Below are 55,614 nucleotides of genomic sequence, written 5' to 3' on the forward strand. Positions count from 1 at the left end.
CGCCATTCCCTATTCGCCAAATTACTTCTTCTTGCCGGCGATCGCCTTGGCCGGCCCCTTGCGCGTGCGCGCATTGGTGTGGGTACGTTGGCCGCGCACCGGCAGGCCACGGCGATGGCGCAGGCCGCGATAGCAGCCAAGGTCCATCAGCCGCTTGATGTTGATGCCGGTCTCGCGGCGAAGGTCGCCTTCGACGACGTAGTCACGGTCGATCACTTCGCGGATCTGCAGCACTTCCTGGTCGGTCAGCTGGCTGACGCGACGCTCCAGCGGAATCTTGACCTTCTCCATGATGTCGGCCGCGTGCCTCTGGCCGATGCCATGGATGTACTGAAGCGCGATCAGCACGCGCTTGTTGGTTGGAATATTCACGCCGGCAATACGGGCCACGGCCTTCTCTCCTGTCGCCGATCCACGGGATCGGTGCTTCCTAGAACTCTGCTATCTCGGGCAGGTGTCCACAAACGCGAACACGACGCCCTCCCCTCGTTCCTTCGGGGCCCGGCATCGTCATAAAACTATCCGACTTGGATGCGGGGCTTATTAAAGGATTCATGTCGGTTTCGTCAACCGCTCCTAGCGCTTAGCTCGCTTTTTCGTGAGTTTTTTTGCGGGGCGCTTTGCCACCTGCCTTACCGTTTTCTTGGCCTTGCCGACGCCCCTGGCCTTCGCAGCCTTGGAGACCGCTTTGCGGGCCTTCCGGGCGGAGGTGGTCGCCTTCCTGGTTCCCTTGCCGGCCCCCCTGGCTTTGGCGGCCGCCTTCTTGGCAGGCGCCTTGTTGGCAGGTGCCTTGGTTCCCTTTCGGGCGGTTCCAGACGCCGAGCGCTTGGCCGGAGAGGTCCGCCGCGCGGCCTTGGGTTCCGTGGCGCCGAGCGCCTCCAGGATCCGGTTGATCTCGCCTGTGACGTGCTCGATGGCCATCATGCCATCTACGGTCAACAGCTTGCGGCGCTCGGAATAGTAGTGAATCAGCGGTTCGGTCTGCGCGCGATAGCTCGCCAGCCGCTTGGTCAGCACTTCCGGCGTATCGTCGGCACGCACTTCCTCGCCGCGCGCCCGCGTCTCGGCGGCCCGCTTCTCGACCCGATCGAGCAACGCGCTCTCATTGACGCGAAGCTCGATCACCGCGTCGAGCTTGAGGCGCTTCTTCTTCAGGAGTTCATCCAGCGCTTCGGCCTGCGGAACCGTGCGCGGAAAGCCGTCGAGGATGAATCCCTTCTTGGCGTCGGGCTGGTCGATCCGATCGGAGATGATGCCGATCACGATCTCGTCCGGCACCAGCCCGCCCGCGGCCATGATGTCCTTGGCCTGCTGACCGATCGGCGTGCCGGCCGCAACCGCAGCGCGCAGCATCTCGCCGGTCGAGAGCTGCACGATACCGTGTTTCTGAACCAGCCGCTGGGCCTGGGTCCCCTTGCCCGAGCCCGGCGGCCCCAACAGGATGAATCTCATGATTTTTCGCCCCCCGGCTTGGTGAGCGAGATCCGCACACCCCTGGTTTTGACTTTTGCCCCGCCCGCGTTCCGCTCTGTCAGCGGCGGCGGCCCCTGAGTTTCGACTTTCTGATCAGCCCCTCATACTGATGGGCGAGCAGATAGCCCTGAACCTGCGCCACCGTATCCATGGTCACGCTGACCACGATCAGAAGCGACGTACCGCCAAAGTAGAACGGCACGGAGGCGTAGGAAATCAGAATCTCCGGGATGAGACATACGATCGCAAGATAGATCGCGCCGACCACCGTGATGCGCGACAGCACGTAGTCGATGTACTCCGCAGTGCGTTCACCCGGCCGGATGCCCGGGATGAAACCGCCATGCTTCTTCAGGTTGTCGGCGGTCTCGGTCGGGTTGAACACGATCGCCGTGTAGAAGAAGGCGAAGAACACGATCAGCGCGAGGTAGAGCACCAGGAACAGCGGCCGGCCGTGGCTGAGCTGGGTGGTGATCCATTGCAGCCATTCCGGCCCCGAGGCGACATTGAAGTTGGCAACCGTAGCCGGCAGCAACAGCAGCGAGGACGCGAAGATCGGCGGAATCACACCCGAGGTATTGAGCTTGAGCGGCAGATGCGAGGACTGGCCCTCGAACATCTTGTTGCCGACCTGGCGTTTCGGATACTGGATCAGAAGGCGGCGCTGCGCGCGCTCCATGAACACGATGAAGGCGATCACGGCGACCGCCATCACGATCACGACCAGGATCAGCCCTGTCGACATCGCGCCCTGACGGCCGAGTTCGAGCATGTTGGCGAGCGCCGCCGGCAGTTCCGCGACAATGCCGGCCAGAATGATCAGCGAGATGCCGTTGCCGATGCCGCGCGAGGTGATCTGCTCACCCAGCCACATCAGGAACATGGTGCCGCCGGTCAGCGTGATCGCGGTCGACAGACGGAAGAACATGCCGGGGTCGGTGACGACGTTGCCGGCACCCTCAAGTCCCACCGCGATGCCGTAAGACTGGAACGCAGCCAGGATCACGGTGAGATAGCGGGTGTACTGGTTCAGCGTCTTGCGACCGGCCTCGCCTTCCTTCTTCAGGGCCTCGAGCTGCGGCGAGACGGTGGTCAGGAGCTGGATGATGATCGATGCCGAAATGTACGGCATGATGTTCAGCGCGAAGATCGCCATGCGGTGGATGCCGCCGCCGGCGAACATGTTGAACATGCCGAGGATGCCGCCGGCCTGGGAGCGGAACACCTGCTCCCACACGTTGGGGTCGATGCCGGGCAGCGGGATGTAGGTGCCGAGCCGATAAACAAGCAGCGCACCCAGCGTGAACCAGATGCGCTTCTTCAGCTCTTCGGCCTTGGCTAGAGCTCCGAAATTGAGGTTGGCTGCAAGTTGTTCCGCTGCTGAGACCATATTCTTGGCTTTCTCCCGGAGGTCCCGCGCCGACGTCCCCCATGGGACATCGGCAGACACCGGACATTATTTGGTGCTCGGCTTCGATAAGTCCAATGTTCTCTGCCGCCCCTGCCAGCGCGAGGCAGGCAATGACGCAGATGTTACGCCGCCTCGCCTTCTTCCTTCTTGGCGGGCGCCAGGATCTTCACCGTGCCGCCGGCTTTCTCCACCGCCGCGACCGCGGACTTGGAGGCGCCATGCACCTCGATATTGAGCTTGGCCGTAAGCTCGCCGCGGCCGAGCAGCCGCACGCCGTCCTTGGCGCGGCGCAGCACGCCAGCCTTCACCAGCGCTTCCGCGTTCACGACCGCACCAGTGTCGATCTGCTTGGCGTCGACCGCCTGCTGCAGGCGGTCGAGGTTAACTTCCGCGAAATCGAGCCTGAAGATGTTGTTGAACCCGCGCTTGGGCAGGCGGCGATGCAGCGGCATCTGGCCGCCTTCAAAGCCTTTGATGCGCACGCCGGTACGCGCGGTCTGGCCCTTGCCGCCACGGCCGCCGGTCTTGCCCTTGCCTGAACCGATGCCGCGGCCGATGCGCATGCGCTTCTTGCGCGAACCGGGATTGTCGGCGATCTCGCTGAGCTTCATCGCCCTTCTCCTTGTCTGTCTTAACCCTCGCCGACGACGCGGACGAGGTGTTGAACCTTGCTGATCATGCCGCGAACCTCAGGGGTGTCCCGATGCTCGGCAACCCGGCCGATCTTGTTGAGCTTGAGGCCGATCAGCGTCGAACGCTGCGAATGATGGCGGCGAATCGGGCTGCCGATCTGCTCGACCTTGATCGTCTTTGCGGCCTGGGCCATCTCTTAAACTCCAGATAGCGCGCTAGCTTAGCGCGAGTTATTCAGCCACCGCTTCGGCATCGCCACCGACGCGGCGGGCCTGCAGGGTGGACACCTTGATGTTGCGGCGCGCAGCGACCGAACGCGGCGAATCCTGGTTCTTCAGCGCGTTGAAGGTGGCGCGAACCATGTTGTAGGGATTCGACGAACCGATCGACTTCGCCACCACGTCCTGGATGCCGAGCGTCTCGAACACCGCGCGCATCGGGCCGCCGGCGATGATGCCGGTACCGGCCGGCGCGGCACGCAGGTAGACGCGGCCGGCGCCGTGACGGCCGGCGATGTCGTGATGCAACGTGCGGCCTTCGCGCAGCGCCACGCGGGTGAGGTTGCGCTTGGCGGCCTCGGTCGCCTTGCGGATCGCTTCCGGCACTTCGCGCGCCTTGCCGTGGCCAAAACCGACCCGGCCCTTCTGGTCGCCGATCACGACCAGCGCCGCAAAGCCGAAGCGCTTGCCGCCCTTGACGACCTTCGCCACGCGATTGATGTGCACGAGCTTGTCGACGAACTCGCTGTCGCGCTCCTCGCGCTCCCTGCTCCGTTCGCGTCCGCCGCGTTCGCGTTCTGCCATGGTGTTTTCCAATCTCTAGAAAGGCTTATGCCTCAGTCCTAATATCCGCTCGAAACTCTCAGAAGCTCAGCCCGCCCTCGCGCGCGGCATCCGCGAGCGCCTTGACGCGCCCGTGATAAAGATAGCCGCCGCGGTCGAACACGACTTCCTTGACGCCCTTCTGGGTGGCGCGCTCGGCCAGCAGCTTGCCGACCGCCTTCGCCGCATCGATGTTGGCGCCGGTATTGCCAGCCTCGCGCATCGTCTTCTCCAGCGACGAGGCCGACGCCAGCGTCTCGCCCTTCTGATCGTCGATCACCTGGGCGTAGATGTGCTTGGACGAGCGGAACACCGACAGACGCGGACGGCCGCCTCCGGAACGGCGCAGCGCCAACCGCACGCGTTGCTTGCGCCGGGCATTGGTAACCTTCAGTGACATGACCGGCTCCGTTACTTCTTCTTGCCTTCCTTGCGGAAGATGAATTCGTCGGCGTACTTCACACCCTTGCCCTTGTAGGGCTCCGGCGGACGATAGGCGCGGATCTCGGCCGCGACCTGGCCAACGCGCTGCGGATCGATGCCCGAGACCGTGATTTCGGTCGGCTTCGGCACCGCGATCGAGATGCCCTCCGGGATCGGGTAGACGACGTCGTGGCTGTAACCGAGCGCGAGCTGCAGGTTCTTGCCCTGCATTGCGGCGCGGTAGCCGACGCCGGTGATCTCGAGCTTCTTCTCAAAGCCCTTGGTGACGCCTTCGACCAGGTTAGCGACCTGGGCGCACGCGGTGCCGTACATCGCCTGCGCACGGTTGGTCTTGACGCGCGGAGCGACCTTGACCTGGCTGTTCTCGAACTTCACTTCGACGTCGTCATGCACGACGAACTGAAGCTGGCCTTTCGGCCCCTTCACCTTCACCGTCTGCCCGTCGACAGTCGCCGTCACACCCGACGGGATCGCCACAGGCCTCTTGCCAATACGTGACATGACCAATTCCTTCCTCAGAACACCGTGAAGAGAATTTCGCCGCCGACATTCGCGTCACGCGCGTCGTGGTCGGCCATGATTCCCTTCGGCGTCGACAATACGGAAATGCCGAGACCGTTGTTCACCCGCGGCAGGTTCTTCACCGAGGTGTAGACCCGGCGGCCCGGCTTCGAGACGCGCTCGATCTCGCGGATGACGGGCTCGCCGTCGAAATACTTCAATTCGATCTCGAGCTCGCTGCGGCCGGACGAATGCTCGACGCTGGCGTAGCCGCGGATATAGCCTTCCGCCTTCAGCACCTCGAGCACGCTCTGACGCATCTTCGAGCCCGGGGTCGTGACCTTGGACTTCGAGCGCATCTGCGCGTTGCGGATGCGGGTGATGAGATCGGAGATCGGATCGTGCGTTGACATCTTCCGACCCTCCTTACCAGCTCGATTTCACGAGGCCCGGGATCAGGCCCTTGGAGCCGAGCTCGCGCAGCGCGATGCGGGACAGCTTGTTCTTGCGATAGTTCGAGCGCGGACGGCCCGTGAGCTCGCAACGGTTGCGGATCCGGGTCGGCGACGAGTTGCGCGGCATTTCCGCAAGCTTCAAGGTCGCCGCGAAACGCTCTTCCATCGGCTTGGTCTTGTCGGCGATGATCGCCTTCAACCGGGCGCGGCTCGCGGCGGCATTCTTGGCCATCCGCTTGCGCCGGTTGTTCTTCTCGACTGCACTCTTCTTTGCCATGCGTGGCTCCTTACGTTTCCGCGTTTGAGAAGCTGTTCTTCAGCGTCTCACTGCCGGAACGGGAAATTGAAAGCGGTCAACAAGGCGCGAGCCTCGTCGTCGGTCTTGGCCGTGGTACAGACGGTGATGTCCATGCCCCGCGCCTCCGAGACCTTGTCGAAGTCGATCTCGGGAAAAATGATGTGCTCCTTGATGCCGAGCGAATAGTTGCCGCGGCCATCGAAGCTCTTCGGGTTCAGCCCGCGGAAGTCGCGCACGCGCGGCAGCGCGACGTTCACCAGGCGATCGATGAACTCGTACATGCGGGCCTTGCGCAGCGTGACCTTGCAGCCGATCGGCTGGTTCTCGCGCAGCTTGAAGGTCGCGATCGCAACCCGCGAATAGGTCACGATCGCCTTCTGGCCGGCGATCTGCGTCAGCTCGGCGGCAGCGGTCTCGGCCTTCTTGCGGTCGTTGACGGAATCGCCGACGCCCATGTTGAGCACGACCTTGTCCAGCCGCGGCACCTGCATCGCGTTCTCGTAGCCGAACTTCTCGGTCAGCAGGCCGCGAATCTTCCTGTCATATTCCGTGCGCAAGCGCGGCACATAAGCGGTCTCAGCCATCGATCTCTGCTCCCGAGCTCTTGGCAATGCGAACCTTCTTGCCATCAGCCTGAATCTTGAACCCGATGCGGGTCGGCTTTCCGTCCTTGCCGACATACGCGATGTTGGAGAGATGGACCGGCGCCTCCTTGGAGATGATGCCGCCCTCCTGGTTCTGGGTCTGCTTCTGGTGACGCTTCACCATGTTGACGCCGCGCACCAGCGCGGTGTTCTCCGCCGGGCGCACCTCGAACACTTCACCGGTGCGGCCCTTGTCGCGGCCGGTCAGCACGATCACCCTGTCACCCTTCCGGATCTTGGCAGCCATCACAGCACCTCCGGCGCAAGCGAGATGATCTTCATGTGGTTCTTGGCGCGCAGCTCGCGCGGCACCGGCCCGAAGATACGGGTGCCGACCGGCTCCGACTGGTTGTTGACCAGCACGGCAGCGTTGCGGTCGAAGCGGATGACGGAGCCGTCGGGGCGGCGGATGTCCTTGCGGACCCGCACCACGACCGCCTTCATCACGTCGCCCTTCTTCACCTTGCCACGCGGAATGGCTTCCTTGATCGACACAACGATAATGTCGCCCACGGTGGCATAGCGGCGCTTGGAGCCTCCAAGCACCTTGATGCACATGACACGGCGTGCGCCTGAATTATCGGCCACGTCGAGGTTGGTCTGCATCTGAATCATTGATGCACCTCGTCCTCTTTCTGCGCTTCACTTGCGCTCAAAATTTTCCCGACATTCTCCGGCTCTAGAGCCGGATGCGCGTCAGGCCGTTTGCTTCTGCTCGCCCCGGATCACGATCCAGCGCTTCAACTTCGAGATCGGCTTGCTTTCCTCGATCCACACCGTGTCGCCCGGCTTGAACTGGTCGCTCTCGTCGTGGGCGTGGTAGTTCTTCGAACGGCGGATCGTCTTCTTGTAGATCGGATGGGTGAAGCGGCGATCGACGCGCACCACCACCGTCTTGGCTTGCTTGTCGCTGACGACCACGCCCTGCAGCGTACGTTTCGGCATGTCCGGCCTCTTACTTCTTCTTCGCGCGCTGCTGCGCGGCGATGGTCTTGATACGGGCGATGTCGCGGCGCGCTTCCTTCAGCCGCGAGGTGTTCTCGAGCTGACCGGTGGCGCGCTGGAAACGCAGGTTGAATCGCTCCTTCTTCAGATTGAGGATCGCGTCCTCCATCTGATCGGCACTCATTGCGCGGATATCCTCGACTTTCATCTGGGCCACCTCGGTTACTCCGCGATGCGCGCAACGAAGCGCGTCCTGATCGGCAACTTGGCGGCGGCCAGGGTGAGCGCCTCACGCGCGACCTGGTTGTTGACGCCGTCGATCTCGAACAGCACGCGGCCGGGCTTGACGCGGACCACCCACAATTCCGGCGAGCCCTTGCCCGAACCCATGCGCACTTCGGCGGGCTTCTTCGACACCGGCACGTCGGGGAAGACGCGGATCCAGACGCGGCCGGCGCGCTTCATGTGACGGGTCAGCGCGCGGCGGGCGGCCTCGATCTGGCGCGCGGTGACGCGCTCCGGCTCGAGCGCCTTCAGGCCGAACTGGCCGAAGGACAACGTCGCGCCCGAAGTCGCAACGCCGTGGATGCGGCCCTTATGCGCCTTCCGGAACTTCGTTTTCTTTGGTTGCATCATGGCGTTAAGCCCTCAAACTCTCATATGCCGTTAAGCGGCGTCGCGGCGGGACCGCGGGCTATCGCCTTCAGCCATCCGCTTGTCCTGGGCCATCGGATCGTGCTCGAGGATCTCGCCCTTGAAGATCCAGACCTTGACGCCGCAGGTGCCGAAGGTCGTGAACGCGGTGGCAACGCCATAGTCGACGTCGGCGCGCAGCGTGTGCAGCGGCACCCGGCCCTCGCGGTACCATTCCATGCGCGCGATTTCGGCGCCGCCCAACCGACCCGAGCAGTTGATGCGGATGCCCTCGGCGCCAAGACGCATCGCCGACTGCACCGCCCGCTTCATGGCGCGGCGGAACGCGACACGGCGCTCGAGCTGCTGCGCGATCGATTCGGCGACCAGCGTGGCATCGAGCTCCGGCTTGCGGATCTCGACGATGTTGATGACGACGTCGGAGGCCGTGATGTCGGCAACCTTCTTGCGCAGCTTGTCGATGTCGGCGCCCTTCTTGCCGATCACGACGCCCGGACGCGCCGAGTGGATCGTCACCCGGCACTTCTTGTGCGGACGCTCGATCACGATGCGCGCCACCGCGGCCTGCTTGAGCTCCTTGTGCAGGATCTCGCGGATCTTGACGTCCTCGTGCAACAGCTTGCCGTACTCGGCCTTGCCGGCGAACCAACGCGAATCCCAGGTCCGGTTGATGCCGAGACGCAGCCCGATCGGATTGATCTTTTGACCCATCTTATTCTCCCGCGCTTCCCTTAAGCGCTCGCCTCGGCCTCGACCTCACGAACCACGATCGTGAGATGCGAGAACGGTTTGTAGACACGGCCCGAGCGGCCACGGCCGCGCGGGGCAAAACGCTTCATGACGAGGCCATTGCCGACATGGGCCTCGGCGACAACGAGATCGTCGACCTCGAGGTCATGGTTGTTTTCGGCATTGGCAATCGCCGATTCCAGGCACTTCTTGACATCGACCGCGATCCGCTTGCGCGAGAACTGCAGGTCGGCAAGCGCGGCTGACGCCTTGCGGCCGCGGATCATCTGCGCCACCAGGTTGAGCTTTTGCGGGCTGACGCGCAGCATCCGGGCGACGGCCTTGGCCTCATTGTCCGCGAGGACACGTTCGCGCTTTGGTTTGCTCATCGCTTAATCCTCAAGCCTTCTTGGCTTTCTTGTCGCCAGAGTGGCCGTGGAAGGTACGGGTCGGCGAGAACTCGCCGAACTTGTGACCCACCATTTCCTCGTTCACCGAAACCGGCACGTGCTTCTGACCGTTGTAGACGCCGAAGGTCAGGCCCACGAACTGCGGCAGGATGGTCGAGCGGCGGCTCCAGATCTTGATGACGTCGTGACGGCCGGACGCGCGCGCGGCATCTGCCTTCTTGAGCAGCGATGCCTCGACGAACGGGCCTTTCCAGACTGAACGAACCATGTCCGGCGTTCCTTACTTCTTCCGCTTGTGGCGGCTTAGGAGAATGAATTTGTTGGTCGACTTGTTCGACCGCGTCTTCTTGCCCTTGGTCGGCTTGCCCCACGGGGTCACCGGGTGGCGGCCGCCCGAGGTGCGGCCTTCACCGCCGCCATGCGGGTGATCGATCGGGTTCATGACGACGCCACGGTTGTGCGGGCGCCAGCCGAGCCAGCGGGTGCGGCCCGCCTTGCCGATCGAGATGTTCATGTGGTCGGGGTTCGACACCGCGCCGATGGCGCCGCGGCAACGGCCGTGCACCAGGCGCTGCTCGCCCGAGTTCAGGCGGATGATGACATAGTCCTGGTCGCGGCCGACGATCTGGGCATAGGTGCCGGCGGAGCGTGCGAGCTGGCCGCCCTTGCCGATCTTCAGCTCGATATTGTGGACGATCGTGCCGACCGGCATGTTGCCGAGCGGCATCACGTTGCCCGGCTTGACGTCGACATAGCTGCCGGCCACCACCGTGTCGCCCGCGGCGAGCCGCTGCGGCGCCAGGATATAGGCCTGCTCGCCGTCCTGATACTTGATCAGCGCGATGAAGGCGGTGCGGTTCGGGTCGTATTCCAGCCGCTCGACGATCGCCGGCACGTCCACCTTGTCGCGGCGGAAGTCGACGTTGCGATAGGCCTTCTTGTGGCCGCCGCCGCGGAAGCGCACGGTGATGCGGCCGGTGTTGTTGCGGCCACCGTTCGATTGCTTGCCCTCGGTGAGCGCCTTGACCGGCTTGCCCTTGTAGAGGGCCGAACGATCGACCATCACCAGTTGGCGCTGGCCCGGCGTCGTTGGGTTATAGGTTTTCAATGCCATCGTCGTTACGCCTTATAGTCCGGTAGTCACGTCGATGCGGTGGCCCTCTTCCAGGGTCACGATCGCGCGCTTGGTGTCCGACTGCGAACCGAAATTGCCGCGGAACACCTTGGTCTTGCCCTTGCGCACCAGCGTGTTCACGCTCTTGACCTTGACGTCGAAAAGCTTCTCGACCGCTTCCTTGATCTGCGGCTTGGTCGCCTTGCTGGCGACCTTGAACAGCACCTTGTTGTGCTCGGAGGCGAGCGTCGCCTTTTCGGTCACAACCGGCGCGACGATGACGTCGTAGTGGCGCGGATCGATATTCTTCATTTGAAGCGCGCCTCCAGCGCATCGACGGCCGCCTTGGTCAGGACCAGCTTCTGGCGGCGCAGGATGTCGTAGACGTTGATGCCCTGGATCGGCAGCACGTCGATATTCGGAATGTTGCGGGCCGCGGTTGCGAAGCCGTTGTTGAGCTCGGCGCCGTCGATGATCAGCGCATTGGTGAGCCCGAGGCCGGAGAAGTGACCGACCAGCGCCTTGGTCTTGGCTTCCTTGATGTCGGCGCTATCGAGCACGACCAGGCCGCCGTCCTTCGCCTTGGCCGACAAGGCATGCTTGAGCGCCAGCGCACGCACCTTCTTCGGCAGGTCGGTCGCATGCGAGCGAACCACCGGACCGAAGGCGCGGCCGCCGCCACGGAACTGCGGCACGCGCGCCGAGCCGTGACGGGCACCGCCGGTGCCCTTCTGCTTGTACATCTTCTTGCCGGTGCGCCAGATCTCGGCGCGGCCCTTGGCCTTGTGCGTGCCGGCCTGGCGCTTGTTGAGCTGCCACTGCACGCAGCGCTGAATGATGTCGGCGCGCGGCTCGAGGCCGAAAATGGCGTCGGAAAGCTGGACCGAGCCGGCTTCCTTGCCCTCAAGGGTGGTGACTTTCAGTTCCATCTCACGCCCCTTCCTTCTCGGCCGGCGCCTCGGCAGCCTGCTCGCCCGCGACCTTGAACTTGCCGGGCTTCGGGGCCTCCTTCGGCAGCGGCTTCTTGATGGCGTCGCGCACCCTGATCCAGCCGCCCTTGGAGCCGGGGACGGCACCTTCGACCAGGATCAGGCCGCGCTCGACATCGGTCTGCACGACGCGAAGGTTGAGCGTGGTGATGCGGTCGACGCCCATGTGGCCGGGCATCTTCTTGTTCTTCCAGGTCTTGCCGGGATCCTGACGGCCGCCGGTCGAACCGATCGACCGATGCGAGATCGACACGCCGTGGGTGGCGCGCAGACCGCCGAAATTCCACCGCTTCATGCCGCCGGCAAAGCCCTTACCGATCGAGGTACCGGTGACATCGACGAACTGACCGACCACGAAGTGATCGGCCTGGATCTCCGCGCCGACCGGAATCAGCGCATCCTCGGAGACGCGGAATTCCGCGACCTTGCGCTTCGGCTCGACCTTGGCGACGGCGAACTGGCCGCGCTCAGCCTTCGGCATGTACACGGTCTTGCGCGAGCCCGAACCGAGCTGCAGCGCGACATAACCGTTCTTTTCGGTGGTGCGGTGGCCCAGCACCTGGCAGTTGCCGAGCTTCAGCACGGTCACGGGGATATGTTCGCCGGCCTCCGTGAAGACCCGCGTCATCCCGACCTTTTGTGCGATCACTCCGGAGCGCATCGGCGTGGTTCCTGTTCTCTTTGTCTGCTCGCGCAGACTTCAATCCAAAACTTAGAGCTTGATCTCGACGTCGACACCGGCGGCCAGATCGAGCTTCATGAGAGCATCGACGGTCTGCGGGGTCGGATCGACGATGTCGAGAAGGCGCTTGTGGGTGCGCATCTCGAACTGTTCGCGGCTCTTCTTGTCAACGTGCGGCGAACGGTTGACGGTGAACTTCTCGATGCGGGTCGGCAGCGGAATGGGACCGCGAACCTGGGCACCGGTGCGTTTCGCCGTGTTCACGATCTCGCGGGTCGACGTATCGAGAATACGATGGTCGAACGCCTTGAGACGGATGCGGATATTCTGGCCGTTCATTGCCGTACTTTCTTTGGTGAGTGGCGAGTAGCGAGTAGCGAATAGAAATTCCTATTCGCCACTCGCCATTCCCTATTCGCTTCTTACTCGAGGATCGAGGCGACGACGCCGGCGCCGACGGTCCGGCCGCCCTCGCGGATGGCGAAGCGCAGCTTCTCCTCCATCGCGATCGGCACGATCAGGTGCACTTCCATCGCGATGTTGTCGCCGGGCATCACCATCTCGGTGCCCTCAGGCAGATGCACGACACCGGTCACGTCGGTGGTGCGGAAGTAGAACTGCGGGCGGTAGTTGGTGAAGAACGGGGTGTGACGACCGCCCTCTTCCTTGGTGAGGATGTACGCCTCGGCCTTGAACTTGGTGTGCGGCTTGACCGAACCCGGCTTGCACAGCACCTGGCCGCGCTCGACTTCCTCGCGCTTGGTGCCGCGGAGCAGAGCACCGATGTTGTCGCCCGCCTGGCCCTGATCGAGCAGCTTGCGGAACATTTCGACGCCGGTGACAGTGGTCTTCTGGGTGTCGCGCAGACCGACGATCTCGATTTCGTCGCCGACCTTCACCACGCCGCGCTCGACACGGCCGGTCACCACGGTGCCGCGGCCCGAGATCGAGAACACGTCTTCGACCGGCATCAGGAACGGCTGGTCGATCGGACGCTCCGGCTGCGGAATGTACTCGTCGACATTGCGCATCAGCTCGAGGATCGCGTCATGACCGAGCTTCTTGTCGCTGTCTTCGAGAGCGGCCAGCGCCGAACCCTTGATGATCGGGATCTTGTCGCCGGGGAAGTCGTACTTCGAGAGCAGCTCGCGCACTTCGAGCTCGACGAGCTCGAGCAACTCCGGATCGTCGACCATGTCGCACTTGTTGAGGAACACGACGAGCGCGGGAACGCCGACCTGGCGGGCGAGCAGGATGTGCTCGCGGGTCTGCGGCATCGGGCCGTCGGCAGCCGACACGACGAGGATCGCACCGTCCATCTGGGCGGCGCCGGTGATCATGTTCTTCACGTAGTCGGCGTGGCCGGGGCAGTCGACGTGGGCGTAGTGGCGGTTCTTGGTCTCGTACTCGACGTGCGCGGTCGAGATCGTGATGCCGCGGGCCTTCTCTTCCGGCGCCTTGTCGATCTGGTCGTAGGCGGTGAACGTCGCACCGCCGGTTTCCGCCAGGATCTTGGTGATCGCGGCGGTCAGCGAGGTCTTGCCATGGTCGACGTGACCGATGGTGCCGATGTTGCAGTGCGGTTTGTTACGCTCAAATTTTGCTTTGGCCATTTGACTCTCCGTTCAATCGTTAGCTGCCAACCAACGATAATCAGGCAAACTTCTTCTGGACTTCAGCCGACACGTTCGCCGGCGCTTCGGCGTAGTGATCGAACTGCATGGTGAAGGTCGCGCGACCCTGGCTCATCGAGCGCAGGTTGTTCACGTAACCGAACATGTTCATGAGCGGCACCATCGCGTTGATGACGTTGGCGTTGCCGCGCATGTCTTGGCCCTGGATCTGACCGCGCCGGGAGTTCAGGTCGCCGATGACGGAGCCGGTGTAGTCTTCCGGCGTCACCACCTCGACCTTCATGATCGGCTCGAGCAGAACGGACTTGCCCATCTGCAGCGCCTCGCGGAAGCAGGCGCGCGTAGCGATTTCGAAGGCCAGCGCCGACGAGTCGACGTCGTGATACTTGCCGTCGATGAGCTGCACCTTGACGTCGACCACCGGGAAGCCGGCGACCACGCCCGAGCCCAGCACGCTCTCGAGACCCTTCTCGACGCCGGGGATATATTCCTTCGGCACCGCACCACCGACGATCTTCGATTCGAACTCGTAGCCCTTGCCGGCCTCGTTCGGCTCGACGATCAGCGTCACGGCCGCGAACTGGCCGGTACCGCCGGTCTGCTTCTTGTGGGTGTAGCTGTGCTCGACCCGCTTGGTCACGCGCTCACGGAACGCCACCTGCGGCGCGCCGATGTTGGCGTCGACCTTGTAGGTACGCTTCAGGATGTCGACCTTGATGTCGAGATGCAGTTCGCCCATGCCCTTCAGGATGGTCTGGCCGGACTCGTGGTCGGTCGTCACCCGGAACGACGGATCTTCCGCCGCGAGCTTCGCGAGCGCGACACCGAGCTTTTCCTGGTCGGCCTTCGACTTCGGCTCGATCGCGATCTCGATCACCGGGTCCGGGAATTCCATCTTCTCCAGGATCACCGGATGGTTCGGATCGCACAGCGTATCACCGGTGCGCGCTTCCTTCAGGCCAGCCAACGCAACGATGTCGCCGGCATAGGCTTCCTTGATGTCCTCGCGGTTGTTCGCGTGCATCAACAGCATGCGGCCGATGCGTTCCTTCTTCTCGCGGGTCGAGTTGATCACGCCGGTGCCGCTCTGCAGGATACCCGAATAGATGCGGCAGAAGGTGATGGTCCCGACGAAGGGGTCATCCATGATCTTGAACGCCAGGAGCGCGAGCGGCTCCTTGTCGTCAGCCTTGCGCACGACTTCGTTGCCCTTGTCGTCGGTGCCCTTGATCGCGGGCACGTCGAGCGGCGACGGCAGATAGTCGACGACGGCGTCGAGCAGCGGCTGCACACCCTTGTTCTTGAACGCGGACCCGCACAGCACCGGATAGAACGCGCCGGTCAGCACGGCCTTGCGGATCAGCCTCTTCAGCGTCGCCTCGTCCGGCTCCTTGCCGTCGAGATAGGCGGCCATGGCGTCGTCGTCGAGCTCGACGGCGGCTTCCACCATCTTCTCGCGGTATTCCTTGGCCTGGTCGGCGAGGTCAGCAGGAATGTCGACATAGTCGAACTTGGCGCCGAGCGACTCGTCGTTCCAGATGATGCCCTTCATCTTCACGAGGTCGACGAGACCCTTGAAGTTGTTCTCGGCGCCGATCGGAAGCTGGATCGCGATCGGCTTGGCACCGAGGCGATCAACGATGTCGGACAGGCACTTGAAGAAGTCGGCACCGGTCTTGTCCATCTTGTTGGCGAAGACGATGCGCGGAACTTTGTACTTGTCACCCTGGCGCCAGACGGTCTCGGTCTGCGGCTCGACACCCTGGTTGGAGTCGAGCACGCATACAGCACCGTCGAGCACGCGCAGCGAACGCTCGACTTCGATGGTGAAGTCGACGTGGCCGGGAGTATCGATGATGTTCAGGCGCTTGCCGTTCCAGAACGCGGTGGTCGCAGCGGAGGTGATGGTGATGCCACGCTCCTGCTCCTGCTCCATCCAGTCCATCGTCGCGGCACCTTCGTGCACTTCGCCGATCTTGTGGCTCTTGCCGGTGTAGTAGAGGATACGCTCGGTCGTCGTGGTCTTGCCGGCGTCGATATGCGCCATGATACCGAAGTTGCGATAGTCCTCGATGGCATGTTGGCGTGGCATGGGGCTGTTCCTTAAATTCCGTAGTTCGCCTTACCAGCGATAATGCGAGAAGGCGCGGTTGGCTTCCGCCATCCGGTGCACGTCTTCGCGCTTCTTGACGGCGTTCCCCCGGTTGTTCGACGCGTCGAGCAGCTCGGCCGAGAGCCGCTCCGTCATGGTCTTCTCATTGCGCTCGCGCGCGGCCGAGATCAGCCAGCGGATGCCGAGCGCCTGCCGGCGCACCGAGCGGACTTCCACCGGCACCTGATAGGTCGCGCCACCGACGCGGCGGGAACGCACCTCGATGGTCGGCATGACGTTCTCGAGCGCCTGCTCGAACACGCCGAGCGGGTTCTGCTTGGTCTTGGTCTCGATCATGGAAAGCGCGCCGTAAACGATGTTTTCGGCGACCGACTTCTTGCCGGCGTACATGACCGAGTTCATGAACTTGGTGATGACGATGTTTCCGAACTTGGGGTCCGGAAGCACTTCACGCTTTTCTGCAGAGTGACGACGCGACATCTTGCCTGTTCCCGCTTATTTCGGACGCTTGGCGCCGTACTTCGAACGGCGCTGCTTACGGTTCTTGACGCCCTGGGTATCCAGCACGCCGCGGAGGATGTGGTAGCGCACGCCCGGCAAGTCCTTGACGCGGCCGCCGCGGATCATGACCACCGAGTGCTCCTGAAGGTTATGGCCTTCGCCCGGGATGTAACCGATCACCTCGAACCCGTTGGTCAAACGCACCTTGGCGACCTTGCGAAGCGCCGAGTTCGGCTTCTTCGGGGTCGTCGTGTAGACGCGCGTGCATACGCCGCGCTTCTGCGGCGACTGCTGCAGCGCCGGCACCTTCTTGCGCGACTTCTGCACTTCCCGTGGATTTGCGATCAGTTGGTTGATCGTCGGCATGTCAGCCTTCACCCTTCAAGTTCGCGCGGAACCTCACCGGCCCCGCAAATTCTTCTCGGGAACGAGCCGCCCGTCCGGCCGCCTCACACGAAAACCGTTCGCGCAAAACGAAATCACGCCTACCACTCACTGCTGAGCGGAAAGCGCTTCGACGCCACAGAGGACCGCGATCACGACCGATCAGCGTTCGCTGTTCAGCCCAGAACCGAGGTCATGCATCCGAGTTTACCCTCAAGAGACGGCGCTCAAGAGAACAAAAATCGTCCTGGCATTGCCTAGCTATCATCGACAGCGTTTGAGCGGCATTCGTCGAGGTTGGTGCCCGCCTCAGTCCGAATAGGCCTGAAGGGGTGTTCCGTTCCGACGCTGGCGTAGCTCACCGCCTGTCGTTAAGTGCGCGCCTTGTATAAGCGGTAGATAGTGAAGTCAAGCAAAACGACAATACGAGAAACGCCTCTGCCGCATAGAGATTTGGCACTTTCGCGCGGTTAACGCGAATGAAAATCGCAAAGCTTGGCCTCCCGCTCCTTGCGCGAGTCGGCCGATCATTTTTATCCGGACAAAAATAATCTGACGCGGCTCTCGCCCGGCTCCTACCCAAAGATATCGCGCAAAATATGCCTTTATTTGCCATTGCGGCGCGAAGAACGAGCTTGGCGACCCGGGATTTCCCCATGCCCGACCGAGTGCAGCCTTGAGCGATTCGCACCGCCCCGCCGGGACGGCATCCGGTCAACGGCCGACTTCGGCCTTTGGCGGCGAGCGCAAGGCGGCGCTTGCTTCCTTTTCTGGCTTGGCCGAGGTGCCCTGCGCCACCTTGGCGGCGGAGGATGCCGGACGACGCTGCCGGAAGCGGTGCCGCAGACGCCTCAGGAAATGGTAGCCGAGCAGCCGGCCCGCCTCCATCCGGTAACCCAGCGATTTCGGTCCGCCGACATCGAAGAGCATGTCGAGCATGGTGTGGCGGCCGGCCCATAGCTGGGCCATGAAACTGTCTTCGGCGGCGCAGGAATCGATTGCCTCGATCTCCGGCTGCGCGAGTAGCTGATCCGTCACCTTGTCGACGAGCAGATGCCCGGGTGAGTATCGCGCAAACCGGGCGTTGTATGCGGTCTTCCAGGTATAGGCGGTCGAGCCGCAATACATCAGCACCTGTGCCGCGGCCACCTCGCCGTTCACCTGCAGCAACGCGACCGAGCAGGCCTGCCGATCCGCCAGACTCCGCACCAACTGTCTGGTGAAGGCGGCATCACGGACATCCGATAGCAAGGCCGTGCCTCGCTCGCCCTTCCAACTTGCCTTCTCCATCGCCAGAAATGTCTCGAATGCCTGACAGACCGCGCCGGGCGACCGGTCGTTCACGACATCGACGGCGCCAAGCGCCGACAATCTGTTCCAGTCCTGACGCAGTTTTTTCCGCGTCGAGCCGCTACGCTTCACACCGAATTCTTTCGTCACGAAAGGTCGGCTGCTCCTTGCAGCGATCAACGGTTCGATCCCGCGCGCGGCCAGCCATCTCGATAGGGCCGCATAGCTCGGGCAATCCGCGTCGAATGACGTCAGGCTGAGGACATCGGGCATCAGCGGGTCTTGTTCGATGGCGGCGAGAAACGCGGCAATGACCTGATCGACGAGAGCCGGATCGACGACGGGGCTGGAGAGGAAAGCGTAGCGGTAGGGCAGCGCTTCCGATACCCTCGGCCAAAGCGGCACGGCCTGCCGCACCTGCAATGCCCAGACACCTACGAGCCTGCGCTGCGAAGCGCCCTGCTCCCAGGCCAGCAGCACCCGTATCTTGGCGAAGTCGGTCGCAGCGACCGCCGTAAGCGCGGCCGGATTCATGAAGACGTTCGACGACGCATGACGCACGAGTCCGTCCCATTGCGGGGCGATGTCCAGTCTGGGTGAATCAATCGTTACCGTGATCATCGAAATTCGTGCTCTTCAATCGTGCCCGATCGTGTTTGCGGGACATTGCTTTTCAATTAAGCCGCCGCGGCCTGACTTGATTGTGAAGCGCCAGTTCAGGGTTCCTTTGCCATTCTCGGCCATGCATGGTGCCTTGCGAATCAAAGGCAAGGCCCATGCGTTACACGGATGTTGCCATCATCGGCGGCGGGCTCGCCGGTTCGACCGCCGCGGCGATGCTCGGACGCGCGGGCATCTCGGCGTGCCTGATCGACCCGCATATGAGCTACCCGCCTGAGCTGCGCTGCGAGAAACTCGGCGGAGACCAACTCGAACTCTTGCGCAGGACCGGTCTTGCCGAACAGACGCTGCGCGCCACGACCCTGGATGGCCAAGTGTGGGAGGCGCGGTTCGGCTATGTCGTCGCGAAGAAGCCCAGCGATCAGCATGGCATCCTCTATGACACGCTGGTCAACACCATGCGCGGGCAGATTCCCGGCAATGTCGAGATCATCCATGCCAAGGCCTACGCCGTTTCGAACAGCGCCGACCGGCAGAAGATCGTGCTGTCGAACAACGAGGACATCTCGGCACGGCTCATCGTGCTCGCCAATGGCCTGAATACCGGCTTGCGCCACACGCTCGGCATGCAGCGCCGCATCATCAGCGCGTGCCACTCGATCACGCTGGGCTTCGATGTCGTGCCGGCCGGTCGCGGGGCGTTCGATTTTCCAGCGCTGACCTATTGGCCGGGGCGGCCGAGCGCACGCATGGCCTATCTTTCGCTGTTTCCGATCGGCGGAACGATGCGCGCCAATCTCATGGTCTACCGCGACATGACCGACCCGTGGCTGCAGCAGTTCAGGCAGGCGCCGGAAGCAACCATGCTCGCCACGATGCCCGGGCTTTCCCGCATGACCGGAGGCTTGATTGTTTCCGGGCCGATCAAGATCAGGCCCGCCGACCTCTACGTCACCGACGGATATTTGCAGCCCGGCATCGTCCTGGTCGGCGACGCCTTCTCGACCTCCTGCCCCGCCGGCGGCACCGGTACCGACAAGGTCTTCACCGATGTCGAGCGGCTGTGCAACGTCCACATCCCGGCGTGGCTTTCAAGCGACGGCATGGATGTCGAGAAGATCCAGGCGTTCTACGACGATCCGGTCAAGCAGGCCTGCGAGGCACGATCGCTTGCCAAGGCTTACCACCTTCGCTCGCTGTCGATCGACCATGGCCTGACCTGGCGCGCCGGACGTTGGGGCCGTTTCGTGGTCCGCTTCGCGCAAGGCGTCCGCTACTCCGCCGCCGGCGCGTTTCGCCCGGCGCGGCAAAGCCGGATCGCGACGTCAAGCTGAGGGTCACTCCTCGTCGTCGTCCTCATCATCGTCGCCTTCATTGCCGTCGTCGGCCTGCACGACGGCGTTGTGCGCTACGTAGCCCTGATCGTCCCAGAGCTTGCGGTAGACGCCGCCCGCCGCGAGCAGCTCGGCATGCGTGCCGCGTTCGATCGCCTTGCCGCCGGAGATCACGATGATCTCGTCCATCTCGACCACCGACGTCAGCCGGTGCGTCGACCAGATCATGGTGCGGCCCTCGGCCACCTTGAACAGCGTGCGGTTGATCGCGGCCTCCGTGGTCTGGTCGAGGGCGGAGGTGGCTTCGTCGAGCAGCAGCACGGACGGATTGCGGATGATGGCGCGCGCGATCGCGATGCGCTGGCGCTGGCCGCCTGACAGCGTGTCGCCGCGCTCGCCGACCACGGTGTCGTATTTCTGCGGCAGGCTCATGATGAAGCGATGGATCTCGGCCTTGCGCGCGGCGTCCACGACTTCCTCGTCGCTCGCGCCTTCCTTGCCGAGACGGATGTTCTCCCGGATCGACATGTTGAACAGCATGTTTTCCTGGAACACGACCGCCATGCTCCGCCTGAGCGATTCGCGCGTCACCTTGCGGATATCGACGCCGTCGATGGTGACCCGGCCCTCGTCGGGCACGTAAAGCCGCAGGATCAGATTGAGCAGCGTGCTCTTGCCGGAGCCGGAGGGGCCGACGATCGCGATGCGCTGGCCGACCTTGAGCTTGAGGCTGAAATTGTCCAGCACCGGCGCCTGGCTGCCCTCGTACTGGAAGGTCACGCGCTCGAAGGTGATGTCGTTGGAGATGCGCGGCAGGTCCGGCGCACCCGGCCGGTCGGCGCCGCGCGTCGGCTCGTCCAGGAGTTCCTGGATGTGACGCACCGCCGCCGCCGACTGGATCGACACCGGGATGAAGTGCATCAGGTGCGCGATGTTGTAGGACACTTCCCAGAACGCGCTCTCGAAGGTGACGAAGGTCCCGATGGTGATCTGGCCCTTGGTGGCGAGGTAGGCGCCGATCGCGAGCACCACGAGGTGCAGCAGCAGTACCGCGATGGTGACGGTGCGCTCCACCATGGTCGACAGGAACATGGCGGAGGCCGCCTTCAGCCGCACGTCATTGTTGCGCATCGTGAACCAGCCGAGCGCGCGGCGCTGCAGGTTGAACGCCTTCACCACGGCCTGGGCTGCGACATTCTCCTGCACAGTGCCGAGCAGCGCGGCCTCGTTCAGCTTCTGCTCGTAATTGGCCTGCACCGCCTTCGGGGTCAGGATCCGCGGCCCGATCAGGGTGATCGGAAACACCAATAGCGCGACCGCGGCGAGCTGCCAGCTCAGGAACAGCATCAGGATGATGCCGGCGATCAGCTCCAGGAACGGCAAGGCGGCGCTGTTGGCGAAGCTCCTGACCGAGCCTTCGAAGGCCGAAAGGTCGATCGAGAAGCGCGACAGGATCTCGCCGCGCTTGGTGCGGGCGAAATAGGCCGACGGCAGGTTCTGGACGTGCTCGAACAGCCTGGTCCGCACGTCGGAAATGATGCAGGCGACAAGCCGCGCGTCCCAGCGTTCGTACCAGACCGCGATGATGGAGGTGATGATCCCGGCGGCGGCGAGCACGCCGAGTATCTTGTAGAGTGCCTGGAAGTCTTCCTCGCCGAGCGCATCGTCGATCAGGAACTTCAGGCTGAGCGGCATGATGACGTTGAACAACGTCTCGACCACGACGCCGAAGCTGACAAAGACCAGCATCCGCTTGTAGTTGGCAAGATATGGCTTGACGAAGCCGTAGAACGTAGCGAGCGCGCCGGCGGCTTCCTTGGCGGTGAAGACGACGAGGTCCTCGTCCTCATCATCGTCATCGAGCTCGACGTCGTTCTCGTCGTCGGCTTCGTCGTCATCATCGGGAGCCGGTGATGTCGACGAAGGCTTCGCGCCGGGAGCGGACGCAGCGGGATCGGCATTCACCCCGAGCTTCTTTTTCAGCTCGAGTTCATCCGTCGCAACGGGATTATGACCGTCAGATGAAGGGGGCTTCGGTGCCATGAACCCAACCGATACCGTACGGCCGGCATGACCGCAAATCGAGAGCGACGGCGCGATACGCGCTATGCCAACGATTCTATGCGATCAGGCAGGATTGGCAAAGCAATTGAACCGGCTGGTTACACCGGTCAATCCCTAAGTCAATCCTCGTCCTCGACCTTGTCGAAGAACGAATAACGCAGGGCGTCGGAATCGCCGTACCAGTGGCCGGGCCCCTTGTTGGCGGCGCGCGCCGCGGTCCACAGCGCCTCGGTGCAGTTGCGATGGTGGGCGGCGAGATCAAAACCATTGCCGAAGAACAGTTCCGACCATTCCCACCAGGTGGCGAGCTTCTTCACGCCACGCAACAGATCGTAGCGGTCGATCAGGCCGGGCGCGAGGTCCGAGGTCACCGAGCCGAACACCAGGCCGGTCCTGACCACGCGATGGAGTTCGCGCGCCGCGCGCGCCACCTGCCTTCCGCCGAGATGGCAGAGGCTGGTCTCGAACACGAAGTCGAATTCGTTATCCTCGAACGGCAGATCGACGACCGAGCCGAGCTTGTTGTACTCTTTCAGCTCCTTCGGCGTCTTGCCGTGGATGAAGCGGTTGTTCTCGACGCCCCAGGCATCGACCCCGCGCTCGCGCAGCGCGCCGACCAGTTCGCCGCTCGCCGAGCCTGCCACCAGCAGCTTGTAGCCCTTCGCCTTGCCCCAGACGATCTCGATCATTTCCATCAGGAGCGCAGGATCGGTGAAGTGGCACCAGGCCTCGCTGTACGGACCAAGCCCGCGATAATTCTCGAAGTACTCGCGGTCGATCTTGTCCGACAGCAGGCCCGCGGCCTGCGCGCGGGCGCGGCGCAGCCGGATCATCTCGGTCAGGATGATGTCGGTCGCGGCATCGGAGGAATCGAGCAGGCCGTTCAGCGTGGAATCGAACAGATAATCGCCGACAACGACGATGCCGGGATGCTCCTTCGGCTCGGGACGATGGTTGGTCATGACGTCGCGCGCCGGCAGCCCGCCGGGCAGCGCGTTCACCGAGCTCAGCCAGCGGTGGATCTTGCCCTCGAGGAAATGCTCGCGCGCATTGCCGAAGGAGGCCGGCAACGATTTCAGCGCAGCGTCGATCAGTTCCTGGTCGCTGAGATTGGCAAAAGCCAGCGCGTCCGAACCCGCGATCAGCCAGTTCAGGACGCCGTGCCTGCCGACATCGTGGCGCGAGCCTTCGTTGTAGACGCAGCAGCCGCCGAACGCATCCGACATGAACCAGGACCCCGGAATCTTCTCGCCCCAGAACGGCTCGTCGAACAGGATCGAGACGCGCAAATAGTGCGCCGGCCGGTCGAAATAGGCGACGTGCTTGACCATCGACTGCCGCAATTCCTCGCCGTCCCAACCAAGCGTGGCGAGCCAGGAATGCGGCAGGCAGACCAGCACGAGGTCGAAGTCACGCGTCTCCGGCCCCTTCCCGTTCATCATATTGAGACGGTAGCGGCCATTGCCGGCCTTGCCGACTTTCAGCACCCGGTGATTGAGCTGGATGTCGGCATCGACTTCCGAGCGCAGGCATTCGATCAACTGCTCGTTGCCGTTCTGGATCGAGTACAGGCCGATATAGCCGTCGATATCCATCACGAAATTCTTGAGCGCATTGAGCCCGTTGGTGTTGTGGCTCTCGGTCGCGATGTCGGAGCGCGCCATCACCTTGAAGAAGCGCTTGGCGGTCGGATCCTCGACCTCCTCGTCGAGCAGTTGCTCGCAGGTCTTGTGGGCCCAGGGATGCTCGTTGTCGTGCGCGCCGACGCCTTCATAATATTCGACCGGCGAGATCATCTCGGTGCAGCGCTTGCGGAACGCTTCGATCGCGTCGGCGGTCTTTGCTCCGTATTTGCGGCGCATGCCCGGCACGTCATTTAGGAGTTCGCCGTCGAGCTGGACCTGCTCGGCATCCATCGGAATGGTCTGCAGGCCGAAATGCTGGATCAGCTCGCGCAGCGGATCGGGGCCGGTCATCGAATAATCGTAGATCTCGGCGACGCCGGCCTCGTAGGTGGCGGGCGCGGAATCGAATTTGCGGGTAACGATCTTGCCACCGAGCCGGTCCGACGCCTCGAAAATGGTGACGCGGCAGAGCTCCCCGAGCTTCCGCTTCAGGTACCAGGCGCTCATCAGCCCGCCCGGGCCGCCCCCAACGATTGCAAGATCAAGCATGTGGATTCCGTGTCTTCCGGGCGGACGAAGCACCCGGCCCCAGCCGCTTTAGCAGAAGCGCTTTTCTGTCTGAAGGAAAGATGAACAAAGCAGGTTCCTGCAGCGCAGCAGAAAAGGAAGCAGTAAAAAGGCCGGCAAAAAGCCGGCCTTTTCGTGAGCACCGTAGTATTGCGGGGTGTTACTCCGCGGGCGGCAGCGCCAGCGGCTCCGCTTCGGGCGCGGACGGCACGATCGCCGCCTGCTTCTCGCGCTCGTCGAGGATCAGCTTGTCGCGCTTCATGGCGACTTCGCGGATCCGCGCCATCGAGGCGCCCGTGCCCGCCGGGATCAGCCGGCCGACAATGACGTTCTCCTTCAGGCCTTCCAGCGGGTCGACCTTGCCGTTGACGGCGGCTTCGGTGAGCACGCGGGTCGTCTCCTGGAACGACGCCGCCGAGAAGAACGAGCGGGTCTGCAGGCTCGCCTTGGTGATGCCGAGCAGCACCGGCGTTCCGGTCGCGGGCTTCTTGCCCTCTTCCTTGGCCTTGGTGTTGAGCGCGTCGAACTCGATCTTGTCGACCTGCTCGCCGGCGATCATGTCGGTGTCGCCCTGATCGGTGACCTCCACCTTCTGCAGCATCTGACGGACAATCACCTCGATGTGCTTGTCGTTGATGAGCACGCCCTGCAGCCGGTAGACCTCCTGGATCTCGTTGACCAAATAGGCAGCGAGCTCCTCGATGCCCTTGATCGCCAGGATGTCGTGCGGCGCCGGATTGCCTTCGACGATGAAGTCGCCCTTTTCGACGACGTCGCCGTCCTGAAGGTGGATGTGCTTGCCCTTCGGGATCAGGTACTCGCGCGGCTCCTCGGTCTTGTCAGCCGGCTCGATCGAGATGCGACGCTTGTTCTTGTAGTCGCGGCCGAAGCGGATGGTGCCCGCCACTTCCGCGATGATCGCCGCATCCTTCGGCTTGCGCGCCTCGAACAGTTCCGCCACGCGCGGCAGACCGCCGGTGATGTCGCGGGTCTTGGCGCTCTCGGTCGAGATACGCGCCAGGATGTCGCCGGGCTTGACCTGCGCACCGACGTCGACCGACAGGATCGCATCGACCGACAGCATGTAGCGGGCATCGCCGCCACGGGCCAGCTTCATCACCTTGCCGTCCTTGCCCTTGACCACGATGGCCGGGCGCAGATCCGCGCCGCCGCGCGACGACCGCCAATCGATGACGACGCGCTTGGCGATACCGGTGGACTCGTCCAGCGTCTCCGAGATCGACTGGCCCTCGACCAGGTCCTCGAACCCGATCGTACCCTCGACTTCGGTCAGCACCGGACGGGTGTACGGATCCCACTCGGCGATGCGCTGGCCACGCTTGACCATGTCGCCCTCGTCGACATGCATGCGCGAGCCGTACTGGATGCGGTGCGTCGCACGCTCGGTGCCGTCGGCATCGACGATCGCAACCACCATGTTGCGGACCATCGCGATCAGGTGGCCTTCGCTGTTGCGGGCGATGGACTTGTTCCGGATCACGATCTTGCCGTCGAAGTTCGACTCCACGAACGACTGCTCGTTGATCTGCGCCGCGCCGCCGATGTGGAACGTGCGCATCGTCAACTGCGTGCCCGGCTCGCCGATCGACTGCGCCGCGATCACGCCGACCGCCTCGCCGTGGTTGACCGGCGTACCGCGGGCGAGATCGCGCCCGTAGCACTTGCCGCAGATGCCGTTGATCAGTTCGCAGGTCAGCGCCGAGCGGATCTTCACCTCCTGGATGCCAGCCTGGTGGATGGCGTCCACATGGGCCTCTTCCATCAGCGTGCCGCGCTTAACCAGGATCTCGTTGCTCGCGGGATCGCGCACGTCATCGCAGGCCACGCGGCCCAGGATGCGCGAGCCGAGCGAGGCAACCACCGTGCCGGCATCGACGATGGCGCGCATCTTGATGCCGAGATGGGTGCCGCAATCATCCTGCGTGATGATGCAGTCCTGCGCCACGTCGACCAGGCGGCGGGTCAGGTAACCGGAGTTCGCGGTCTTCAACGCGGTGTCCGCGAGGCCCTTGCGGGCGCCGTGGGTCGAGTTGAAGTATTCGAGCACCGAGAGGCCTTCCTTGAAGTTGGAAATGATCGGCGTCTCGATGATCTCTCCCGACGGCTTCGCCATCAGGCCGCGCATGCCGGCGAGCTGACGCATCTGCGCCGGCGAACCGCGCGCACCGGAATGCGCCATCATGTAGATCGAGTTGATGTCGGCATCGGCTCCGCTCGCCGTCTTCTTGGTCGCGGAGATCTCCTTCATCATCGCCTTGGCGACTTCCTCGCCCGCCTTCGACCAGGCGTCGACGACCTTGTTGTACTTCTCGCCATGGGTGATCAGGCCGTCATTGTACTGCTGCTCGAAATCCTTCGCCAGCGTACGGGTCTGGTCGACGATCTTCCACTTCGACGCCGGCACGACCATGTCGTCCTTGCCGAACGAGATGCCGGCCTTGAAGGCGTTGTAGAAACCGAGCGCCATGATGCGGTCGCAGAAGATCACGGTCTCCTTCTGGCCGCAGTGCCGGTAGACCTGGTCGATCACGCCGGAGATCTCGCGCTTGGTCATCAGCTTGTTGATGATGTCGTACGAGATCCTCGCATGCTTCGGCAGCAGGTTGCCGAGCATGACGCGGCCCGCGGTGGTTTCGATCCAGCGCTTGCTCTTCTTGCCTTCCTCGTCGGTGCCCTCCCACCGGTACTTGATCTTGGTGTGGAGGTGGATGACCTTCGAATGCAGGGCATGCTCGAGCTCGGCCATGTCGCCGAATACCTTGCCCTCGCCGGGCAGGCCTTCGCGCATGATCGAGACGTAGTAGAGGCCGAGCACGATGTCCTGCGACGGCACGATGATCGGCTGGCCGTTCGCGGGGTGCAGGATGTTGTTGGTCGACATCATCAGGACGCGCGCTTCCAACTGCGCTTCGAGCGACAGCGGAACGTGCACGGCCATCTGGTCGCCGTCGAAGTCGGCGTTGAACGCGGCGCAGACCAGCGGGTGAAGCTGGATCGCCTTGCCTTCGATCAGCACCGGCTCGAACGCCTGGATGCCCAGGCGATGCAGCGTCGGCGCGCGGTTGAGCAGCACCGGATGCTCGCGGATCACCTCGTCCAGGATATCCCAGACTTCGGGCCGCTCCTTCTCGACCAGCTTCTTCGCCTGCTTCACGGTCGTCGACAGGCCCTTGGCGTCAAGCCGCGAATAGATGAACGGCTTGAACAGCTCGAGCGCCATCTTCTTCGGCAGGCCGCACTGGTGCAGGCGCAGCTCGGGACCGACCACGATCACCGAACGGCCGGAATAGTCGACGCGCTTGCCGAGCAGGTTCTGGCGGAAGCGGCCCTGCTTGCCCTTGAGCATGTCGGCGAGCGACTTCAGCGGACGCTTGTTGGCGCCCGTGATGACGCGGCCGCGGCGGCCGTTGTCGAACAGCGCGTCGACGGCCTCCTGCAGCATGCGCTTCTCGTTGCGGATGATGATGTCGGGCGCGCGCAGCTCCATCAGCCGCTTCAAGCGGTTGTTGCGGTTGATGACGCGACGGTAGAGGTCGTTGAGGTCGGACGTCGCGAAGCGGCCGCCATCGAGCGGCACCAGCGGGCGCAGGTCCGGCGGAATCACCGGGATGACCGTCATGATCATCCATTCCGGCTTGTTGCCGGAGACGCGGAAGGCCTCGACGATCTTCAGCCGCTTGGCGAGCTTCTTGTGCTTGATGTCGGAGTCGGTCTCCTGCATCTCGGCACGCAGCGAGGTCTCGAGCTTCTCAAGCTCCAGACCCTTCAGCAGCTCGCGGATCGCCTCGGCGCCGATCATGGCGGTGAAGCTGTCCTGGCCGTATTCGTCCTGCGCCTTCAGATACTCGTCTTCCGAGAGGAGCTGACGGTCCTTGAGCGCGGTGAGGCCCGGCTCGAGCACGACGTAGTACTCGAAGTAAAGGATCCGCTCGAGATCCTTCAGCGTCATGTCGAGCAGCAGGCCGATCCGCGACGGCAGCGACTTCAGGAACCAGATGTGGGCAACGGGAGCTGCGAGCTCGATATGACCCATGCGCTCGCGCCGGACGCGCGACAGCGTAACCTCGACCGAGCACTTTTCGCAGATGATGCCCTTGTACTTCATCCGCTTGTACTTGCCGCACAAGCACTCGTAGTCCTTGATCGGCCCGAAGATGCGGGCGCAGAACAGCCCGTCCCGCTCCGGCTTGAAGGTGCGGTAGTTGATGGTCTCCGGCTTCTTGATCTCGCCGTAGGACCAGGACAGAATCTTCTCCGGAGACGCGATCGAAATCCGGATCTGGTCGAAGACCTGGGCCGGCGTCGTCGGATTGAAAAGATTCATAATCTCTTGGTTCATGGTCTTCTCCGTCTGCTGACTTTCGTCAGCCCATGCATCCCTTTTCTGTCATGCCCCGCGAAGGCGGGGCATCCAGTAGTCACCGCTGCCGCGGGTTACTGGATCGTCCGCCGAAGCTTGTCATCGGGCTGGCCTTTGACCGGACCCGTTGGCGGACGATGACGGCGGCGAAGGCGGCGGCGTCGCCGCCCTCACGAAATTTACTCGGCGGCTTCCGACGTCGGCGCCGGCCCCATCTTGGAATTGTGCAGGTCGACGTTGAGGCCGAGCGAGCGCATTTCCTTGACAAGCACGTTGAACGACTCGGGGATACCAGCCTCGAACGTGTCGTCGCCGCGCACGATCGCCTCGTACACCTTTGTACGGCCGGCGACGTCGTCCGACTTCACGGTCAGCATCTCCTGCAGCGTATAGGCCGCGCCGTAGGCTTCCAGCGCCCACACCTCCATTTCGCCGAAGCGCTGGCCGCCGAACTGCGCCTTGCCGCCCAGCGGCTGCTGGGTGACCAGCGAGTACGGGCCGATCGAGCGGGCGTGGATCTTGTCATCCACCAGATGGTGCAGCTTCAGCATGTAGATGTAGCCCACCGTCACCTTGCGATCGAAGGGATCGCCGGTGCGGCCGTCATAGACGGTCGACTGGCCGGAGGCGTCGAAGCCGGCAAGCTTCAGCATCTCCTCGATGTCGGCCTCCTTGGCGCCGTCGAACACCGGGGTTGCGATCGGCACGCCGTGGCTCAGGTTGCGGCCGAGCTCAATCAGCTCGTTGTCGTTCAGCGAGCGGATGGTTTCATCGTCGCCATAGATCCTCTTCAGGGTCTCGCGCAGCGGCTTGAGATCCTGCTTCTGATAATAGGCGTCGATGGTCTGGCCGATGCGCCTGCCGAGGCCGGCGCAGGCCCAGCCGAGATGCGTCTCGAGGATCTGACCGACGTTCATGCGCGAGGGCACGCCGAGCGGGTTCAGCACGATATCCGCATGCGTACCGTCCTCGAGGAACGGCATGTCCTCGATCGGCACGATCTTGGACACCACGCCCTTGTTGCCGTGGCGGCCGGCCATCTTGTCGCCGGGTTGGATCTTGCGCTTCACCGCGACGAAGACCTTGACCATCTTCATCACACCGGGCGGAAGCTCGTCGCCGCGCTGCAGCTTTTCGACCTTGTCGAGGAAGCGCTGCTCGAGCCCCTTCTTCGACTCGTCGTATTGCTTACGCATCGCCTCGATCTCGGCCATCAGCTTGTCGTTGGGCGAGGCGAACAGCCACCACTGGGACTTCGGATACTCGTCGAGCACCGCACGGGTGATCTTGGTGTCCTTCTTGAAGCCCTTCGGACCGGAGATGCCCTGGCGGTTCTCCAGGAGCTCGGCGAGACGGCTGTAGACGTTGCGGTCGAGGATCGCCTGCTCGTCGTCGCGGTCCTTGGCGAGACGCTCGATCTCCTCCCGCTCGATCGCCAGCGCACGCTCGTCCTTGTCGACGCCGTGGCGGTTGAACACGCGGACTTCCACGATCGTGCCCTGCACGCCCGGGGGCACGCGGAGCGAGGTGTCGCGGACGTCGGAGGCCTTTTCGCCGAAGATGGCGCGGAGCAGCTTCTCTTCCGGCGTCATCGGGCTTTCGCCCTTCGGCGTGATCTTGCCGACCAGGATGTCGCCGGCGCGGACTTCCGCGCCGATATAGACGATGCCGGCTTCGTCGAGGTTCTTCAGCGCCTCTTCCGAAACGTTCGGAATGTCGCGCGTGATTTCCTCAGGACCCAGCTTGGTGTCGCGGGCCATCACCTCGAATTCCTCGATGTGGATCGAGGTGAAGACGTCGTCCTTCACGATCCGCTCGGAGAGCAGGATCGAGTCTTCGAAGTTGTAGCCGTTCCACGGCATGAACGCGACCAGCACGTTGCGGCCGAGCGCGAGCTCGCCGAGATCGGTCGAGGGACCGTCAGCGATGATGTCGCCCTTCTTGACGCTGTCGCCGACCTTCACCAGCGGACGCTGGTTGATGCAGGTCGACTGGTTGGAGCGCTGGTACTTCATCAGCCGGTAGATATCGACGCCCGACTTGGTCGGATCGAGATCCTCGGTGGCGCGGATGACGACGCGGGTGGCGTCGATCTGGTCGACCACGCCGGAGCGGCGGGCCGCGATCGCAGCACCCGAGTCGCGGGCAACCACACCTTCCATGCCGGTGCCGACGAACGGCGCCTCGGCGCGAACCAGCGGCACCGCCTGGCGCTGCATGTTCGAGCCCATCAGCGCGCGGTTGGCGTCGTCGTTCTCGAGGAACGGGATCAGCGCGGCTGCGACCGAAACGAGCTGCTTCGGCGACACGTCCATGTAGTCGACCTTGTCAGGGGCCACCGGCATCACTTCGCCGGCGTGACGGCAGACCACGAGGTCCTCGGTGAAGCGGCCCTTCGGATCGAGCGGCACGTTGGCCTGCGCGACGCGGTAACGCCCCTCCTCCATCGCCGACAGGTACACCACCTCATCGGTGACGCGGCCGTCCTTGATCTTGCGGTAGGGCGTCTCGACGAAGCCGTACTTGTTCACGCGCGCGAACGTCGCGAGCGAGTTGATCAGGCCGATGTTCGGACCTTCCGGCGTCTCGATCGGGCAGATACGGCCGTAATGCGTCGGGTGCACGTCGCGCACCTCGAAGCCGGCGCGCTCGCGGGTCAGACCGCCCGGGCCAAGCGCCGACAGACGCCGCTTGTGGGTGATCTCCGAGAGCGGGTTGGTCTGGTCCATGAACTGCGAGAGCTGCGAGGAGCCGAAGAATTCGCGCACGGCAGCGGCCGCAGGTTTCGCGTTGATCAGGTCCTGCGGCATGACGGTGTCGATATCGACGCTCGACATGCGCTCCTTGATCGCGCGCTCCATGCGGAGCAGGCCGATGCGGTACTGGTTCTCCATGAGCTCGCCGACCGAGCGCACACGGCGGTTGCCGAGATGGTCGATGTCGTCGATCTCGCCCTTGCCATCGCGCAGGTCGACCAGAGTCTTGATGACCGCGAGGATATCTTCCTTGCGTAGCGTGCGATGGGTGTCGGGCGCATCGAGCTCGAGGCGCATGTTCATCTTGACGCGGCCGACCGCGGAGAGGTCGTAGCGCTCGGAATCGAAGAACAGCGACTGGAACATGGCCTGCGCCGAATCCAGCGTCGGAGGCTCGCCCGGACGCATCACGCGGTAGATGTCGAACAGCGCGTCCTCGCGCGTCATGTTCTTGTCCGCCGACAGGGTGTTGCGGATGTAGGCGCCGACGTTGACGTGGTCGATGTCGAGCAGCGGCAGCTCCTTGTAGCCCTGCTCGTTGAGCGACTTCAGGAGCTTCTCGGTGATCTCCTCACCGGCCTCGGCATAGATCTCGCCGGTCTTCGGATTGACAAGGTCCTCGGCGAGGTAGTTGCCGACCAGTTCCTCATCCGACAGACGCAACGCCTTGAGGCCCTTCTCCTGGAGCAGGCGGGCCTGGCGAACGGTGAGCTTCTTGCCGGCTTCGAGCACAACCTTGCCGGTGTCGGCGTCGATCAGGTCGTTGACCGTGGAATAGCCGCGGAAACGGTTGGCGTCGAACGGCACGCGCCAGCCGTCCTTGGTGCGCTTGTAGTTGATCTTCTTGTAGAAGGTCGAAAGGATCTGCTCGCCGTCGAGACCGAGCGCGTACATCAGCGAGGTCACGGGAATCTTGCGGCGGCGGTCGATGCGCGCGAACACGATGTCCTTGGCGTCGAACTCGATGTCGAGCCAGGAGCCGCGATAGGGAATCACACGCGCTGCGAACAGGAGCTTGCCCGAGGAATGGGTCTTGCCCTTGTCGTGGTCGAAGAACACGCCCGGCGAACGGTGCATCTGGGAGACGATGACGCGCTCGGTGCCATTGACGACGAAGGTGCCGTTCATGGTCATGAGCGGGATGTCGCCCATGTAGACGTCCTGCTCCTTGATGTCCTTGACCGACTTGGCGCCGGTCTCCTCGTCGATATCGAACACGATGAGGCGCAGCGTCACCTTGAGCGGCGCAGCGAAGGTCATGCCGCGCTGGCGGCACTCGTCGACGTCGTATTTCGGCGGCTCGAACTCGTAGCGTACGAACTCCAGCATCGAGGTGCCGGAGAAGTCGGAGATCGGGAACACCGAACGGAACACGGCCTGCAGGCCTTCGTCCGGCCGCCCGCCGTGGGGCTCGTCGACCATCAGAAACTGGTCATAGGACGCCTTCTGAACCTCAATGAGGTTCGGCATCTCCGCGACTTCCTTGATGTGACCGAAGAACTTGCGTACGCGTTTGCGACCGGTGAATGTCTGCTGCGCCATCGTGGCCTCTCATTTTCGCCGCCCTTTTGAGGCGAACCTTCCGGAGCGCGACTGCCACCGCGTCCGGGTTGAATTTCGATTCGTCTGGAAGGAACAAGGGCCAAATTCAGGAACTAAATCCTCAACTCGTTCTTGTGACCTTCAAAACGCAAAAGGACGCGCGGGGCGCTTGGCGCACCCGCCCGTCAAAACTCGTCGCTTCACGGACTGAAAAAGCCCGAAATCTGCCTGTCTCCCAACGGCTCGCGTCGAGAGCCCTGCCGCCCCCGCCGCCAACCGTGTTTTCCGCTGCCACCCCGATATGGGACGGCGATCATGGAGATTCGAGGGTTAAACCCACGAATCCCCACACTTTTTTGTGTACCATGCGTAGCGCGACAACCCGTCGCACATCTTTTGCATGGCCTGCCCCGGATCGCGCGCGGCTGCGCCTCGCCCTGCCCGAGACTGGATCCCGGGTCCGCTGCGCTCGCCCGGGATCTTCGCTCAGCAACCCTCGGGTTACTTGAGCTCGACCTTCGCGCCAGCCTTCTCGAGCTGGGCCTTGATCTTGTCGGCTTCTTCCTTGTTGACGCCTTCCTTCAGCGGCTTCGGAGCGCCTTCGACGAGGTCCTTGGCTTCCTTCAGGCCCAGGCCGGTGATGGCGCGGACTTCCTTGATGACCTCGATCTTCTTGTCGCCGGCAGCAGCCAGGACAACGGTGAAATCGGTCTTCTCTTCAGCCGGAGCGGCAGCACCGCCACCAGCAGCAGCCGGACCGGCCACCGCCACGGCGGCAGCGGCGGACACGCCCCACTTCTCTTCCAGGAGCTTTGCGAGTTCGGCCGCTTCGAGCACGGTGAGGCTCGAGAGGTCGTCGACGATTTTCTGCAAGTCAGCCATTGATCTGTTTCCTTAAACGTTTGGTTCGAACCAGGGTTTGAGTTTTGCGAAGGGCGTCAGGCCGCTTCGCCCTTTGAGGCATGAGCCTGAATGACGCGCGCGAGCTTGGCCGCGGGCGCATTGGAGAGCTGGGCGAGCTTGGTCGCCGGGGCCACGATGAGGCCGACGAGCTTGCCGCGCAGTTCGTCCAGCGACGGCAGCGAGGCAAGCGCCTTGACGCCATCGACATTCAGGACGGTTTTACCCATCGAGCCGCCGAGGATGACGAACTTCTCGTTCGCCTTGGCGAAATCGATGGCAACCTTTGGCGCCGCAACCGGATCGTTGGAGGTAGCGATCACGGTCGGCCCCTTCAGGAGGGTGCCGATGGCAGCGACGTCCGTGCCTTCAAGAGCAATTTTGGCGAGACGGTTCTTCGAGACCTTCACCGACGCGCCCGCCTGCTTCATCTGCTTGCGCAGGGTCTGCATCTGGGCGACGGTCAGGCCGGAATAGTGAGCAACGATCGCAACGCTCGTGGTCTTGAAGACCTCGTTGAGCTGTTCGACCGCCTCTTTCTTTGCCGCTCGTTCCACAGCAAGCTCTCTCCGGTTGGCGGTCTTTCGCTTGCGCGGGACCGCCGGGTTGCACCCATCGTCCCACCCAAACCTGATGCCTCGGGACCGAAGTCCGAGGGACACGCCGAGCAAGACGACATTCTTGAAGCCTGCCCTCCCGTCGGCCTTTCGGCCGCGGGCTGTCGAGGTTCGAACCAAACTGGCTTCCCGTAAGGCCGCTTAAGGCTCCGCGCGAAGCAAATCCGGTTTTCACCCGTCTATGCAGGCCATGCGATTAAGCCGTTGAAAAACCGAAGTTTGTCGCGGGCGCCTGCAGTCTCGGACAGGATCGAGGCTAACGGCGAAGCCGAAGCCCCTGCCCTCATTCCAACCGGGCCGACGGGTTCGCTTCCTTTCGAGCAATCCAACTGGATGCCTGGAAGGAAAACTCTCCTATCGAGCCAAGTTTTCGGAATGCGAGCACGGGCGTGCCAGCGACCGCCAGCACGCCCGGAGACGGTTATTTAGCGGCTCGGCCCTCGCTTGCCAAGAGCAAAATTCGGGCCGCGCGCAGATCAGGTGAGCCGAACCTGGTAAGGCAGCGGTTTGCCGGCGAAAAACGCCTCAAGATTGGCCAGCACGCAGTCCTGCATCGCGACATGCGATTCCAGGGTGTGACCCCCGATATGGGGCGTCAGCACGACGTTCGGCAGCGCGGTGAGCGCGTCCGGCGCATGCGGTTCGGTCGCGTAGACGTCGAGGCCGGCGCCGGCGATGGTCTGGTCCGAAAGCGCCGCGACCACCGCCGCTTCGTCAATGACGGAGCCACGGGAGATGTTGACGACGAAACCGTCGCTGCCGAGCCGGCGCAGGATGTCGGCATTGACGGCGCGGTTGTTGTCCGGCCCCGCTCGCACTGCAACCATCAGGACGCTGCACCAGTCGACGAGCGCCTCTAGGCTCGAAAAATACTGATACGGCACGTCGTGGCGGCTGCGGCTGAAATAGCCGACCTCGGTCTCGAAGGCAGCGACGCGCGCGGCGATCTTGCGGCCGATCTCACCCATGCCGTAGACGCCGACCTTGCGGCCGCGCATGCCCGCCTGCGGCCGCATCATCGGCGACGGTTTTGCTCCCGCCCAATCGCCGCTCCGCACATAATTGTCGGCGACCGGCAGCCGGCGGACCGCGGCCAGCATCAGCGTCACGGCGATGTCGGCCACCGAGGCCGCATTCGCGCCGGGGCTGTTGCCGACCGCGATGTTACGCTTGGCCGCGGCGGCAAGGTCGATGCCGTCATAGCCGGTGCCGTAGCAGATGATCGCGCCAAGCTTGGGCATCATGTCCATGGCCTCGGCGCCGAGCCGTCCGCTGCCACCGGCGGTGATGAGCGCCCGGATGTTGGCGAGTTCCTCGGCCGAGAACACCTCGTTCGGCCGCTTGCCGGCGGCGTTCAACAGCTCATAGCGATCGCCGAAGCGCTGGAGCTGGGCCTTGGGAAAGCGCGAATAGATCAGGACCTTATCGGGCATTGTTGTTCTTTCCTGCAAAGCTACGCCACGCCGTAAAGCAAAGGGCGGAACCGGCTGCCCGATCCCGCCCTCTTTATACGTATACGCCCTGCCGGCGATTAGCCGAGCAGCGTGCCCGGCTCGACTTTCACGCCCGGCCCCATGGTCGACGAGACCGCCACGCGCTGGACGTAGGTGCCCTTGGCGCCGGCCGGCTTGGCCTTGACCACGGCATCCGCGAGCGCCTTGATATTCTCGACCAGCTTGTCCTCGGAGAACGAGGCCTTGCCGACGCCGGCCTGGATGATACCGGCCTTCTCGACGCGGAACTCGACCGAGCCGCCCTTGGCGCCCTTCACGGCGCCGGTGACGTCCATGGTCACGGTGCCGATCTTCGGGTTCGGCATCATGCCGCGCGGACCGAGCACCTTACCGAGGCGGCCGACCAGCGGCATCATGTCTGGGGTCGCGATGCAGCGGTCGAAGTCGATATTGCCGGCCTGCACCTTCTCGACCAGGTCCTCGGCACCGACGACGTCGGCGCCCGCCGCCTTGGCCTCATCCGCCTTGGCGCCGCGGGCGAACACGCCGACGCGGAGCGTGCGGCCGGTACCGTTCGGCAGCATCACCACGCCGCGCACCATCTGGTCGGCATGACGCGGGTCGACGCCGAGATTGATCGCGACCTCGATGGTCTCGTCGAACTTCGACTTGGCCCGCTCCTTGACCAGCTTAATGGCGTCCGCGAGCGGATAAAGCTTTTCGCGGTCAATACCTTCGCGGGCCTTCTTCAAACGCTTTCCGATTGCCATGGCGCCTTACCCCGCAACTTCCAGACCCATCGAACGGGCGGAGCCCTCGACCATCTTCATGGCCGCTTCGACGGTATCGCAATTGAGATCCTTCATCTTCTTCTCGGCGATCTCGCGCACCTGCGCTTTGGTCACCTGGCCGGCCTTGTCGCGGCCCGGCGCCTTGGAGCCGGACTGGATCTTGGCGGCCTGCTTCAAGAAGTAAGACATCGGCGGCGTCTTCATCTCGAAGGTGAAGGAGCGGTCCGCGTAGATCGTGATGATCACCGGGATCGGGGTGTTCTTCTCTTCCTTCTGCGTCTGGGCGTTGAACGCCTTGCAGAATTCCATGATGTTGAGACCGCGCTGACCAAGCGCGGGGCCGATCGGCGGCGACGGGTTCGCCGCACCGGCCGGGACCTGAAGCTTCAGGTATCCGGTCACTTTCTTTGCCATGTATCACTCCTGTTGTGCCGGACACTGCCCGGCGGGTTCAGGTTCCGTGGTTCGGACCCGGAGCGGCTGGCGACCGCACCCGTCCTCCCACGTCCTCTTCAGATCAGACCTTCTCGACCTGACCGAATTCCAGCTCGACCGGGGTGGCACGGCCGAAGATCGAGACCGCGACCTTCACGCGCGAGCGCGCCTCGTCGATTTCTTCCACCACGCCCGAGAACGAGGCGAACGGCCCGTCGGCCACCCGCACATTCTCGCCGATCTCGAACGACACCGAGGCCTTCGGCCGTTCCACACCCTCCTGCACCTGGTGCAGGATCCGCATGGCCTCGGCTTCCGAAATCGGCATCGGCTTGTTTTCCGCGCCCAGGAAGCCCGTCACCTTCGGAGTATTCTTGATCAGGTGGAAGGCCTCGTCGGTGAGCTTCATCTTCACCAGCACGTAGCCGGGGAAGAACTTGCGCTCGGCATCGATCTTGCGGCCGCGGCGCACCTCGGTGACCTTCTCGGTCGGCACCAGCACCTGCTCGAACAGTTCCTCCAGCCCGCGCTGCTTGGCCTGTTCGCGGATCGACTCCGCGACTTTCTTCTCGAAGTTCGAGTAGGCGTGGACGATGTACCAGCGCTTGTCCGTCGATTGCGTCAGAGTGCTCATCAGTGGATGCCCAGGATGAGGGTAACAAGATAGCGGATAATCTGGTCCGCGGCGAAGAAGAAGATCGACGCCAGCGCGACCATCACGAACACCATGATCGTGGTGATCGTCGTCTCACGGCGGGTCGGCCAGGTGACCTTGGCGGTCTCCGAGCGCACTTCCTGCAGGAATTTGAACGGGCTGAAAGCCATTCTTCTTAGGTCCGCGTCCGTCGTCAGACGATTCAAGTGTTTCAGGAATCCGAACAGTCCTTGAGCGCCCAGCCCTCTCGCGAAGGATGAGCCGGTCAACAGGCTCGATTGTTCGGGGGATTTAAAGCCGCGCCGGATATCCGCCTTTTAAACGCGGGCCGGCTGCAGGTGGCGGGTATGTACTGCGGGAGCGGTGAAAGGTCAAGATATCGGCACCGCTGGCAGGAGTGGAGAGGCTCGAACTCCCAACCCCCGGTTTTGGAGACCGGTGCTCTACCAATTGAGCTACACTCCTAAGGAACCGAAGCGTCGCCGCCGGTTCGCGCCGTTTGAAGCACAGGGCATGCCCCGAATGCAAGGGTGAAGCGGTAAACGCCCTGTTCAAGATCGCACTTCTCGGCCAGACTTCGCCCGATCGCCGCGACAACAAGAAGCAACGGGAGAGACCATGACCGCGCAAACCGCCACCAGGCCGACATCCGCCCCGCAGACGCCACCCCTGCCCTCCGCCAAGCCGGAGCAGCTTGGTCTCTCCAGCGTCCGGCTGCAGCGGATGTCCGACACCTTCAAGCGCGAGGTCGACAAGGGAACCATCCCCGGCGCCACCGTCCTTGTGGCCCGCCGCGGCCAGATCGGCTGGTTCGACACCATCGGCCGGCAGGGCCCCGAGGGGACGCCGATGGCGCATGACACCATCTTCCGCATCTTCTCGATGACCAAGCCGATCGTCTCGGTCGGCATCATGATGCTGCTGGAGGACGGCCATTTCCTGCTCAGCGATCCCGTCGCGAAATTCATCCCGGAATTCGCCGAGACCAAGGTCGGCGTCGAGAGTGGCGGCAAGCTCGAGCTGGTGCCGGCCAATCGCCAGATGACGATCCAGGACCTGCTCCGCCACACGTCTGGTCTGACATATGACCACACCGGCAACGGCCTGGTGCAGCAGCTCTACCAGCAATCGCGGCTGCGCAGCCGCAAGATCACCAATGCCGAGCACGCGACCTTGCTCGCCAGCATGCCGCTGATCTGCCAGCCCGGCGCCGAGTTCAACTACAGCCGCTCCACCGACATCCTTGGCCGCATCATCGAAGTCGTCAGCGGCAAGACGCTCGGCACCTTCCTGACCGAACGCATCCTGGCGCCGCTGCAGATGACCGAGACCGGCTTCTACACCGGCGAACAGAATGCAACCCGGCTCGCCGAGGCGTTCGCGACCGATCCGTGGAACGGCGAGAAAGTGCAGCTCTTCAACATGCTGGAGCAGCCGGCGATGGAATCCGGCGGCGGCGGGCTGGTCTCGACCACGATGGACTACGCCCGCTTCGCACAGATGCTGCTGAGTGGCGGCACGCTCGACGGCAACCGGATCATCGGCCGCAAGACGCTGCAACTGATGGCCGCCAACCATCTCGGTCCCGAGGTCAAGATCCAGGGTACGCTTGTCCCGCCCGGCCACGGCTTCGGCCTCGGCTTTGCGGTGCGCACGCATCAGGGCATCGCGCCATTTCCGGGCTCGGTCGGCCAGTTCTTCTGGAGCGGTGTCGCCGGCACCTTCTTCTGGATCGATCCGAGCGAGGACCTGTTCGCGGTGTTCATGTCGCAGGGCCCGGGCCAGCGCGACTACACCCGCACGCTGGTGCGGAACGGGGTGTACGCGGCGCTGGAGTAACGTACCACTCACCGTCATGCCCCGCGAAGGCGGGGCATCCAGTAAACGCCGACGCCGATCGAAATCGAGAAGCCGGTGAGTACTGGATCGCCCGCCTGCGCGGGCGATGACGGTTGAGCGTGTGTCATGTGCCTCAACTGATCGTCGCGCCGCCGTCGATCGCGACCGTCTGGCCGGTCATGAAGTCGCCGGCCTTCGAGCCCATCAGCACCGCACAGCCTGCGATCTCGTCGGGGATGCCGATGCGCTGCAAGGGCGAGCGCGCGGTCGAGGCCTTCAGGTTCTCGGGATTGTCCCACAGCGCCTTGGCAAAGTCGGTCTTGATCAGGCCGGGCGCGATGCAGTTCACGCGGATATTGTGCTTGCCGTATTCGCAGGCGAGGTTGCGCGCGAGCTGCATGTCGGCGGCCTTCGAGATCGCGTAGGCGCCGAGGATGGTCGAGCCCTTCAGCCCGCCGATCGACGAGACGATGATGATCGAGCCGTCCTTGCGCTCGATCATCTGCGGCACCACCATCGAGATCAGCCAATTGTTGGCGACGATGTTGTTCTCGAGGATCTTGCGGAACTGATCGTCCGAGATACCGGCCAGCGGCCCGTAATAGGGATTCGACGCCGCGTTGCAGACCAGCACATCGATCTTGCCGAAGGCGCGGTTGCTTTCGTCGACGAGGTTCTGAAGATTCTCCTTGCTCGAGATGTTCGCCGCGATCGCAACCGCGGTGCCCTTGCCGAACTTGTCGTTGATCTCCTTCGCCACCTGGTCGCAGACATCGGCCTTGCGTGAGGAGATCACCACCTTGGCGCCATGCTCGGCCATGCGCTCGGCAATAGCGCGGCCGATCCCGCGCGTCGAGCCGGTGATGACGGCCACTTTTCCCTTCATGTCGAACAAGCTCATGTTTCTCTCCCACATATGAGGTCTTGATGTTGGTTCCGAGCTAAGCAGCGTTTGCCATCGCCGACAACCGCGCGTCAGGCGAGCTTGTTCTCGGGCACGACTTCCGGTCCGGCCGGCTGATGCATCGCGGCATGCCTTGCGTCCGCGATCCATGGCTGCTGGTTCACCATCGGCAACCGCCAGAGGCTGGTGTCGGCGCCTGCGATATGATCGAGCCGCGTCACCGAACAATTGTCGATGTCGAAGGCGAGGCCCCTCTCCGGCTGGCCGCCGAGCGCCAGGCCGACGGCGGCCTTGATCGTGCCGCCATGGCCGACCGCGATCACGTCCCTGCCGGCTTCCGCGGCATTGATCCGCACGATCGCGCGGCAGACACGGGTATAGAGATCCATGAAACTCTCGCCATCAGGCGCGGGCTCGTTGATGTCGGCGAACCAATGGCTGCCGACCGGGCGGCTGGCGAGGAACGCGGCGCGATTCATGCCCTGCCACCGGCCGAGATGCTGTTCGGCGAAGGCGGCCTCCTTCGCCATGCTAGCCGGCTTCGGAAAGCCGGCAGCCCAGATCGCCTCCGCGGTCTGATGCGTGCGCATCAGATTGCTTGCGTACCAGACCGCCGCGCGCGGCAGGATCTTCGCGACCGCCTCGAACACTTCGCGATCGCCGGTGTCGCACTCAATGTCCTTCTGGCCATAGATATTGCCGCCATCGCTGCGTACCGGCGCATGCCGTATCCACCACCACCGCGTCGTGACCACCTTCGGCTTGTCAGCATTGGACATCACAAGACCCCTTGAATAGTGTGCGCGTGTCCTACGTCAGAGCACATAACGTCTCAAGTGACTTGTCTGAAGTGACTCGGGCGTTTGAAATCTTGTTTGAATTCCGCGAAGCGGCAAGCGCCGGCACGCAAAGCTACCAGGGAGAAAGACATGGGGGAGAAACATTTGGGCCGCCTCGAAGGCAAATCCGTCATCATCACCGGCGCGGGAAGCGGCATCGGACGCGCTGCCTCTCTGTTGTTCACGAAGGAAGGCGCCAAGCTGATCGCGGTCGACCGTACCGAAGGCGTGAACGAGACCGCAAAGCTCGTTCGCGATGCCGGCGGCACCGTCGAAGCGGTGATGGCGGACGCGGGCCTTGAGGCCGACGTGAAGGACTTCATCGACAAGGCGCTGTCGAAATACGGCAAGCTCGACGCGATCTGGGCCAATGCCGGCGTCAGCGGCGGCCTGGTGCCACTCGCCGACCAGACGGTCGAACACTGGCAGGAGGTGCTGCGCATCAACCTGATCGGACCGTTCCTCGCGATCAAGCATTCGATTCCGCATATGACCAAACAGGGCTATGGTTCGATCATCTGCACCGCGTCGGTCGCGGGCCTGAAGGCGGGTGCCAGCGGCCATCCGTACGGCGCGAGCAAGGCCGGCGTCATCAGCCTGGTGCAGACCACCGCCTATTCGCTGTCCGGCACCGGCGTGCGCATCAACGCGGTCTGCCCGGGCCTGATCGAGACCGGCATGACAAAGCCGGTGTTCGACCGAGCGAAGGAGCGCGGCACCTCCGACAAGATCGGCCAGCTCAATCCGCTCAAGCGCGCCGGCCAGCCACACGAGCTCGCCGCGATGGGATTGTTTCTCGCGAGCGACGAAGCGTCCTACGTCAATGGTCAGGCGATCCCTGTCGATGGCGGCCTCACCGCTTCGATGCCGTATACAGGCAAGCCGATTTAGCGACATTGCGTAGGGTGGGCAAAGGCGCGCTCTTCGCGCCGTGCCCACCATCAACACTCCGCTCGCGATGGTGGGCACGCTTCGCTTTGCCCACCCTACGATCGTCGTCCCTGCGAAAGCAGGGACCCATAACCACAGGAAGGTGTGTGGCGCGAGCACGCGGTTGCGGCGGAGCACATCACTAAACCCTGTGGTTATGGGTCCCGGCTCGAGGGCCGGGACGACCGCGGGGATGGTTTCTGATTCAATCTTCAAACAGCGAAGGGGATGTGAATCCGCGTTCTCGCGGCATGATGTGCCCGAGCTTTGCATCTCGTTTCACCCTCTCATCGAACAGAGGGCGCAGGGAAAGCCGGGTGCCGATTGCACCCGTGGGCCCCGTGCAACAAAAAGCACGGGGGTAGGACCACAGGTCAACCGGATTCACACCGGCCTTCCCTGCGCAATGGTTTACGGCTTACTTCGTGCTCTTCCCGGTGACCGGGCTTTCTTGCCACCGTCGCCTCACAGATCATCTCTGCAAGACTTAGCGCCAGCGTCGGGGCGCCAGAACCACACGACTTCGCCGTCCGTGATGCGCATGCTCGTCAGTCACACGCATCGCGTCCACCGCATCCCACCGCAACGTTCGTGACGATCGCGAGCCGCCCCTCAATTCGGGTGAGACGCGCGGAGTTAAATCACTGATTTGCCCGACGGCGAAAGCGGAATATTTTTCGCGCGAGGGATGGACAGACTTTTGGTGATTTGCCCGTCGGGTTGTTATGTCGCACCTAAAGCAGCCACATCGCCATTGCGAGCGAAGCGAAGCAATCCATAGCGCCGCGTGTGGAGACGTGGATTGCTTCGCTTTCGCTCGCAATGACGGGTTGTCATTCCGGGGCGATGCGCAGCATCGAGCCCGGAATGACGGCGGGGGTGGTTGCGTGAGCAGTTGGCCGAGTACGCGTTCTGCCTCTGCTCTCTGAGCGACGGCAGAACGCTCATCTGCCCTGCAGACGCTCCATTGGCTAGTAGCTCGCAAGCTTCCGTTACGCCGATCTTGCAAATCCAATGTTGTCGCCGATGACTGTGGATGGTCCGATAGGAAGCGTTTCTGGATTGGCAATATTCAGCTTTTCGAACTCGATCTTGTCTTTCCACACCTTCTTCAAGAAATCCTCGAAAACCTGGATCGTGAGTTGCTCGCCGGGACAGCGCCGATACCCGAAGCCGAACGGTGCAAACCCTGCATAGTCGCATACAGGCAGAGGCTTGCCATCGACAATACCGTAAACGGTGCCAAAGCCGCTGTTATGCATGGTGGCTTTTCGGCCGTCCTTAACGTCGAATCCCGTTCGTTCGAATGGACATTTGGCAAAGCCGATCTGCTCACACTTCGCTTCATCGATCTGATCGCTGGTTGGCGCCGTGTTGTAGCGCTCAGGGTCGAACTTGTCCGGGTTTTTCCAATGCACCGGATCGAGGCTCGTGGTTGTATGCGGACTAACGATGTAGCCATCCCTCAGGAACGGTGGGCTCCTCGTTTCTTCCATCGCCGAAATACTTCCGCCGTTCGGCGAGATCGTACGAAACAACTCCATCACGAAGCGCTCCAGCGGGGTGAATGACTTGTCTTTTCCCTGATCGAAGTTGCCTTCCATGGTCCGCTTGAACGAGGCCCGGATGTCAGGATCGCCCGCGTTCCTGCTCAATCTCAGCATGATATTGTAGATCGTGTTGCCCCATTGACTGAAGGCAACGAAGTTATGGAAGCATTCGAAGACGATGTCCTTTTGGCTAAAATTATCTCCATTACCGGCATTCTTTATCCACCAATAGACAAATGTCTTCTGCGGATCGGGTGTCTTTCCGCTTTTGAGGTCAGCGACCCTTTCATCAATCCAGCCTTTCAAGTAACCAAGATTCGAACGCACCGCCATGTAGTGGTCGTAGACAATCTTCTGTGTCGGATCTCGATAGGCGAGCACCGTATTGAAGCTCTCCCCGATCTGGCGAACCCGTGCCGGAATGGCCTCGCCTTTAACTCCGAGATGCAGATCCCAGTACACGTCGAAGTAACCTTCAAGGTAAGGGCGCATCAACGGCTTGCCGGCGTTCCTGTTATCCAGCAGCTTGCCGAAGAACAGCATGACTTTATCGTGGTACATCGGAGCGTAGAGATCCGGCGTCACCGCGGACATATAGATTCTCTTTCGCTCATTGTCCGGTCCGCGCTTTTCCAGACCTTGAAGAAAGACTGTGACGCCATCTCGCGGGTCGATCTTCCAGGTCTCGCTGAGCAGGCCCCATAGATCGCGTGGCAACGCGTTCTCCTTGGAGAAGGCCAGATCGATCATGGGCAAAGATAGTCTTTCCCCCTGATAGGTGCTGACAAGAAACCACGGCACGATCACGTTCTCGACGTAAGCAGCGTCAAACTGCGTGAGAAACTGCGTGCGCAGACGAGCGACGGTGGACTGTAAATCGGTTGGCGCCAGCGGTTGGCCTGCGGCAGGCGGAGATTGAGCGTTGGTCGGCCGCGGCTCGATGCCGACCGCGGCTGCAGCACTGGCAGCACCGGCAATCAAAAACTCGCGTCGTTCCATTGTAACCTCCGAAATTTTCTGCAAGCGCACCCGCCCGCGGCACTGTTGCCGCAAGCGCCGGAAAATGGTGGGTCGAAAACGCGACGCTCCGCTACGTCTCCCTTTCCATGCGCCATGCGAGATCGGCAGGTATCCGCGACAGACAGCCGTCGCCAGAAACAAAGAATTCATCGCATGATGTCGGCACTGCGCAGGGTTACCGAGGATAGGAAAATTACCTTAGGTTGCACAATTCAAGATATCTAGCAGTACTGCTGCCATATTGCGCTTTACGCCTTCGCTCCTGAAGCTATGCCGGAAACATAACCGTCCCAGGATCCGTTGGTCCTGCCCTTTGCGGGCAACAATCACAGCCCATCGGGCGGCAAGAAGCGCCGTTGCACTCGCTCAGCAATACAAGCGGCCTATCACACGACTTGGCCTCAGAAGGGAGGCAGTCACCGCGGCTTCTCGCACTGCGTCTCTTAAACGAGCGCAGCAATTCCTGTGGCGCGGCATTTTGAAACAGACGCATCCACTGTGAAGCAGATCACAACCTTAACGTGTTCTTTCTGATAAGACTGCCAACGGTGAGCGAAGGCTCTCCAACGTGGAGTACCACAGTTCGGAGAAGGTCCAATGGCAACTGCTTATCCCAAGCCTCATCCATCATCGCCTGCCCCCGCAGGGACTGCAATCCACAAGCTGGTCAACACTCCGTCTGCTGACCTCGTTCAGGCATCCGAGTTGCACTTTCACAAATCTCTGAAACATGACCGTGACGGACGCGTGGTCGCCAGCTCATTCAAATCTCTTCTAACGGCGCTCGACGAACATCGCCCGCAGGATTTCAAGGAGATCGACTCGGCCGGACTTCGTCCGCTCGTCAACCCACAGGCGGGTCTAGCCGCCGATCGGCTGACCGCAGCAGGTTGGCTATTCCATATCCCCAAGCCCCCGGAGCAGGACGGAAAGCACGAGACCACCGCCGCCGAGATGATTGAACTTTACTGGATGGCGCTGCTCCGTGACGTCAACTTTGCGGACTATCCCGGCAACACCTTGGCGCAAGCCGCAGCGAATGAGCTGAGCGGCCTCAAGCTTCATGCCAACCCGGCATCAAGCGCCCATCCCACCTATTCGGCCCGGACCGTCACGCCTGCGACCATTTTCCGAGGCGGCGAATGGACGCCTTCCGGACAAGCAAATCGTGAGCATCTTGGACCCTATATCTCACAATTTCTATGGCTCGACGTGCCCTACGGTTCGTTACGGATCAAGCAGATTGAAGGGCGGGCCGTCGACACAGATTATCGGCTAGGGGGTGTTCCTCATATGATCAACTGGGCCGATTGGCTTGCCGTGCAGAACGGCCAAGCCTTTAAGCCAAACGTCACTCCACCGCCTGATTCGCGTTACATTCAGAACGCGGGCGATCTCGCGCGATACGTTCATCTTGACGCGCTCTACGAAGCCTATCTTAACGCCGCGCTTATCTTGCTTGGCTCGGACGTCAAGCTGGATGCAGGAAATCCCTACAATCGTGATTCCCCAATCTTCCCTCACGAAGAAGGGTTCGGCACGTTTGGCTCGCCGTTCATTCTTTCGTTGGTCTGCGAAGTTGCCACATGCGCATTGAAGGCTGTGTGGTATCAGAAGTTCATTGGGAATCTGCGCCTGCGTCCGGAAGCTTATGGCGGCTTGGTCCATCGCGCGCTGTACAGCTCTGGTTTGAAGGCCGCCGAGGCGAAATTGGCGCTCTCAGGTGGGCTCGCCGTATTGCAAGGGTCGAACACCAGCGGTGGCGCGGTCGCGAGGATCAGGCAAGCGAATGCTGGGCACGGCTCTGACACCTATCTGCTGCCGATGTGTTTCAAGGATGGTTCGCCGGCACACGGCTCCTATGGTGCGGGACATGCTACGGTCGCGGGCGCATGCGTCACAGTGCTCAAAGCCTATTTTGCGGGAACGCAAAAACTCAAAGATGTCGGGATCACGCCAATGATGCCGAAGCCCAATGGAATAGAGTTGACGGATGTAGGGGTCCCGGATGCAGACCAGCTCACGATCGGAGGCGAACTCGACAAAGTCGCCTCGAATATCGCGATCGGCCGCAACATGGCGGGTGTACATTGGCGCACCGACTACAGCCAGTCTGTACTTCTTGGACAGCGCATCGCGACGTCCATCTTGTATCATCTGCGGCGCGACTTCCATGAGCGTCCCTGGAGATTCAGTTATCTCAGCTTTGGGGGGAAGGTGGTTGAAGTCGGGCAGGACAAAGTCACCTACGACGGCGCCACAATCCTCGACGGAGATGATGACCTTGACCCACCTTTGGAGGCGGTGAAGCTTTCAGCTATCGTTTAGTGCCTGTGCTTCATCCAGCCTGGGCCTGATGCACTGCCGCCGCGGCGAATCCATATCGGAGGATTGCCGCGGCGGGTCGCTCCGACGCTTGTGGTCGTACTGAATCACGCTACGGGCTAAACTAATCGTACACCCCTATCGGCGCGCCAGCCGCTGACCATTGCAAGCACCGTACGCGGGCGCTGATACTTACAGCCCATCGGGCGGCAGGCCGGATGCGCCTGCTGCCACCGGGCGTTTGCGCTTGTGCTCGCGATAGAATGCATAGAGGCCTGAGAGCACGATGATCGATGCGCCCGCGATCATCATGGCGTCGGGCACGTCGTCGAAGATGAGATAGCCAAGCAGCATGGCCCATAGCAGCGCCAGGTAGCGGAAGGGCGCCACGGCCGAAATGTCGCCGGTGCGCAGCGCCATGATGACGCACTGATAGCCGATCAGGACAAGAACCGCAGCCATTGCCAGCAGACTGAGGGCGCCGGTGGATGGCGGGGTCCAACCGCCGAGCGGGACGACGATGACCGCTCCGGTGATCGTCACCGTGACTGTGGTCAGCAGGGTGACGAACAGCGACGGAATTTGCGCCGGTATCCGCCTGGTCGCGAGATCGCGCAACGCGCAGAAGATCACCGAGATCAAGGCGAACAGCGCGAACTGGTTGAAGCCTTCGGCGCCCGGCCGAACGATGATGAGAACACCGACAAAGCCGGCGATGATCGCGAGCCAGCGCCGCCAGCCGACGGGCTCACCGAATGCCAGCGCGGCGCCCAGCGTGACGAGCAGCGGCAGCGCCTGCAGGATCGCGGAGATATTCGCGAGCGGCAGATGCGAGATTGCGGCAAGATACGAGACCGTTCCGCCGACTTCGCCGATCACCCGCAGTGCGACCGGCCCCACCAGGAGCGTTCGAAACGACCGCATCGCGCCCTGATGGAAGGCCAACGCCGCGATCAGCCCAATGGCAAAGATGCCCCGCACCAGCATCACCTGGCCGAAGTTCATCTCTGATGACACGACCTTGGTGATCGCATCGTTGATCGTGAAGCCCGCCGTGGCTACCGCCATGAACAGGCTTCCGCGGACGTTCGGAGAAAGGGCCAAGTCAGCTACCGGGTCGGATTGGACGGGCAGGCTCGGCTACAACGTGACGCGACCCAAAGGGATCGCGCCACACCATCTTCTCTCACGTCGCGCCCGCCTTTTGCGCGTATTCCCAGGATGCCTTGGAGAGCGGCACCGTGCGCTTGGCTGATTCGATCGCCTTCGCGTTGGCGGCGGTGCCGTCGCGGATGCGGCCGGCGATACCCTGCGTGATGCCCGCGAGGCGGAACAGGTTATAGGCGAAGTACCAGTTGAGGTCCGGCACCGCCATGTTGGTGACGTTGCAATAGATCTGCGCGGCCTCTTCCATGCTCGGAATGTTCAGCGCCTTGAGATCGGCGTCGGCAAGCCCCGACATGGTCCATTGCATCAACAGATAGGTGAAGTCGGCCATGGGATCGCCGAGTGTCGACAATTCCCAATCCAGCACCGCCAGCACCCGCGGCTCGGTCGGATGGAAGATCATGTTGTCGAGGCGGTAGTCGCCGTGGACGATCGAGACCCGCTCCTGCTGCGGCACCGTCTTCGGCAGCCACTCGGCCACCTTCTCGAATTCTTCGATGTGCTGCGTCTCGGACGCGCGGTATTGCTTGGTCCAGCGGTCGATCTGGCGCGCGAAATAATTCCCGGGCTTGCCGAAATCGCCGAGCCCGATCGCTTCGGGATTGAAGATGTGGAGTTTTGCCAGCGTCTCGATCTTGCTGGTGAAGATCTTGCGCCGATCCTCCGGCGCCTGGCTCGGCAGCGTCGGGTCCCAGAACACCCGGCCCTCTTCAAAGGACATGATGTAGAAGGTGGCGCCGATCACGGAATCGTCGGTGCAGAGCGCGTAGGCCTTGGCCACTGGAAAGCCCTGCTTGCCGAGCGCGGCGATCACGCGGAACTCGCGATCGACCGCGTGTGCGGACGGCAATAATTTACCGAACGGCTTGCGCCGCATCACGTAAGCGCGGCCGGGCGTCTCGAGCTTGTAGGTCGGATTCGACTGACCGCCCTTGAACTGCAGGACCTTCAGCGGTCCCTGAAAGCCTTCGACGTGCTCCTGCATCCAGCGGGCAAGGCTTGCCTCGTCGATACGATGCCGTTCCTCGACTTCCCGGGTCCCGGAAAATTCTTCGTCCTTCCTGACGCCGTCCGCCACGATGACGCTCCCTCACTCTTTTTGGGGAGCGCCATCTGGGCGTTCCCGATCAGTGTGTCGTGTTTGCATACTTCCGAAGTTCAAGTCTGGCAATGGCGCGATTGTGCACCTCGTCCGGACCGTCGGCCAGCCGCAGCGTGCGGATGCCGGCGTAATCCTTCGCCAGCCCCGCGTCGTCGGACACGCCGCCACCGCCATAGGCCTGGATCGCCTCGTCGATGATCTTCAGCGCCATGTTCGGTGCCGCAACCTTGATCATGGCGATCTCGAGCTGCGCGGTCTTGTTGCCGACCTTGTCCATCATGTCGGCGGCCTTGAGGCACAAGAGGCGCGTCATCTCGATATTGGTGCGGGCCTCGCCGATGCGCTGCTCCCACACCGAGTGCTCGATGATCTTCTTGCCGAAGGCCGTGCGCGACATCAGCCGCTTCACCATCTTCTCCAGCGCCTCCTCGGCCTTGCCGATGGTGCGCATGCAGTGATGGATGCGGCCCGGACCGAGGCGGCCCTGCGCGATCTCGAAACCGCGGCCTTCGCCGAGCAGAAGATTCGAGGCGGGAACACGCACGTTCTCGAGCAGCACCTGGGCATGGCCGTGCGGCGCGTCGTCAAAGCCGAACACCGGCAGCATCTTCTCCACCTTGATGCCGGGGGTGTCGAGCGGGACCAGGATCTGCGACTGCTGCTGATGCCGGGCCGCCTTCGGATCGGTCTTGCCCATCAGGATCGCGATCTTGCAGCGGGGATCGCCGACGCCCGACGACCACCATTTGCGGCCGTTGATCACGTAGTGATCGCCGTCGCGCTCGATGCGGGTCTCGATGTTGGTGGCATCCGACGAGGCCACCGCGGGCTCCGTCATCAGGAAGGCGGAACGGATCTCGCCATCCATCAGCGGGCGCAGCCACTGCCGCTTCTGCTCCTTGTTGCCGTAGCGGAACAGAACTTCCATGTTGCCGGTGTCGGGCGCCGAGCAGTTGAAGACTTCCGAGGCCCAGGTGATATGGCCCATCTCCTCGGAAAGCAGCGCGTATTCGAGATTGGTCAATCCCGCGCCGTGAAATTCGTCGTCATCATGCGAGGACGGCGGCAGGAACATGTTCCAGAGGCCCTCGGCCTTGGCCTTCTTCTTCAGCTCCTCGAGGATCGGGATCACCTTCCAGCGCGGCCCCTCCTCGTCCTGCTTCTTGTAGATCGGCACCGCCGGGCGAACATGCGTGTTCATGAACGACTGCACGCGGTTCAGCCATTCCTTCTGCTTGTCCGACATCGTGAAATCCATGGGACGCTCCTCGTTTCCTAGACTTTGGGCCGCACTGTCTTCCCGCCGCCCGCGCGCCGCAAGGCCTGATCGCGGACGACAGCCAATGTGGTGTGCCAGACGCCGATCGCGCATATCAGCGGATTGACATTTTCCGGCCTTCAAACGATAGTTTCATACAAATGTTTGAAATGCAACTCCCTCGATGGGGGTGATCCAAATGGCCAGCGACCAGACCCGTACCGCCATCCTTGCCGCCGCAGAGCGGCTCTATGCCGACCGCGGATTCGGCGACGTCACGCTGCGCGACATTGTCGCGGAGGCAAACGTCAACCTCGCCGCGGTGAACTATCACTTCGGCTCGAAGGATGAATTGATCGCGGAACTGTTCGTCACCCGCAGCATCCAGCTCAACCGCGAACGGCTCAGGCTGTTGCAAGCCGCCGAGGAAACAGGCGGCGGGCGGGCTTCCGTCGATGCCGTGCTGCGCGCTCTCGTCGGCCCGACCTTGCGCGGCTGCCTTGGTCCGGAGAACCAGCGCTCCACCGCGGCACGTTTCATGATCCGGGTTTCGATTGAGTCAGTGCCGCCGATCCGCCGTATCCGCAACCGCGAGATCGACCACTTGCGCAAATTCATCGCGGCGATGCGGCGCTCGCTCCCCGGGCACGGCGATGTCGAGCTCTATTGGGGCCTGCACTTCGCACTCGCCATGGCGCAGCAGACCGTGCGCGACAGCGAGCGGCTGACGAAACTGTCGGAAGGCAAATGCGACGTCGACGATGTCGAAGGGATCATCGAGCGCGTGGTCTCGGTCGCAGCGATGGCGCTGACGATGGGCGAGACGCAGAGCAAGGTGCCGGCGCGCGCCCTCGCCCGCGACGCGCGCTAACCAGCATACGCTAAGGCTCAATCGGCTGCGGATCGGCTTCACCTCCCCGCTTGCGGGAGAGGTCGGCGCGCAGCGCCGGGTGAGGGCTCTCTCCGCGCAAAGATAATCTCTTTCTTTTCGCGGAGAGAGCCCTCACCCCAGCCCTCTCCCGCAAGCGGGAGAGGGAGCGCAGCTTTCATCGCGGCGGCGCTTCTCGCTCCGATCGGATCACGCACTAATTCAACGCAGAGACAGTTTCAGAAGCAATCGGACCCGTGCCACTGGCCTGGGCCATGCCGTACGCTGCAAATGAAACCGCAGCATTGGCCTGGATCATCACCACATCCGGTTTCTTGTTGCCCATGAATGTGATCCGGAAGTGGTAGAACGGAATCTGCTGCGCTCCGACCGTTTGATAGGCCAGCACGGCCTGAACATCGGCGACATTATTTCCGGCGTAGTTCGCCGCCAGAATCGAGAACCGGCACGTGCCATCCGGATTGTTGGTGGGACAAGTATAGTGCCAGTTATAAACCGCGGATCCCGGCGGAAAGGATTGCGCACTGGCTGGACTTGCAAGAAGCGCCGCAAGTAACAGTAAAGCGGAGCGAGCGAGCTGCATCGGTCATTCTCCCCTCACAATTACAGATACAAGAACGGCTTATTAGATACCGATCGACGAAATCTGTCTTCCATCAATTGTGGGGCGCAACATGCCGTTTACCGGACCGTCGACGAGGCAATAGCGGCGCCGGTGACTGTGCGGATGTGGGAGAAGTGGTCAACAAGGTGCCTGCGCGCGTGCTCGCCGGCGACGCGCGCTGATGGGCTCGCTTTCTTCACCTCTCCCGCTTGCGGGGGAGGTCGGCGCGTAAGCGCCGGGTGGGGGCTCTTTCCCCACGCCAGAACAGCGTGAATCGCGGAGAGACCCCCACCCCAGCCCTCCCCCGCAAGCGGGAGAGGGAGCCCGAGCTTCCATTGTGGAGGCAATTCGCGCTCTAAACGATCCCGTTCGCCTTCAAGCTCTCGATCTTCGCCTCGTCATAACCGAGATTGCCCGACAGCACTTCCTTGGTGTTCGCCCCGAGCAGCGGCGGGGCGCGGTAGTCCTTGATCGGCGTGCCCGAGAATGTCAGCGCGTTGCGGATCAGCGACAGCGAATGTTCGAAGGGGTGGTCGACCTTGATCTCCATGCCGCGCGAGCGGACATGCTCATCTGCGAACACCTGCGCGAAATCGTTGACCGGGCCGGACGGCACGCCGGCCTTCTCCAACTCCTCCAGCCAGTAGGCGACCGACTTCTTCAGGAACAGCCCGGCAAAGATCGCCATGATCTCCTTGCCGTGCACGACGCGGTTGTTGTTCTTGACGAAGCGCGGGTCCTTCGCGAGCTCGGGCTCGCCGAGCACGGCGCAGGTGCGCTCGAACTGCGCGTCGTTGCCGACCACCAGCATCAGCTCGCCGTCGGTGCAGCGGAATACGCCGGCCGGCATGCCGCCGTTGCCCCAGGTGCCGCGGCGCGGCGGCGTCTTGCCGTTGACGAGATAGATCTGCGCGTAGTGCGAGAGCGAGGCGATCACGGTGTCGAACAGGCAGACGTCGACATGCTGCCCCTCCCCGCCCCTCGCATCGCGATGGTAGAGCGCAGACAGGATGCCGATCGAGGTGTTCATGCCGGTCATGTAGTCGACGATGGAGGGACCGACCTTCATCGGGCCGGCGCCCGGCTCGCCGTCCATGTGGCCGGTGACGCTCATCAGCCCGCCCATCGCCTGGAAGATCGCGTCATAGCCGGCGCGCGGCGCATAGGGGCCGGTCTGGCCGAAGCCGGTCACCGAGCAATAGATGATGCGCGGGTTGATCTTCCTGATCGATTCGTAGTCGAGCCCGTAGCGCTTGAGGTCGCCGACCTTGTAGTTCTCCATCATCACGTCGACGGTCCTGGCGAGCTCGCGGATGATCTCCTGCCCTTCCGGTTTGGCGATGTTGACCGTGACCGACTTCTTGTTGCGGTTGGCGCAGAGATAGAAGGAGTTGTTGTTGTTCTCCTTGCCATCAGGGTCGACCAGATAGGGCGGACCGAAGGCGCGCGCGTCATCGCCGGTGCCGGGACGCTCGATCTTGATCACCTCGGCGCCGAGATCGGCCAGCATCTGCGCCGACAAGGGACCCGCGAGCACACGCGTCAGGTCGAGAATCTTGATGCCCGAGAGTGGCAGAGCCGACATGAAAACTTCCTCCGAAACTTATGCTCTTGTCGCGCGGGAACGTAAGGTCCGGCCGCGCGAAACAGCGGATACACTATTTTCAAACGGCGAGTACTGCGCTCTCGGCATGAAGCTATCCCCAGCACCGCCGCCATCCGCCAGCACCGGAAAAACAGCCGCCTCGATTGCGCCGCATTGACTTAGACCATCCGATGGTCCATTTCCAGCATGGACCCGCTTTCCTAAAGGGAACTCAATGCGATGCGGATATCGGTGACAGAGGCAAAGGGACAACTGACCGACCTGGTCCGCCGCGCCGAGGCAGGCGATGAGGTGATCCTGACGCGCCACGGGCACCCCGCCGTGCGGCTCGTTCCTATCACCGCCACACCCAACCGCAAGGCGCGGCGCGCGCTGCTTGAAGCCGTGCGACAGCGCGGTGCGGTCAAGGCAACCGCCGGGCCGACAGCCGCGAGAAGCCAGGACTTTCTCTACGGCGATGACGGCCTGCCGACATGATCGCCGTCGATACTTCGGCGCTGATGGCGATCATACTCGGCGAGGAGAAGGCCAATGCCTGCATCGCGGCGCTCGAAGCAGAGGATGAGATCCTGGTCTCTGCCGGCACGATTGCGGAATGCCTGATCGTCGCCGCCCGCCGCAATGTCCGCGACGAGATGGTGAACCTGATCGACGGACTCGGCTTCACGGCCGTTTCGGTGACGCCCGCGTCGGCGCGGCGGATCGCTTCCGCCTACGAGCGGTGGGGAAAAGGCCCTGATCCTGCCGGGCTGAACTTTGGCGATTGCTTCGCCTATGAGGTCGCCAACGAGCACGACTGTCCCCTGCTCTATGTCGGCGACGATTTTGCGAAGACGGACGTCAAGCGCGCGTTGTGATCTCCGGTCTGACCTATTCCGGCTGCAGATTGGCGGCCTCGACCAATTCGCCGGACAAGTGGTTGGCACCGCCGGTAGCGATGCCGGGGGATCAACGATCGGCATTGATCCCCCGACCGATATCGATCGGGTGCCGCGCGAAGTTACGCTGCTGCGGCCTTGCGGCGGGCCGGCGCTTTCTTTCCTGTCGCCGCTTCGTTGACGATGCGGACGATCAGCGATCGCGTGTCGCGCTTGGCGAACTCATCGGCCATCGATGCGGCCCGCATGCGGTAGGCGGGCTGTTCGAGCACGGCCCGAACCGCGCCGCGCAGGACCTTCGGATCCGGCTGGTTCGTCGCCAGATTGATGCCGACGCCGGACCACGCGATGCGTGCGTTCACATCGGCCTTGTCCTCGGTCAGCCCGGCGCTCACGATCGGGACCCCAAAGCTCATGGCCTGATTGACGCTGCCATAGCCGCCATTGGTGACGAACACATCCGCCTTTCGCAGGATCCACTCGAATGGCAGGTAGCTGGCCACGCGGGCATTGGACGGAATCACGCCCGGGATCGTGTCGACGGGACGACCGCCCGTGGTCACCACCACGAGCAGATCGGGCTCGTCCGCAAGGGCCGCAAGCGTCGGGGCGACGAGAAGACCGAAATCGTGATTGGCCACGGTGCCCTGCGTGACCAGCACCACCTTGCGCGTGCCGTCGAGGTCAGCGGCCCACGGCGGCACCGGCGCCTGGTTCGGAATGATCGGAGGCGTGCCGACGAAGTGAACCGTGGGCGGGAGCTTGCGCGGGAACTCGAAGCTTGGCACCGACAATTGCAGATAGGCATCCGCAAGCGCGACAACGGATTCGAACAT

At 62.9% G+C, this 55,614-nt stretch carries 56 protein-coding genes and 1 tRNA gene (1 of these 57 only partly in view); 7 read left to right on the forward strand and 50 right to left on the reverse strand.

Features of this window, described 5'->3' with window-relative positions:
• Positions 1 to 21: 21 nt before the first annotated feature.
• The 29 genes from rpsM to ACVJGD_RS10945 all read right to left on the reverse strand — a co-directional run bounded on the left by rpsM (position 22) and on the right by ACVJGD_RS10945 (position 18,746).
• A complete protein-coding gene (gene rpsM / locus ACVJGD_RS10805; protein WP_456634337.1) occupies positions 22 to 390 on the reverse strand; it encodes a 30S ribosomal protein S13 in 369 nt (122 codons plus the stop codon).
• A gap of 186 nt (positions 391 to 576) precedes the next feature.
• On the reverse strand, positions 577 to 1,452 hold the full coding sequence (locus tag ACVJGD_RS10810; RefSeq protein WP_456634338.1) for an adenylate kinase: 876 nt from the start codon (positions 1,450 to 1,452) through the stop codon (positions 577 to 579).
• Positions 1,453 to 1,531: 79 nt separating this feature from the next.
• Positions 1,532 to 2,863, reverse strand: coding sequence for a preprotein translocase subunit SecY (secY, locus tag ACVJGD_RS10815; RefSeq protein WP_456634339.1), 1,332 nt, complete (start codon positions 2,861 to 2,863; stop codon positions 1,532 to 1,534).
• 143 nt (positions 2,864 to 3,006) lie between these two features.
• Positions 3,007 to 3,495, reverse strand: coding sequence for a 50S ribosomal protein L15 (gene rplO, locus ACVJGD_RS10820; RefSeq protein WP_456634340.1), 489 nt, complete (start codon positions 3,493 to 3,495; stop codon positions 3,007 to 3,009).
• Positions 3,496 to 3,515: 20 nt separating this feature from the next.
• On the reverse strand, positions 3,516 to 3,710 hold the full coding sequence (gene rpmD / locus ACVJGD_RS10825) for a 50S ribosomal protein L30 (RefSeq protein WP_456634341.1): 195 nt from the start codon (positions 3,708 to 3,710) through the stop codon (positions 3,516 to 3,518).
• Between the two features lie 37 nt (positions 3,711 to 3,747).
• Positions 3,748 to 4,320 carry a 30S ribosomal protein S5 gene (rpsE, locus tag ACVJGD_RS10830; protein ID WP_456634342.1) on the reverse strand — a complete coding sequence of 191 codons (573 nt, stop codon included), beginning with the start codon at positions 4,318 to 4,320 and terminating at the stop codon, positions 3,748 to 3,750.
• Between the two features lie 58 nt (positions 4,321 to 4,378).
• Positions 4,379 to 4,738: a 50S ribosomal protein L18 gene (rplR, locus tag ACVJGD_RS10835; protein ID WP_454619634.1), complete on the reverse strand. Its 360-nt coding sequence runs from the start codon at positions 4,736 to 4,738 to the stop codon at positions 4,379 to 4,381.
• A gap of 11 nt (positions 4,739 to 4,749) precedes the next feature.
• Positions 4,750 to 5,283, reverse strand: a complete 534-nt coding sequence (gene rplF / locus ACVJGD_RS10840) for a 50S ribosomal protein L6 (RefSeq protein ID WP_456634343.1) — start codon at positions 5,281 to 5,283, stop codon at positions 4,750 to 4,752.
• A 14-nt stretch (positions 5,284 to 5,297) separates the two neighbouring features.
• Positions 5,298 to 5,696, reverse strand: coding sequence for a 30S ribosomal protein S8 (gene rpsH / locus ACVJGD_RS10845; RefSeq protein ID WP_456634344.1), 399 nt, complete (start codon positions 5,694 to 5,696; stop codon positions 5,298 to 5,300).
• 13 nt (positions 5,697 to 5,709) lie between these two features.
• Entirely contained in the window at positions 5,710 to 6,015 is a 306-nt protein-coding gene (rpsN, locus tag ACVJGD_RS10850) for a 30S ribosomal protein S14 (protein ID WP_028168152.1), read from the reverse strand.
• 47 nt (positions 6,016 to 6,062) lie between these two features.
• Entirely contained in the window at positions 6,063 to 6,620 is a 558-nt protein-coding gene (gene rplE, locus ACVJGD_RS10855; RefSeq protein ID WP_225119906.1) for a 50S ribosomal protein L5, read from the reverse strand.
• Entirely contained in the window at positions 6,613 to 6,927 is a 315-nt protein-coding gene (rplX, locus tag ACVJGD_RS10860; protein WP_456634345.1) for a 50S ribosomal protein L24, read from the reverse strand. The genes rplE and rplX overlap by 8 nt, the downstream gene beginning before the upstream one ends.
• Complete coding sequence (rplN, locus tag ACVJGD_RS10865) at positions 6,927 to 7,295, reverse strand: 50S ribosomal protein L14 (RefSeq protein ID WP_028168155.1); 369 nt, start codon at positions 7,293 to 7,295, stop codon at positions 6,927 to 6,929. Before rplN ends, rplX begins: the two co-directional genes overlap by 1 nt.
• Before the next feature lie 81 nt (positions 7,296 to 7,376).
• Complete coding sequence (rpsQ, locus tag ACVJGD_RS10870) at positions 7,377 to 7,625, reverse strand: 30S ribosomal protein S17 (protein ID WP_027583261.1); 249 nt, start codon at positions 7,623 to 7,625, stop codon at positions 7,377 to 7,379.
• 10 nt (positions 7,626 to 7,635) lie between these two features.
• Positions 7,636 to 7,842, reverse strand: a complete 207-nt coding sequence (gene rpmC, locus ACVJGD_RS10875; RefSeq protein WP_130577496.1) for a 50S ribosomal protein L29 — start codon at positions 7,840 to 7,842, stop codon at positions 7,636 to 7,638.
• 5 nt (positions 7,843 to 7,847) lie between these two features.
• Entirely contained in the window at positions 7,848 to 8,261 is a 414-nt protein-coding gene (gene rplP, locus ACVJGD_RS10880; RefSeq protein ID WP_456634346.1) for a 50S ribosomal protein L16, read from the reverse strand.
• Between the two features lie 30 nt (positions 8,262 to 8,291).
• Complete coding sequence (gene rpsC, locus ACVJGD_RS10885; RefSeq protein WP_027583258.1) at positions 8,292 to 8,990, reverse strand: 30S ribosomal protein S3; 699 nt, start codon at positions 8,988 to 8,990, stop codon at positions 8,292 to 8,294.
• Positions 8,991 to 9,010: 20 nt separating this feature from the next.
• Positions 9,011 to 9,397: a 50S ribosomal protein L22 gene (gene rplV / locus ACVJGD_RS10890; protein ID WP_028168159.1), complete on the reverse strand. Its 387-nt coding sequence runs from the start codon at positions 9,395 to 9,397 to the stop codon at positions 9,011 to 9,013.
• A gap of 10 nt (positions 9,398 to 9,407) precedes the next feature.
• On the reverse strand, positions 9,408 to 9,686 hold the full coding sequence (gene rpsS / locus ACVJGD_RS10895) for a 30S ribosomal protein S19 (protein WP_024509042.1): 279 nt from the start codon (positions 9,684 to 9,686) through the stop codon (positions 9,408 to 9,410).
• Between the two features lie 12 nt (positions 9,687 to 9,698).
• The gene (rplB, locus tag ACVJGD_RS10900) at positions 9,699 to 10,532 is read right to left on the reverse strand and encodes a 50S ribosomal protein L2 (protein WP_028168160.1); all 834 of its coding nucleotides are present in this window, start codon (positions 10,530 to 10,532) and stop codon (positions 9,699 to 9,701) included.
• Positions 10,533 to 10,544: 12 nt separating this feature from the next.
• Positions 10,545 to 10,844, reverse strand: a complete 300-nt coding sequence (locus ACVJGD_RS10905) for a 50S ribosomal protein L23 (protein WP_028168161.1) — start codon at positions 10,842 to 10,844, stop codon at positions 10,545 to 10,547.
• Positions 10,841 to 11,461 carry a 50S ribosomal protein L4 gene (gene rplD, locus ACVJGD_RS10910; protein ID WP_130577498.1) on the reverse strand — a complete coding sequence of 207 codons (621 nt, stop codon included), beginning with the start codon at positions 11,459 to 11,461 and terminating at the stop codon, positions 10,841 to 10,843. Before rplD ends, ACVJGD_RS10905 begins: the two co-directional genes overlap by 4 nt.
• Before the next feature lies 1 nt (position 11,462).
• Positions 11,463 to 12,182 carry a 50S ribosomal protein L3 gene (gene rplC, locus ACVJGD_RS10915; RefSeq protein ID WP_454619640.1) on the reverse strand — a complete coding sequence of 240 codons (720 nt, stop codon included), beginning with the start codon at positions 12,180 to 12,182 and terminating at the stop codon, positions 11,463 to 11,465.
• A 51-nt stretch (positions 12,183 to 12,233) separates the two neighbouring features.
• Positions 12,234 to 12,542, reverse strand: coding sequence for a 30S ribosomal protein S10 (gene rpsJ, locus ACVJGD_RS10920; protein WP_002712302.1), 309 nt, complete (start codon positions 12,540 to 12,542; stop codon positions 12,234 to 12,236).
• A gap of 83 nt (positions 12,543 to 12,625) precedes the next feature.
• The gene (tuf, locus tag ACVJGD_RS10925) at positions 12,626 to 13,816 is read right to left on the reverse strand and encodes an elongation factor Tu (protein ID WP_456634347.1); all 1,191 of its coding nucleotides are present in this window, start codon (positions 13,814 to 13,816) and stop codon (positions 12,626 to 12,628) included.
• Positions 13,817 to 13,856: 40 nt separating this feature from the next.
• Positions 13,857 to 15,929, reverse strand: coding sequence for an elongation factor G (gene fusA / locus ACVJGD_RS10930; protein ID WP_456634348.1), 2,073 nt, complete (start codon positions 15,927 to 15,929; stop codon positions 13,857 to 13,859).
• Positions 15,930 to 15,959: 30 nt separating this feature from the next.
• Complete coding sequence (gene rpsG / locus ACVJGD_RS10935) at positions 15,960 to 16,430, reverse strand: 30S ribosomal protein S7 (RefSeq protein ID WP_456634349.1); 471 nt, start codon at positions 16,428 to 16,430, stop codon at positions 15,960 to 15,962.
• A 15-nt stretch (positions 16,431 to 16,445) separates the two neighbouring features.
• Positions 16,446 to 16,817 (reverse strand): 30S ribosomal protein S12, encoded by a 372-nt coding sequence (rpsL, locus tag ACVJGD_RS10940; protein ID WP_006611834.1) that lies wholly within the window; start codon positions 16,815 to 16,817, stop codon positions 16,446 to 16,448.
• Between the two features lie 732 nt (positions 16,818 to 17,549).
• Complete coding sequence (locus ACVJGD_RS10945) at positions 17,550 to 18,746, reverse strand: GNAT family N-acetyltransferase (RefSeq protein ID WP_456634350.1); 1,197 nt, start codon at positions 18,744 to 18,746, stop codon at positions 17,550 to 17,552.
• Between the two features lie 155 nt (positions 18,747 to 18,901).
• Here ACVJGD_RS10945 and ACVJGD_RS10950 point away from each other — a divergent pair, with 155 nt between their 5' ends.
• Entirely contained in the window at positions 18,902 to 20,080 is a 1,179-nt protein-coding gene (locus ACVJGD_RS10950) for an FAD-dependent oxidoreductase (RefSeq protein ID WP_456634351.1), read from the forward strand.
• Positions 20,081 to 20,083: 3 nt separating this feature from the next.
• On the opposite strand, the gene ACVJGD_RS10955 is transcribed toward ACVJGD_RS10950, so the two are convergent.
• The 12 genes from ACVJGD_RS10955 to ACVJGD_RS11010 form a co-directional block, all read right to left on the reverse strand.
• Positions 20,084 to 22,123, reverse strand: a complete 2,040-nt coding sequence (locus tag ACVJGD_RS10955) for an ABC transporter ATP-binding protein (protein ID WP_456634352.1) — start codon at positions 22,121 to 22,123, stop codon at positions 20,084 to 20,086.
• Between the two features lie 140 nt (positions 22,124 to 22,263).
• Positions 22,264 to 24,318: an FAD-dependent oxidoreductase gene (locus tag ACVJGD_RS10960; RefSeq protein ID WP_456634353.1), complete on the reverse strand. Its 2,055-nt coding sequence runs from the start codon at positions 24,316 to 24,318 to the stop codon at positions 22,264 to 22,266.
• 178 nt (positions 24,319 to 24,496) lie between these two features.
• Positions 24,497 to 28,696 carry a DNA-directed RNA polymerase subunit beta' gene (rpoC, locus tag ACVJGD_RS10965; protein WP_456634354.1) on the reverse strand — a complete coding sequence of 1,400 codons (4,200 nt, stop codon included), beginning with the start codon at positions 28,694 to 28,696 and terminating at the stop codon, positions 24,497 to 24,499.
• Positions 28,697 to 28,896: 200 nt separating this feature from the next.
• A complete protein-coding gene (gene rpoB, locus ACVJGD_RS10970; protein ID WP_456634355.1) occupies positions 28,897 to 33,015 on the reverse strand; it encodes a DNA-directed RNA polymerase subunit beta in 4,119 nt (1,372 codons plus the stop codon).
• A 501-nt stretch (positions 33,016 to 33,516) separates the two neighbouring features.
• A complete protein-coding gene (gene rplL / locus ACVJGD_RS10975; protein WP_225119889.1) occupies positions 33,517 to 33,897 on the reverse strand; it encodes a 50S ribosomal protein L7/L12 in 381 nt (126 codons plus the stop codon).
• A 56-nt stretch (positions 33,898 to 33,953) separates the two neighbouring features.
• Positions 33,954 to 34,472, reverse strand: a complete 519-nt coding sequence (gene rplJ / locus ACVJGD_RS10980) for a 50S ribosomal protein L10 (protein WP_456634356.1) — start codon at positions 34,470 to 34,472, stop codon at positions 33,954 to 33,956.
• A 536-nt stretch (positions 34,473 to 35,008) separates the two neighbouring features.
• Positions 35,009 to 35,965, reverse strand: coding sequence for a 2-hydroxyacid dehydrogenase (locus ACVJGD_RS10985; protein WP_456634357.1), 957 nt, complete (start codon positions 35,963 to 35,965; stop codon positions 35,009 to 35,011).
• A gap of 98 nt (positions 35,966 to 36,063) precedes the next feature.
• Positions 36,064 to 36,756: a 50S ribosomal protein L1 gene (gene rplA / locus ACVJGD_RS10990; protein WP_456634358.1), complete on the reverse strand. Its 693-nt coding sequence runs from the start codon at positions 36,754 to 36,756 to the stop codon at positions 36,064 to 36,066.
• Between the two features lie 6 nt (positions 36,757 to 36,762).
• On the reverse strand, positions 36,763 to 37,191 hold the full coding sequence (gene rplK / locus ACVJGD_RS10995; protein ID WP_027583240.1) for a 50S ribosomal protein L11: 429 nt from the start codon (positions 37,189 to 37,191) through the stop codon (positions 36,763 to 36,765).
• A gap of 103 nt (positions 37,192 to 37,294) precedes the next feature.
• Positions 37,295 to 37,846: a transcription termination/antitermination protein NusG gene (gene nusG, locus ACVJGD_RS11000; protein WP_454627095.1), complete on the reverse strand. Its 552-nt coding sequence runs from the start codon at positions 37,844 to 37,846 to the stop codon at positions 37,295 to 37,297.
• Complete coding sequence (gene secE, locus ACVJGD_RS11005; protein ID WP_456634359.1) at positions 37,846 to 38,037, reverse strand: preprotein translocase subunit SecE; 192 nt, start codon at positions 38,035 to 38,037, stop codon at positions 37,846 to 37,848. The genes nusG and secE overlap by 1 nt, the downstream gene beginning before the upstream one ends.
• 219 nt (positions 38,038 to 38,256) lie before the next feature.
• Positions 38,257 to 38,332: transfer RNA gene (locus ACVJGD_RS11010), tRNA-Trp, on the reverse strand.
• 153 nt (positions 38,333 to 38,485) lie between these two features.
• On the opposite strand from ACVJGD_RS11010, the gene ACVJGD_RS11015 reads away from it, so the two are divergent.
• Positions 38,486 to 39,706 (forward strand): serine hydrolase domain-containing protein, encoded by a 1,221-nt coding sequence (locus ACVJGD_RS11015; RefSeq protein WP_456634360.1) that lies wholly within the window; start codon positions 38,486 to 38,488, stop codon positions 39,704 to 39,706.
• Positions 39,707 to 39,839: 133 nt separating this feature from the next.
• Here the strand turns inward: ACVJGD_RS11015 and ACVJGD_RS11020 are convergent, their stop codons facing one another.
• Entirely contained in the window at positions 39,840 to 40,607 is a 768-nt protein-coding gene (locus tag ACVJGD_RS11020; RefSeq protein ID WP_456634361.1) for an SDR family NAD(P)-dependent oxidoreductase, read from the reverse strand.
• A 74-nt stretch (positions 40,608 to 40,681) separates the two neighbouring features.
• Positions 40,682 to 41,389 (reverse strand): histidine phosphatase family protein, encoded by a 708-nt coding sequence (locus ACVJGD_RS11025; RefSeq protein ID WP_456634362.1) that lies wholly within the window; start codon positions 41,387 to 41,389, stop codon positions 40,682 to 40,684.
• 165 nt (positions 41,390 to 41,554) lie between these two features.
• Here ACVJGD_RS11025 and ACVJGD_RS11030 point away from each other — a divergent pair, with 165 nt between their 5' ends.
• Positions 41,555 to 42,340, forward strand: a complete 786-nt coding sequence (locus ACVJGD_RS11030) for an SDR family NAD(P)-dependent oxidoreductase (protein WP_456640225.1) — start codon at positions 41,555 to 41,557, stop codon at positions 42,338 to 42,340.
• 1,031 nt (positions 42,341 to 43,371) lie between these two features.
• On the opposite strand, the gene ACVJGD_RS11035 is transcribed toward ACVJGD_RS11030, so the two are convergent.
• Positions 43,372 to 44,928: a hypothetical protein gene (locus ACVJGD_RS11035; protein ID WP_456634363.1), complete on the reverse strand. Its 1,557-nt coding sequence runs from the start codon at positions 44,926 to 44,928 to the stop codon at positions 43,372 to 43,374.
• 618 nt (positions 44,929 to 45,546) lie between these two features.
• Here ACVJGD_RS11035 and ACVJGD_RS11040 point away from each other — a divergent pair.
• A complete protein-coding gene (locus ACVJGD_RS11040; RefSeq protein WP_456634364.1) occupies positions 45,547 to 47,277 on the forward strand; it encodes a vanadium-dependent haloperoxidase in 1,731 nt (576 codons plus the stop codon).
• A 189-nt stretch (positions 47,278 to 47,466) separates the two neighbouring features.
• On the opposite strand, the gene ACVJGD_RS11045 is transcribed toward ACVJGD_RS11040, so the two are convergent.
• From ACVJGD_RS11045 to ACVJGD_RS11055, 3 genes are all read right to left on the reverse strand, one after another.
• Positions 47,467 to 48,378, reverse strand: coding sequence for a DMT family transporter (locus tag ACVJGD_RS11045; RefSeq protein ID WP_456634365.1), 912 nt, complete (start codon positions 48,376 to 48,378; stop codon positions 47,467 to 47,469).
• An 82-nt stretch (positions 48,379 to 48,460) separates the two neighbouring features.
• Positions 48,461 to 49,519: a phosphotransferase family protein gene (locus ACVJGD_RS11050; RefSeq protein WP_456634366.1), complete on the reverse strand. Its 1,059-nt coding sequence runs from the start codon at positions 49,517 to 49,519 to the stop codon at positions 48,461 to 48,463.
• Between the two features lie 49 nt (positions 49,520 to 49,568).
• Positions 49,569 to 50,801, reverse strand: a complete 1,233-nt coding sequence (locus tag ACVJGD_RS11055) for an acyl-CoA dehydrogenase family protein (protein WP_456634367.1) — start codon at positions 50,799 to 50,801, stop codon at positions 49,569 to 49,571.
• A 199-nt stretch (positions 50,802 to 51,000) separates the two neighbouring features.
• Between ACVJGD_RS11055 and ACVJGD_RS11060 the strand changes: the two genes are divergently transcribed.
• Positions 51,001 to 51,672 carry a TetR/AcrR family transcriptional regulator gene (locus ACVJGD_RS11060; protein ID WP_456634368.1) on the forward strand — a complete coding sequence of 224 codons (672 nt, stop codon included), beginning with the start codon at positions 51,001 to 51,003 and terminating at the stop codon, positions 51,670 to 51,672.
• Between the two features lie 214 nt (positions 51,673 to 51,886).
• Here ACVJGD_RS11060 and ACVJGD_RS11065 read toward each other — a convergent pair whose 3' ends face one another.
• Positions 51,887 to 52,273, reverse strand: coding sequence for a hypothetical protein (locus tag ACVJGD_RS11065; protein WP_456634369.1), 387 nt, complete (start codon positions 52,271 to 52,273; stop codon positions 51,887 to 51,889).
• A gap of 376 nt (positions 52,274 to 52,649) precedes the next feature.
• Positions 52,650 to 53,879: a CaiB/BaiF CoA transferase family protein gene (locus tag ACVJGD_RS11070; RefSeq protein ID WP_456634370.1), complete on the reverse strand. Its 1,230-nt coding sequence runs from the start codon at positions 53,877 to 53,879 to the stop codon at positions 52,650 to 52,652.
• Between the two features lie 240 nt (positions 53,880 to 54,119).
• Between ACVJGD_RS11070 and ACVJGD_RS11075 the strand changes: the two genes are divergently transcribed.
• Together ACVJGD_RS11075 and ACVJGD_RS11080 are read left to right on the forward strand one after the other, a co-directional pair.
• The gene (locus ACVJGD_RS11075; RefSeq protein WP_456634371.1) at positions 54,120 to 54,377 is read left to right on the forward strand and encodes a type II toxin-antitoxin system Phd/YefM family antitoxin; all 258 of its coding nucleotides are present in this window, start codon (positions 54,120 to 54,122) and stop codon (positions 54,375 to 54,377) included.
• Positions 54,374 to 54,757: a type II toxin-antitoxin system VapC family toxin gene (locus ACVJGD_RS11080; RefSeq protein ID WP_456634372.1), complete on the forward strand. Its 384-nt coding sequence runs from the start codon at positions 54,374 to 54,376 to the stop codon at positions 54,755 to 54,757. The genes ACVJGD_RS11075 and ACVJGD_RS11080 overlap by 4 nt, the downstream gene beginning before the upstream one ends.
• Positions 54,758 to 54,900: 143 nt before the next feature.
• Here the strand turns inward: ACVJGD_RS11080 and ACVJGD_RS11085 are convergent, their stop codons facing one another.
• Positions 54,901 to 55,614 carry the 3' portion of a glycosyltransferase gene (locus tag ACVJGD_RS11085; protein WP_456634373.1) on the reverse strand. The gene runs 609 nt beyond the window's last position, so 714 of the gene's 1,323 nt are visible here — the last part of the coding sequence; its start codon lies off the right edge, out of view; the stop codon is at positions 54,901 to 54,903.

This window comes from Bradyrhizobium sp. USDA 10063 (assembly GCF_054063735.1).

What these genes read in the sequence shown, in the direction of transcription:
- rplN (WP_028168155.1), bottom strand. Translation starts at nt 7,295, where the DNA reads ATGATTCAGATGCAGACCAACCTCGACGTGGCCGATAATTCAGGCGCA.
- rpsC (WP_027583258.1), bottom strand. Translation starts at nt 8,990, where the DNA reads ATGGGTCAAAAGATCAATCCGATCGGGCTGCGTCTCGGCATCAACCGG.
- ACVJGD_RS11040 (WP_456634364.1), top strand. Translation starts at nt 45,547, where the DNA reads ATGGCAACTGCTTATCCCAAGCCTCATCCATCATCGCCTGCCCCCGCA.
- ACVJGD_RS10945 (WP_456634350.1), bottom strand. Translation starts at nt 18,746, where the DNA reads ATGATCACGGTAACGATTGATTCACCCAGACTGGACATCGCCCCGCAA.
- ACVJGD_RS10960 (WP_456634353.1), bottom strand. Translation starts at nt 24,318, where the DNA reads ATGCTTGATCTTGCAATCGTTGGGGGCGGCCCGGGCGGGCTGATGAGC.
- rplB (WP_028168160.1), bottom strand. Translation starts at nt 10,532, where the DNA reads ATGGCATTGAAAACCTATAACCCAACGACGCCGGGCCAGCGCCAACTG.
- rplD (WP_130577498.1), bottom strand. Translation starts at nt 11,461, where the DNA reads ATGGAACTGAAAGTCACCACCCTTGAGGGCAAGGAAGCCGGCTCGGTC.
- tuf (WP_456634347.1), bottom strand. Translation starts at nt 13,816, where the DNA reads ATGGCCAAAGCAAAATTTGAGCGTAACAAACCGCACTGCAACATCGGC.
- rplP (WP_456634346.1), bottom strand. Translation starts at nt 8,261, where the DNA reads ATGATGCAACCAAAGAAAACGAAGTTCCGGAAGGCGCATAAGGGCCGC.
- rpsJ (WP_002712302.1), bottom strand. Translation starts at nt 12,542, where the DNA reads ATGAACGGCCAGAATATCCGCATCCGTCTCAAGGCGTTCGACCATCGT.
- rplA (WP_456634358.1), bottom strand. Translation starts at nt 36,756, where the DNA reads ATGGCAATCGGAAAGCGTTTGAAGAAGGCCCGCGAAGGTATTGACCGC.
- rpsH (WP_456634344.1), bottom strand. Translation starts at nt 5,696, where the DNA reads ATGTCAACGCACGATCCGATCTCCGATCTCATCACCCGCATCCGCAAC.
- rpsS (WP_024509042.1), bottom strand. Translation starts at nt 9,686, where the DNA reads ATGGTTCGTTCAGTCTGGAAAGGCCCGTTCGTCGAGGCATCGCTGCTC.
- ACVJGD_RS10810 (WP_456634338.1), bottom strand. Translation starts at nt 1,452, where the DNA reads ATGAGATTCATCCTGTTGGGGCCGCCGGGCTCGGGCAAGGGGACCCAG.
- ACVJGD_RS11055 (WP_456634367.1), bottom strand. Translation starts at nt 50,801, where the DNA reads ATGGATTTCACGATGTCGGACAAGCAGAAGGAATGGCTGAACCGCGTG.
- rpsN (WP_028168152.1), bottom strand. Translation starts at nt 6,015, where the DNA reads ATGGCAAAGAAGAGTGCAGTCGAGAAGAACAACCGGCGCAAGCGGATG.
- rplC (WP_454619640.1), bottom strand. Translation starts at nt 12,182, where the DNA reads ATGCGCTCCGGAGTGATCGCACAAAAGGTCGGGATGACGCGGGTCTTC.
- rplO (WP_456634340.1), bottom strand. Translation starts at nt 3,495, where the DNA reads ATGAAGCTCAGCGAGATCGCCGACAATCCCGGTTCGCGCAAGAAGCGC.
- rplK (WP_027583240.1), bottom strand. Translation starts at nt 37,191, where the DNA reads ATGGCAAAGAAAGTGACCGGATACCTGAAGCTTCAGGTCCCGGCCGGT.
- rpmD (WP_456634341.1), bottom strand. Translation starts at nt 3,710, where the DNA reads ATGGCCCAGGCCGCAAAGACGATCAAGGTCGAGCAGATCGGCAGCCCG.
- ACVJGD_RS11025 (WP_456634362.1), bottom strand. Translation starts at nt 41,389, where the DNA reads ATGTCCAATGCTGACAAGCCGAAGGTGGTCACGACGCGGTGGTGGTGG.
- ACVJGD_RS11060 (WP_456634368.1), top strand. Translation starts at nt 51,001, where the DNA reads ATGGCCAGCGACCAGACCCGTACCGCCATCCTTGCCGCCGCAGAGCGG.
- rpoB (WP_456634355.1), bottom strand. Translation starts at nt 33,015, where the DNA reads ATGGCGCAGCAGACATTCACCGGTCGCAAACGCGTACGCAAGTTCTTC.
- fusA (WP_456634348.1), bottom strand. Translation starts at nt 15,929, where the DNA reads ATGCCACGCCAACATGCCATCGAGGACTATCGCAACTTCGGTATCATG.
- rplV (WP_028168159.1), bottom strand. Translation starts at nt 9,397, where the DNA reads ATGAGCAAACCAAAGCGCGAACGTGTCCTCGCGGACAATGAGGCCAAG.
- ACVJGD_RS10955 (WP_456634352.1), bottom strand. Translation starts at nt 22,123, where the DNA reads ATGGCACCGAAGCCCCCTTCATCTGACGGTCATAATCCCGTTGCGACG.
- ACVJGD_RS11065 (WP_456634369.1), bottom strand. Translation starts at nt 52,273, where the DNA reads ATGCAGCTCGCTCGCTCCGCTTTACTGTTACTTGCGGCGCTTCTTGCA.
- rplR (WP_454619634.1), bottom strand. Translation starts at nt 4,738, where the DNA reads ATGTCACTGAAGGTTACCAATGCCCGGCGCAAGCAACGCGTGCGGTTG.
- ACVJGD_RS11070 (WP_456634370.1), bottom strand. Translation starts at nt 53,879, where the DNA reads ATGTCGGCTCTGCCACTCTCGGGCATCAAGATTCTCGACCTGACGCGT.
- ACVJGD_RS11035 (WP_456634363.1), bottom strand. Translation starts at nt 44,928, where the DNA reads ATGGAACGACGCGAGTTTTTGATTGCCGGTGCTGCCAGTGCTGCAGCC.
- ACVJGD_RS11015 (WP_456634360.1), top strand. Translation starts at nt 38,486, where the DNA reads ATGACCGCGCAAACCGCCACCAGGCCGACATCCGCCCCGCAGACGCCA.
- secY (WP_456634339.1), bottom strand. Translation starts at nt 2,863, where the DNA reads ATGGTCTCAGCAGCGGAACAACTTGCAGCCAACCTCAATTTCGGAGCT.
- rpsG (WP_456634349.1), bottom strand. Translation starts at nt 16,430, where the DNA reads ATGTCGCGTCGTCACTCTGCAGAAAAGCGTGAAGTGCTTCCGGACCCC.
- rpsE (WP_456634342.1), bottom strand. Translation starts at nt 4,320, where the DNA reads ATGGCAGAACGCGAACGCGGCGGACGCGAACGGAGCAGGGAGCGCGAG.
- ACVJGD_RS10905 (WP_028168161.1), bottom strand. Translation starts at nt 10,844, where the DNA reads ATGAAGAATATCGATCCGCGCCACTACGACGTCATCGTCGCGCCGGTT.
- rpoC (WP_456634354.1), bottom strand. Translation starts at nt 28,696, where the DNA reads ATGAACCAAGAGATTATGAATCTTTTCAATCCGACGACGCCGGCCCAG.
- ACVJGD_RS11020 (WP_456634361.1), bottom strand. Translation starts at nt 40,607, where the DNA reads ATGAGCTTGTTCGACATGAAGGGAAAAGTGGCCGTCATCACCGGCTCG.
- ACVJGD_RS11080 (WP_456634372.1), top strand. Translation starts at nt 54,374, where the DNA reads ATGATCGCCGTCGATACTTCGGCGCTGATGGCGATCATACTCGGCGAG.
- rplE (WP_225119906.1), bottom strand. Translation starts at nt 6,620, where the DNA reads ATGGCTGAGACCGCTTATGTGCCGCGCTTGCGCACGGAATATGACAGG.
- ACVJGD_RS11075 (WP_456634371.1), top strand. Translation starts at nt 54,120, where the DNA reads ATGCGGATATCGGTGACAGAGGCAAAGGGACAACTGACCGACCTGGTC.
- rplX (WP_456634345.1), bottom strand. Translation starts at nt 6,927, where the DNA reads ATGGCTGCCAAGATCCGGAAGGGTGACAGGGTGATCGTGCTGACCGGC.
- nusG (WP_454627095.1), bottom strand. Translation starts at nt 37,846, where the DNA reads ATGAGCACTCTGACGCAATCGACGGACAAGCGCTGGTACATCGTCCAC.
- rplL (WP_225119889.1), bottom strand. Translation starts at nt 33,897, where the DNA reads ATGGCTGACTTGCAGAAAATCGTCGACGACCTCTCGAGCCTCACCGTG.
- rpsL (WP_006611834.1), bottom strand. Translation starts at nt 16,817, where the DNA reads ATGCCGACGATCAACCAACTGATCGCAAATCCACGGGAAGTGCAGAAG.
- rpsQ (WP_027583261.1), bottom strand. Translation starts at nt 7,625, where the DNA reads ATGCCGAAACGTACGCTGCAGGGCGTGGTCGTCAGCGACAAGCAAGCC.
- ACVJGD_RS10985 (WP_456634357.1), bottom strand. Translation starts at nt 35,965, where the DNA reads ATGCCCGATAAGGTCCTGATCTATTCGCGCTTTCCCAAGGCCCAGCTC.
- rplF (WP_456634343.1), bottom strand. Translation starts at nt 5,283, where the DNA reads ATGTCACGTATTGGCAAGAGGCCTGTGGCGATCCCGTCGGGTGTGACG.
- secE (WP_456634359.1), bottom strand. Translation starts at nt 38,037, where the DNA reads ATGGCTTTCAGCCCGTTCAAATTCCTGCAGGAAGTGCGCTCGGAGACC.
- ACVJGD_RS10950 (WP_456634351.1), top strand. Translation starts at nt 18,902, where the DNA reads ATGCGTTACACGGATGTTGCCATCATCGGCGGCGGGCTCGCCGGTTCG.